At 41.6% G+C, this 57,671-nt stretch carries 53 protein-coding genes, 1 tRNA gene and 1 pseudogene (1 of these 55 running past the window's edge); 26 read left to right on the top strand and 29 right to left on the bottom strand.

The features are described 5' to 3' along the window. Positions 1-950, bottom strand: a 950-nt coding sequence (gene lipA / locus F8R90_RS11310) for a lipoyl synthase (protein ID WP_196510817.1), incomplete at its 3' end; no start/stop codon positions are given. Between the two features lie 337 nt (positions 951-1,287). On the opposite strand from lipA, the gene F8R90_RS11315 reads away from it, so the two are divergent. Continuing rightward, positions 1,288-1,941: a response regulator gene (locus F8R90_RS11315; RefSeq protein ID WP_196510818.1), complete on the top strand. Its 654-nt coding sequence runs from the start codon at positions 1,288-1,290 to the stop codon at positions 1,939-1,941. Between the two features lie 597 nt (positions 1,942-2,538). Next, positions 2,539-8,169 carry a trifunctional serine/threonine-protein kinase/ATP-binding protein/sensor histidine kinase gene (locus F8R90_RS11320; protein ID WP_196510819.1) on the top strand — a complete coding sequence of 1,877 codons (5,631 nt, stop codon included), beginning with the start codon at positions 2,539-2,541 and terminating at the stop codon, positions 8,167-8,169. 175 nt (positions 8,170-8,344) lie between these two features. On the opposite strand, the gene F8R90_RS11325 is transcribed toward F8R90_RS11320, so the two are convergent. From F8R90_RS11325 to F8R90_RS11335, 3 genes are all read right to left on the bottom strand, one after another. Next, entirely contained in the window at positions 8,345-9,736 is a 1,392-nt protein-coding gene (locus F8R90_RS11325) for a cytochrome P450 (protein ID WP_196510877.1), read from the bottom strand. Positions 9,737-9,809: 73 nt separating this feature from the next. Further along, positions 9,810-10,778 carry a terpene synthase family protein gene (locus F8R90_RS11330; RefSeq protein ID WP_196510820.1) on the bottom strand — a complete coding sequence of 323 codons (969 nt, stop codon included), beginning with the start codon at positions 10,776-10,778 and terminating at the stop codon, positions 9,810-9,812. 426 nt (positions 10,779-11,204) lie between these two features. Further along, entirely contained in the window at positions 11,205-11,387 is a 183-nt protein-coding gene (locus F8R90_RS11335; RefSeq protein ID WP_196510821.1) for a hypothetical protein, read from the bottom strand. Positions 11,388-11,411: 24 nt separating this feature from the next. Between F8R90_RS11335 and F8R90_RS11340 the strand changes: the two genes are divergently transcribed. The 5 genes from F8R90_RS11340 to F8R90_RS11360 all read left to right on the top strand — a co-directional run bounded on the left by F8R90_RS11340 (position 11,412) and on the right by F8R90_RS11360 (position 17,574). Further along, positions 11,412-12,731, top strand: coding sequence for a hybrid sensor histidine kinase/response regulator (locus F8R90_RS11340; protein ID WP_230966255.1), 1,320 nt, complete (start codon positions 11,412-11,414; stop codon positions 12,729-12,731). A gap of 42 nt (positions 12,732-12,773) precedes the next feature. Next, positions 12,774-13,925, top strand: a complete 1,152-nt coding sequence (locus tag F8R90_RS11345) for an FIST signal transduction protein (protein ID WP_196510822.1) — start codon at positions 12,774-12,776, stop codon at positions 13,923-13,925. 6 nt (positions 13,926-13,931) lie between these two features. Beyond that, on the top strand, positions 13,932-14,975 hold the full coding sequence (locus tag F8R90_RS11350) for a sensor histidine kinase (protein ID WP_196510823.1): 1,044 nt from the start codon (positions 13,932-13,934) through the stop codon (positions 14,973-14,975). A 596-nt stretch (positions 14,976-15,571) separates the two neighbouring features. Continuing rightward, positions 15,572-16,105 carry a methanogen output domain 1-containing protein gene (locus tag F8R90_RS11355; RefSeq protein WP_196510824.1) on the top strand — a complete coding sequence of 178 codons (534 nt, stop codon included), beginning with the start codon at positions 15,572-15,574 and terminating at the stop codon, positions 16,103-16,105. An 83-nt stretch (positions 16,106-16,188) separates the two neighbouring features. Continuing rightward, complete coding sequence (locus F8R90_RS11360) at positions 16,189-17,574, top strand: ATP-binding protein (protein ID WP_196510825.1); 1,386 nt, start codon at positions 16,189-16,191, stop codon at positions 17,572-17,574. 65 nt (positions 17,575-17,639) lie between these two features. On the opposite strand, the gene F8R90_RS11365 is transcribed toward F8R90_RS11360, so the two are convergent. The 5 genes from F8R90_RS11365 to F8R90_RS11385 all read right to left on the bottom strand — a co-directional run bounded on the left by F8R90_RS11365 (position 17,640) and on the right by F8R90_RS11385 (position 22,240). Continuing rightward, positions 17,640-19,244, bottom strand: a complete 1,605-nt coding sequence (locus F8R90_RS11365; protein WP_196510826.1) for an NAD(P)H-quinone oxidoreductase subunit N — start codon at positions 19,242-19,244, stop codon at positions 17,640-17,642. Between the two features lie 82 nt (positions 19,245-19,326). After that, on the bottom strand, positions 19,327-19,569 hold the full coding sequence (locus F8R90_RS11370; RefSeq protein WP_196510827.1) for a hypothetical protein: 243 nt from the start codon (positions 19,567-19,569) through the stop codon (positions 19,327-19,329). Between the two features lie 15 nt (positions 19,570-19,584). Beyond that, the gene (locus F8R90_RS11375) at positions 19,585-19,857 is read right to left on the bottom strand and encodes a hypothetical protein (RefSeq protein WP_196510828.1); all 273 of its coding nucleotides are present in this window, start codon (positions 19,855-19,857) and stop codon (positions 19,585-19,587) included. A gap of 256 nt (positions 19,858-20,113) precedes the next feature. Continuing rightward, on the bottom strand, positions 20,114-21,175 hold the full coding sequence (locus tag F8R90_RS11380; RefSeq protein WP_196510829.1) for a WD40 repeat domain-containing protein: 1,062 nt from the start codon (positions 21,173-21,175) through the stop codon (positions 20,114-20,116). Between the two features lie 93 nt (positions 21,176-21,268). Beyond that, complete coding sequence (locus F8R90_RS11385) at positions 21,269-22,240, bottom strand: CobW family GTP-binding protein (RefSeq protein WP_196510830.1); 972 nt, start codon at positions 22,238-22,240, stop codon at positions 21,269-21,271. A gap of 299 nt (positions 22,241-22,539) precedes the next feature. Between F8R90_RS11385 and F8R90_RS11390 the strand changes: the two genes are divergently transcribed. Beyond that, positions 22,540-23,484, top strand: coding sequence for an all3515 family Zur-repressed PEP-CTERM protein (locus F8R90_RS11390; protein WP_196510831.1), 945 nt, complete (start codon positions 22,540-22,542; stop codon positions 23,482-23,484). Positions 23,485-23,534: 50 nt separating this feature from the next. Here F8R90_RS11390 and F8R90_RS11395 read toward each other — a convergent pair whose 3' ends face one another. The 5 genes from F8R90_RS11395 to prfC form a co-directional block, all read right to left on the bottom strand. Further along, entirely contained in the window at positions 23,535-24,449 is a 915-nt protein-coding gene (locus F8R90_RS11395) for an alpha/beta fold hydrolase (protein ID WP_196510879.1), read from the bottom strand. A gap of 108 nt (positions 24,450-24,557) precedes the next feature. After that, complete coding sequence (locus F8R90_RS11400) at positions 24,558-24,998, bottom strand: SufE family protein (RefSeq protein WP_196510832.1); 441 nt, start codon at positions 24,996-24,998, stop codon at positions 24,558-24,560. A gap of 465 nt (positions 24,999-25,463) precedes the next feature. Beyond that, positions 25,464-25,970: an RNA recognition motif domain-containing protein gene (locus F8R90_RS11405; protein ID WP_190892801.1), complete on the bottom strand. Its 507-nt coding sequence runs from the start codon at positions 25,968-25,970 to the stop codon at positions 25,464-25,466. Between the two features lie 636 nt (positions 25,971-26,606). After that, positions 26,607-28,883, bottom strand: a complete 2,277-nt coding sequence (locus F8R90_RS11410) for a M48 family metalloprotease (protein ID WP_196510833.1) — start codon at positions 28,881-28,883, stop codon at positions 26,607-26,609. Between the two features lie 108 nt (positions 28,884-28,991). Next, positions 28,992-30,620 (bottom strand): peptide chain release factor 3, encoded by a 1,629-nt coding sequence (gene prfC / locus F8R90_RS11415; protein WP_190892805.1) that lies wholly within the window; start codon positions 30,618-30,620, stop codon positions 28,992-28,994. A gap of 125 nt (positions 30,621-30,745) precedes the next feature. Here prfC and F8R90_RS11420 point away from each other — a divergent pair, with 125 nt between their 5' ends. The 9 genes and pseudogenes from F8R90_RS11420 to F8R90_RS11455 all read left to right on the top strand — a co-directional run bounded on the left by F8R90_RS11420 (position 30,746) and on the right by F8R90_RS11455 (position 38,355). Further along, positions 30,746-31,105, top strand: coding sequence for a DUF4870 domain-containing protein (locus tag F8R90_RS11420; RefSeq protein WP_190892807.1), 360 nt, complete (start codon positions 30,746-30,748; stop codon positions 31,103-31,105). A 294-nt stretch (positions 31,106-31,399) separates the two neighbouring features. Continuing rightward, on the top strand, positions 31,400-32,380 hold the full coding sequence (gene hemB, locus F8R90_RS11425; RefSeq protein ID WP_196510834.1) for a porphobilinogen synthase: 981 nt from the start codon (positions 31,400-31,402) through the stop codon (positions 32,378-32,380). Positions 32,381-32,389: 9 nt separating this feature from the next. Continuing rightward, entirely contained in the window at positions 32,390-32,776 is a 387-nt protein-coding gene (locus F8R90_RS11430) for a hypothetical protein (protein ID WP_196510835.1), read from the top strand. Positions 32,777-33,004: 228 nt separating this feature from the next. Continuing rightward, positions 33,005-33,076: pseudogene (locus tag F8R90_RS32830) on the top strand (helix-turn-helix domain-containing protein); the annotation flags it as partial. Positions 33,077-33,755: 679 nt separating this feature from the next. Next, a complete protein-coding gene (locus F8R90_RS11435) occupies positions 33,756-34,739 on the top strand; it encodes an alpha-ketoacid dehydrogenase subunit beta (RefSeq protein ID WP_190892814.1) in 984 nt (327 codons plus the stop codon). 126 nt (positions 34,740-34,865) lie between these two features. Next, positions 34,866-36,278, top strand: a complete 1,413-nt coding sequence (secD, locus tag F8R90_RS11440) for a protein translocase subunit SecD (protein WP_196510880.1) — start codon at positions 34,866-34,868, stop codon at positions 36,276-36,278. Then, a complete protein-coding gene (secF, locus tag F8R90_RS11445; RefSeq protein WP_196510836.1) occupies positions 36,275-37,261 on the top strand; it encodes a protein translocase subunit SecF in 987 nt (328 codons plus the stop codon). The genes secD and secF overlap by 4 nt, the downstream gene beginning before the upstream one ends. Before the next feature lie 109 nt (positions 37,262-37,370). Next, positions 37,371-37,763, top strand: coding sequence for a hypothetical protein (locus tag F8R90_RS11450; RefSeq protein WP_196510837.1), 393 nt, complete (start codon positions 37,371-37,373; stop codon positions 37,761-37,763). A gap of 97 nt (positions 37,764-37,860) precedes the next feature. Then, a complete protein-coding gene (locus F8R90_RS11455) occupies positions 37,861-38,355 on the top strand; it encodes a GNAT family N-acetyltransferase (RefSeq protein WP_196510838.1) in 495 nt (164 codons plus the stop codon). Here F8R90_RS11455 and F8R90_RS11460 read toward each other — a convergent pair. The 6 genes from F8R90_RS11460 to F8R90_RS11485 all read right to left on the bottom strand — a co-directional run bounded on the left by F8R90_RS11460 (position 38,318) and on the right by F8R90_RS11485 (position 43,321). After that, complete coding sequence (locus F8R90_RS11460) at positions 38,318-39,259, bottom strand: sensor histidine kinase (RefSeq protein WP_196510839.1); 942 nt, start codon at positions 39,257-39,259, stop codon at positions 38,318-38,320. The two genes, F8R90_RS11455 and F8R90_RS11460, sit on opposite strands and share 38 nt — an antisense overlap. Positions 39,260-39,357: 98 nt before the next feature. Further along, positions 39,358-39,966: an L-threonylcarbamoyladenylate synthase gene (locus tag F8R90_RS11465; protein WP_190892826.1), complete on the bottom strand. Its 609-nt coding sequence runs from the start codon at positions 39,964-39,966 to the stop codon at positions 39,358-39,360. Between the two features lie 86 nt (positions 39,967-40,052). Then, entirely contained in the window at positions 40,053-40,943 is an 891-nt protein-coding gene (prmC, locus tag F8R90_RS11470; RefSeq protein ID WP_196510840.1) for a peptide chain release factor N(5)-glutamine methyltransferase, read from the bottom strand. A 25-nt stretch (positions 40,944-40,968) separates the two neighbouring features. Continuing rightward, complete coding sequence (locus F8R90_RS11475) at positions 40,969-41,790, bottom strand: Tic22 family protein (RefSeq protein WP_190892832.1); 822 nt, start codon at positions 41,788-41,790, stop codon at positions 40,969-40,971. A 607-nt stretch (positions 41,791-42,397) separates the two neighbouring features. Continuing rightward, positions 42,398-42,471, bottom strand: a tRNA-Pro gene (locus F8R90_RS11480). A gap of 298 nt (positions 42,472-42,769) precedes the next feature. Next, a complete protein-coding gene (locus F8R90_RS11485) occupies positions 42,770-43,321 on the bottom strand; it encodes a GNAT family N-acetyltransferase (RefSeq protein WP_190892834.1) in 552 nt (183 codons plus the stop codon). 438 nt (positions 43,322-43,759) lie between these two features. Between F8R90_RS11485 and F8R90_RS11490 the strand changes: the two genes are divergently transcribed. Both F8R90_RS11490 and F8R90_RS11495 read left to right on the top strand, forming a co-directional pair. Beyond that, positions 43,760-44,479 carry a hypothetical protein gene (locus tag F8R90_RS11490; RefSeq protein ID WP_012410214.1) on the top strand — a complete coding sequence of 240 codons (720 nt, stop codon included), beginning with the start codon at positions 43,760-43,762 and terminating at the stop codon, positions 44,477-44,479. A gap of 154 nt (positions 44,480-44,633) precedes the next feature. Then, positions 44,634-45,545 (top strand): alpha/beta fold hydrolase, encoded by a 912-nt coding sequence (locus F8R90_RS11495; protein WP_196510841.1) that lies wholly within the window; start codon positions 44,634-44,636, stop codon positions 45,543-45,545. 17 nt (positions 45,546-45,562) lie between these two features. Here F8R90_RS11495 and tsaD read toward each other — a convergent pair whose 3' ends face one another. Beyond that, on the bottom strand, positions 45,563-46,612 hold the full coding sequence (tsaD, locus tag F8R90_RS11500) for a tRNA (adenosine(37)-N6)-threonylcarbamoyltransferase complex transferase subunit TsaD (RefSeq protein ID WP_196510842.1): 1,050 nt from the start codon (positions 46,610-46,612) through the stop codon (positions 45,563-45,565). A gap of 272 nt (positions 46,613-46,884) precedes the next feature. Between tsaD and F8R90_RS11505 the strand changes: the two genes are divergently transcribed. The 3 genes from F8R90_RS11505 (at position 46,885) to F8R90_RS11515 (ending at position 48,364) form a co-directional block, all read left to right on the top strand. Further along, complete coding sequence (locus F8R90_RS11505; RefSeq protein WP_190892841.1) at positions 46,885-47,379, top strand: Photosystem I reaction center subunit III; 495 nt, start codon at positions 46,885-46,887, stop codon at positions 47,377-47,379. A gap of 39 nt (positions 47,380-47,418) precedes the next feature. Beyond that, a complete protein-coding gene (gene psaJ / locus F8R90_RS11510; protein ID WP_190892844.1) occupies positions 47,419-47,568 on the top strand; it encodes a photosystem I reaction center subunit IX in 150 nt (49 codons plus the stop codon). A 274-nt stretch (positions 47,569-47,842) separates the two neighbouring features. Then, on the top strand, positions 47,843-48,364 hold the full coding sequence (locus tag F8R90_RS11515; protein WP_190892846.1) for a photosystem I reaction center protein subunit XI: 522 nt from the start codon (positions 47,843-47,845) through the stop codon (positions 48,362-48,364). Between the two features lie 102 nt (positions 48,365-48,466). Here F8R90_RS11515 and gmk read toward each other — a convergent pair whose 3' ends face one another. Together gmk and remA are read right to left on the bottom strand one after the other, a co-directional pair. Continuing rightward, on the bottom strand, positions 48,467-49,066 hold the full coding sequence (gene gmk, locus F8R90_RS11520; protein ID WP_196510881.1) for a guanylate kinase: 600 nt from the start codon (positions 49,064-49,066) through the stop codon (positions 48,467-48,469). Between the two features lie 169 nt (positions 49,067-49,235). Further along, positions 49,236-49,502 (bottom strand): extracellular matrix/biofilm regulator RemA, encoded by a 267-nt coding sequence (gene remA / locus F8R90_RS11525; protein WP_012410221.1) that lies wholly within the window; start codon positions 49,500-49,502, stop codon positions 49,236-49,238. A 252-nt stretch (positions 49,503-49,754) separates the two neighbouring features. Between remA and F8R90_RS11530 the strand changes: the two genes are divergently transcribed. Next, positions 49,755-50,006: a hypothetical protein gene (locus tag F8R90_RS11530; RefSeq protein ID WP_196510843.1), complete on the top strand. Its 252-nt coding sequence runs from the start codon at positions 49,755-49,757 to the stop codon at positions 50,004-50,006. Positions 50,007-50,152: 146 nt separating this feature from the next. On the opposite strand, the gene F8R90_RS11535 is transcribed toward F8R90_RS11530, so the two are convergent. Genes F8R90_RS11535 through tyrS form a run of 3 tightly spaced genes read right to left on the bottom strand, consistent with a single transcriptional unit; the run spans position 50,153 to position 52,827 of the window. Continuing rightward, positions 50,153-50,887 carry a hypothetical protein gene (locus F8R90_RS11535; RefSeq protein WP_230966256.1) on the bottom strand — a complete coding sequence of 245 codons (735 nt, stop codon included), beginning with the start codon at positions 50,885-50,887 and terminating at the stop codon, positions 50,153-50,155. Further along, on the bottom strand, positions 50,884-51,615 hold the full coding sequence (pyrF, locus tag F8R90_RS11540) for an orotidine-5'-phosphate decarboxylase (protein ID WP_196510844.1): 732 nt from the start codon (positions 51,613-51,615) through the stop codon (positions 50,884-50,886). Before pyrF ends, F8R90_RS11535 begins: the two co-directional genes overlap by 4 nt. 21 nt (positions 51,616-51,636) lie before the next feature. Beyond that, positions 51,637-52,827: a tyrosine--tRNA ligase gene (gene tyrS / locus F8R90_RS11545; RefSeq protein ID WP_196510845.1), complete on the bottom strand. Its 1,191-nt coding sequence runs from the start codon at positions 52,825-52,827 to the stop codon at positions 51,637-51,639. A 173-nt stretch (positions 52,828-53,000) separates the two neighbouring features. Between tyrS and F8R90_RS11550 the strand changes: the two genes are divergently transcribed. Next, positions 53,001-54,926: a transglycosylase domain-containing protein gene (locus F8R90_RS11550; RefSeq protein ID WP_196510846.1), complete on the top strand. Its 1,926-nt coding sequence runs from the start codon at positions 53,001-53,003 to the stop codon at positions 54,924-54,926. A gap of 50 nt (positions 54,927-54,976) precedes the next feature. Here the strand turns inward: F8R90_RS11550 and F8R90_RS11555 are convergent, their stop codons facing one another. Then, on the bottom strand, positions 54,977-55,300 hold the full coding sequence (locus F8R90_RS11555) for a DUF1825 family protein (protein ID WP_012410226.1): 324 nt from the start codon (positions 55,298-55,300) through the stop codon (positions 54,977-54,979). 126 nt (positions 55,301-55,426) lie between these two features. Further along, a complete protein-coding gene (locus tag F8R90_RS11560) occupies positions 55,427-56,359 on the bottom strand; it encodes a J domain-containing protein (RefSeq protein WP_196510847.1) in 933 nt (310 codons plus the stop codon). A gap of 189 nt (positions 56,360-56,548) precedes the next feature. Here F8R90_RS11560 and F8R90_RS11565 point away from each other — a divergent pair, with 189 nt between their 5' ends. Beyond that, positions 56,549-56,923 carry an NINE protein gene (locus F8R90_RS11565; RefSeq protein ID WP_196510848.1) on the top strand — a complete coding sequence of 125 codons (375 nt, stop codon included), beginning with the start codon at positions 56,549-56,551 and terminating at the stop codon, positions 56,921-56,923. A gap of 14 nt (positions 56,924-56,937) precedes the next feature. Beyond that, positions 56,938-57,471, top strand: coding sequence for a helix-hairpin-helix domain-containing protein (locus tag F8R90_RS11570; RefSeq protein WP_196510849.1), 534 nt, complete (start codon positions 56,938-56,940; stop codon positions 57,469-57,471). A gap of 101 nt (positions 57,472-57,572) precedes the next feature. On the opposite strand, the gene lepB is transcribed toward F8R90_RS11570, so the two are convergent. After that, positions 57,573-57,671: the 3' end of a signal peptidase I gene (gene lepB, locus F8R90_RS11575; protein ID WP_190892856.1), read on the bottom strand. It continues 474 nt past the right edge of the window; 99 of the gene's 573 nt are visible here — the last part of the coding sequence; its start codon lies beyond the right edge, outside the window; its stop codon occupies positions 57,573-57,575.

Below are 57,671 nucleotides of genomic sequence, written 5' to 3' on the forward strand. Positions count from 1 at the left end.
CCCCTGCCCCCTGCTCCCTGCTCCCTTGCTTCATCCCCACTCCCTACTCCCTCCTCTCCAGCATGATAGGAACTGCGAACCAGAGGCCCAGAACGGACATGGTTAAATCCCATTTCCCATGCTAATCTGCCGAGTTGCTCGAATTTCTCTGGAGTCCAATATTTTTGGACTGGCAGATGTTCTAGAGAAGGACGCATATACTGCCCGATAGTCAAGCGATCGCACCCCACAGACCTTAGATCAGCCATTGCTTCAACGACTTCATCAAGTGTTTCTCCGTGTCCCAGCATCAAACCTGATTTAGTGGGAATTGTCGAATCGATTTCTTTGACCATAGCCAATACCGAGAGCGAGCGATCGTACTTGGCTCCCCGGCGCACTGGCCCAGTTAGCCGTCGCACTGTCTCGATATTGTGATTAAAACAAGCTGGTTTGGCTTTTACAATCATCGCTATCCGCTGGCGCTGACCTGGCTCCCCAACACCAGCACCACCCCAAAAATCTGGGGTCAGCACTTCAATTTGAGTCTCTGGGTTCAACTGGCGGATAGTCGCGATCGTCGCCACAAAGTGCCCTGCACCCTGATCGGGCAAGTCATCACGCGCTACAGAAGTCAGCACCACATAACGTAATCCCAAAAGCTGCACTGCCTGTGCTACCTTTTGGGGTTCCTCTAAATCAAGAGCCATTGGTGCATGACCTTTATCTACTTGACAGAAAGCACAAGAGCGTGTGCAGGTAGGCCCCATTAGTAAGAAAGTTGCAGTTTTTTGGGCATAGCACTCCCCCCGGTTGGGACAGCGTCCTTCTTCGCAAATCGTGTGAATTTGGCGCTGCTTAATAATGCGTTGTACGGTAGATATTTCACTGGCTTTGCCAATAGAGCGACGTAACCAGCTGGGCATTGCCCTAATTTCAGACTTTAGTTCGGCTTGTTGTGACGAAATCATAGACATCCAAGCAAGATGCGGATATAGAGTACTGGTCTGTCAATTAACAAATGATAGATAAGAATAGACGCAGGGAGCGGGAGACACGGGGACACTCTTGATGAAGTCACCATCATCTCCCTTATGCCCTAGAGCAAAGCTAAAGCCTTAAATATCACCATGACATAAATTGAAAAGAGCGCAAGCAAAAGTTTTGTAAAACACCTCTAGGAATGCCATTTATACCGAAATATACTATCCCCCAATTCCTAGAAATTTTGTATATAGTGGGAGGATTCTCAAGGACAATCAGCAAAACTGCTATTTACACTTAAAGTTTCTGTTAGAGCAAACAGTCGTGGCAAGCAACAAGATTTTAGTTATCGATGACACTACAGTTGTCAGGGTAAAAGTACGAGAAATGTTGCCTCCGGGCAATTTTGAGGTACTGGAAGCAAAAGACGGTTTGGAAGGACTAAATTTCATCCTTCAGGAAAAACTCAGCCTGATTATGCTGGATTTCCTGTTACCTAAAATGAGTGGCTGGGAGGTTTTCCAGAAAGTTCAAGCCGATCCGGAGTTAAGGAAAATTCCTTTGGTGATCATGTCTGGTCGCAAGGAAGAGGTGACTGAGAAAATCACAGAACCCTTTGAATACTTTGAATTTCTGGGTAAGCCTTTTGATCAAAAGCAACTAATTGGCGCGATTAAGTTAGCTATGGCCAAGGCGAAACAGCCACGCCCAGAACTAGTCGCAGTAGGAGCAACATCTGCTGTCAAAAATAGCACAGCTACAACCGTTAGTGTCGCTAATATTACAGTAGCAACCCCTAGTGCTGTAAATACTGCGATGCCTACGGCGGCAAGCAACGCAACCCCTAGTAGCGGAGGAGTCTCTGACACAGACATTAATGCGTTGAATGAGAAAATTGTCAAAATGCAAGCTGAAATCGATGGCTTGAAGAAACAGCTAACTCAAGTTGTGACTTTTATTAAACAAAAAATCAAGTAGCATTTGTACTCGTTATTATTATCGCAGCCGAAAATACCCCGTCTCTAATAACGGGTGTCCGATTAAAAGCGGGTAAAAATAGTTAGTTCAAAAACACTTATGTTCACAAATCATCATTGACAACAAAATTCAAAATAGGAAAAATAACTAGCAATTATCTGCGCCTATATAAATTTTGAATTTTGAATTCCCTGATCGCGCAGTTTCTTCGCAAAAGAAGAGGTTGACAGTCTAGCAAAGCAGTTATAAACCCAATAAACCTGCCGCAGTTTGCTCTTAAGCTAAGGAAAACGGCAGGCTTTTTTGTTGTTTGATCTGCTACATCCAAAATCTACTTCACAACTTGATAGCTACTCCATAAATCTAAAGCAGCAAGAGCAAATATTTACCAAAGTAATTTGGTAGAAACGCGCTTGAAAACCTTATGTTCTTATACCAAAATTAGCCTTTCCAGAATTATATAGTTCAAGATCACATATTTAGTCAAAAATTCTATCTTCTGATATAAATTCCAGAAAAAATCCTATTTCATGATACCGATAATCTCCATACGGGAATACTAAGCCATAGAAACAAGAATTATGAGCATAGTCTACAATGTTAGTAGTATTAGATACATTATATGCATTTCCTGGCTATCGCATTACCGAGCAAATCTACTCCGGCAGTAAAACCCTAGTTTACCGGGGCATTAGAGAACAAGACCAAAAATTAGTCGTTCTCAAATTGATGCGGAATGAATATCCTACGTTTGCGGAAATCGCCCAGTTCCGGAATCAATATATCATCAGCAAAAACCTTGATCTTCCTGGCATAGTCAAAACCTATAGCTTAGAAAGCCACCGTAACAGCTACGTTCTAGTGATGGAAGATTTTGGTGGCATTTCCCTCCAAGACTGGCGATTGGAGGACAAGAAAAAGAAGGAAAACTGGCTTTCCCTCAATGAGTTTTTCCACGTTGCTATTAAAATAGCTTCTACCCTTGAAGGACTGCATCGCGATCGCATCATTCACAAAGACATTAAGCCTGCAAATATCCTGATAAATCCTAGTACAGATGAAATAAAACTGATCGACTTTAGTATTGCCACCCTGCTACCAAGAGAAATCCAATTTGTCACGAATCCCAACGTCTTAGAAGGCACTCTAGCTTACATTTCCCCAGAACAAACTGGAAGGATGAACCGAGGTATTGACTACCGCACTGATTTTTATTCCCTCGGTGTCACCTTCTTTCAACTCCTCACCGGACAGTTACCCTTCACCACTAAAGATCCGACGGAGTTAGTTTACTCTCACATTGCCAAGCAACCGCTAAAAGCCAGCCGGATTAACTTCAATATTCCGCCAATTTTGTCTGACATTATCAGCAAGCTGATGGCAAAAAATGCCGAAGACCGATATCAGAGCGCTTTGGGGTTAAAGCATGATTTGGAGGTGTGCCAAAGCCAGTGGCAAGCAACAGGAAGTATTGTACCCTTTGAACTAGGCGTGAGGGATATCTCAGACCGTTTTGTAATCCCCGAAAAACTCTATGGTCGCCAAACTGAAGTTGAAACCCTACTCGCTGCTTTTGGGCGCGTGGCAGACGGGGCAACAGAAATGATATTAGTTGCTGGTTTCTCTGGAATTGGCAAAACGGCTGTGGTTAACGAAGTCCACAAACCTATTGTGCGGCAGCGTAGTTACTTCATTAAAGGAAAATTTGACCAGTTTCAACGTGACATTCCTTTGTCAGGATTGGTGCAAGCTTTTCGGGACTTAATCGGGCAACTACTCTCGGAAAATGATGCCCAAATTCAACAGTGGAAAGCCAAAATCCTGCAAGAATTGGGTACACAAACTCAGGTGATTATTGATGTAATTCCTGAACTCGAACAGATTATCGGCAAGCAACCTCCGGTTACAGAAATCTCTGGCAGTGCTGCCCAAAATCGTTTCAATTTATTGTTTCAAAAATTTATCCAAATCTTTACAACGAAAGAACATCCCCTGGTTATCTTTCTGGATGATTTGCAATGGGCAGATATGGCATCTTTGAAGTTAATTCAGCTATTAATGTGTGAAACCACGTTATCTTCTCTCTCAGAAAAGATGGAAAATATGCGTGGAGCCAAGGGAGGTTTATTGTTAGTTGGTTCGTATCGAGATAATGAAGTGTCCAAGGCACATCCGCTTTATTTGACACTACAGGATATTCAGAAAGCAGGAGCAATTATTAATACGATTACCTTAGCGCCTTTAAATCAGGGTGATTTAAATCATCTAATTGCTGATACACTTCATTGCCCTGAAGTAGTTGCTGTTCCTCTCACCCAGATGGTGTTTGCTAAAACTAAAGGCAACCCTTTCTTTTCCGTTCAATTCCTCAAGTCTTTACATGACGACGGGCTAATTGCATTAAACTTTGATGTTGGTCATTGGCAGTATGATATTTCAAAAGTTAAAGAATTAGCTCTTACAGATGATGTAGTAGAATTTATCGCCCTGCAAATAGAGAAATTGCCAATCAATACCCAAAAAGTTCTGAAACTTGCTGCCTGTATTGGTAATCAATTTGACTTAAAAACTCTTGCGATCATCAATGAAAAATCTTTAGTAGATACAGCATCAGACTTGTGGCAAGCATTACTTGATGGGCTAGTTCTACCACAAACCGAAAATTACAACATATTTTCAAAAGATAATACTAATCAAGAATTCATTGCTCATGGAATAGAATCTACACAATTTTCAAATTCTAATTCACAGCTACCTAAATATAAATTCGTACATGATAGAGTGCAGCAAGCTGCTTATTCTTTGATTCCTGAAGAACAAAAAAAGCCAATTCACTTAAAAATTGGGCTACTGTTATTGAACAGTATTCCTGTCGCAGAACAGGAAGAAAAGATTTTTGAGCTTGTCAATCAATTTAATATAGCAGTGGAATTCATCTCTCATCAAGTTAAGCGAGATGAACTAGCCCAGATGAATTTAATTGCTGGACATAAAGCTTTAGCATCAACGGCTTATCTCGCTGCGGTTAACTATTTAACTACTGGTATTCAATTACTGGCAGCTGATAGCTGGGAGACTAAACATGATCTCACCCTGGCTTTATATGAGACTGCGACAGAGGCAGCATATCTAGCTGGCAAGTTTGAACAGATGGAACAATTAGCAGAAGTGGTGTTGGTACGTGAAAGACTACTAGAAAAAGTAAAAGTTTATGAAGTCAAAATTCAGGCTTATGGGGCACAGAACCAAGCACTGGAAGCTGTAAATACTGCAATAACCTTCTTGAAACTTTTGGGAGTGGAGTTTCCTGAGTATCCAAGCCAGTCTGATATTCAGTTAGCAATGGCAGAATTAACATCAAATCTTAATGGCAGGAGTATTGCAAACTTAATTAATCTGCCGGAGATGATAGAAGGGCTGGATATGGCAACTATGCGTATTTTATCAACTGGAGCCTCTGTTGCTTATGCAGTAGCTCCCGAACTGTTTTTGCTGATAACTCTCAAACAAATCAACTTATCACTCAAATATGGCAATACTCCTTCATCTGCCGTTGCCTACGTTAATTACGGGTTAATACTCAGCGGGGTAGTGGGAGAGATTGAATCTGGGTATCAATTTGGCCAACTAGCTGCAAGCTTGGTGGATAAGTTCAATGCTAAAGAAATTAAAAGTAAGATCATATTGACATTTAATACAGGTATTTTGCATTGGAAGGAACATACGAGGAAAATATTAAAACCTTTACTGGATGGTTACTCTTTTGGACTAGAAACAGGAGATTTAGAATTTGCAGCTTATTGTATTAATGCTTATTGCTACTCTGCGTATTTCCTCGGTAGAGAACTGACAGGGCTAGAACGAGAGATGGCAAATTACAGCAACGGTATCAGACAAATCCAGCAAAAAACAGTATTTAACTGGAGTAATATCTATCGGCAGAGTGTCTTGAATTTGCTGGGAACTGTAGCGAATCCCTGTAGTTTAATTGGTGAAATTTACGATGAAAATAAAATGCTACAGCTTCATATTGAAGCCAATGATGGAACGGGAATTTTTTATCTATATGTCACAAAGCTACATCTCTGTTTCCTATTTCAGGAGTTTTCTCAAGCAATTGAAAATGCCAACCTAGCAGAAAAGTACTTACAAGGTGGATCAGGACAGCTAGTAACTCCTCTTTTCTACTTGTATGATTCACTAGCAAGACTAGCTGTATATCCTAATGTATCCGGTTCTGAGCAAAAGTTAATTTTAGGTAAGGTTCAAGCGAATCAGCAAAAAATGGAGCATTGTGCACATCATGCTCCCATGAATTATTTACATAAATATTATCTTGTAGAGGCTGAACTTTATCGGATTGATGGTCAATATATCGAGGCAATAGAATTCTATGATCGTGCTATATTCCTTGCCAAAGAACATGAATATATTAATGAAGAAGCCCTAGCCCAAGAACTTACAGCCAAATTCTATTTAGAATGGGGCAAACATAAGATTGCCCAAACCTACCTCACAGATGCCTATTATAGCTACGTTCGCTGGGGAGCGTTAGCTAAAGTTGACGATTTAGCAAAACGCTATCCTCAATTACTCGCTCCTATATTCCAGCAAGAAAAACTGAGTATTCATTCCAGCAAGGAAAGCACTTCTTTCAATAGCACATCTCTATCCACGTTGAGTAATCAACAAACTGTTATTGGCTCGAAGACAAGTATTTCTGACTCTCTAGATTTAGCCGCATTTATTAAAGCATCTCAAGCACTCTCTGGGGAAATCGAGCTTGAGCGACTACTTTCTACTTTAATGAAAGTTGTAATGGAGAATGCAGGAGCCTCTAAATGTGCTTTGATTTTAAGCGAAGGTGATGACTTAGCATTAACTGTCACAGCGGTTTGTTCAAGTTCAACGTTTGAGCATACCTACACAGAGTTTCCATCAACTTACCTAGAGTCAAGCTACGATGTTCCCATTACTTTGATAAACTATGTTAAACGCTCCAGAGAAATATTGGTTATTGATGATGCAATGTCCGTTTATTTTTTAGCATCTGATAGCTATATTCTCTGTGAAAAACCCAAGAGTTTGTTGTCTATACCTATCATCAATCAAGGCAAATTGATTGGTATTCTTTACCTAGAAAATAATCTGGCGACAGGTGCATTTACACACGATCGCGTAGAAGTTCTCAAACTCCTCACTACCCAAGCAGCAATATCCTTAGAGAATGCTATCCTCTACAAAAACTTGGCACAAGCTAAAGAACGCTTGGAGAAATATAGCCATACATTAGAAGAAACAGTCGAGAAGAGAACGCAAGAAATCAATGAGAAAAATCAACACTTAGAGCAAACACTACAAGAGTTGCAGCGGACTCAAACCCAATTGATTCAAAGTGAAAAAATGTCTTCATTAGGGGATATGGTCGCAGGAATTGCACATGAGATAAACAACCCAATTAACTTTATTCATGGCAATATTGCTTATGCTAGTGAGTATGTCCAATACTTGCTGGATTTGATAGCTGTTTATCAGCAGGAATACCCCCATCCTTTGCCTTTAGTTGAAGAGAAAGCTGAGGAGATTGATATAAATTTTCTAGCAACAGACTTGCCAAAGATTCTAGATTCAATGAAGGTCGGCAGTTCCCGTATCCGGAATATTGTTTTGGGCTTACGCAACTTCTCCCGCCTGGATGAATCTGAAATGAAGCCTGTAGATATTCATGAGGGAATAGACAACACCTTAATGATCTTGCAGCACCGACTTAAAGAAAAAAGCGATTACCCTGAGATTAAAGTCATAAAAGAATACGGAAAGCTAGGAGAAGTTACTTGTTACGCTGGTCAACTAAATCAGGTATTTATGAATATCCTGAGTAATGCGATCGATGCTTTAGAAGAGTCCTTTGCCATTAGCTTTCCGCCATTGATAAATGACAAAGTACAAATAATAAAAGATAAAGGAACAATTCGTATCTTTACTGAACTAACAAATTCCAATACGGTAATAATTCGGATTGCTGATAACGGTTATGGTATGACAGAAGCTGTACAGCAGAAAATCTTTGACCCATTCTTTACCACCAAGTCAGTAGGAAGTGGAACGGGGTTAGGCTTATCGATTAGCTATCAGATTGTTGTGGACAAACACAAGGGTAGTTTAACCTGTAATTCTATATTAGGAGAGGGGGCTGAGTTCGTAATTGAGATCCCGATGCAACAGTAACTTATCTAGGCTAGTACCACTTTTATTAAGATATAAAGTTGGATTAAGCGGAGCAAAACCTAACATTTGGAAGTTTGCTGAGTTGTGCTTTACTCTACCAAACCTATGATTATAAAAACCCAGTTTTTAACAAAAGCTGGGTTTTTATAATCATCAAAACAACTCTGGCAAGCTACTAGGATACGGGTGCAGTTGTCATATTCACCAAAGACTCTTGACGCACATGGCGTCCTGTAATTACCATCTTGACTCCACCTGCTGGTGCAAGGGTAAAACCTCTACGCTGAGGTTGCTCTGGTCGCCGATCAACTAGTGCAAACTCATAGTGTGACAAGGCTGTTGCTAATATTAGCTTCATTTGAAATATAGCTAAAGCCTCGCCAAGACAACGACGGACACCACCACCAAAGGGCAGAAATTCATAAGGAGAAAATTGCCGTTCTAAAAAGCGTTCTGGTTGAAACTCCTTCGGTTGGGGATATAAATCCTCTCGCTGATGAGTAAGATAAACACTAGGAAGCAGTACTGCCCCAGGCTGTAAAGGATGTCCCAGTAGTTCCACGGGTTCTTGCACTACTCTAGGAAAACAGAACATTATAACGGGATGAATTCGTAAGGTTTCGTTACAGACAGCTGTGAGATATGGCAGTCGATAAATACTCATCGGATCTGGGGAATCACCGAGAGTGTCTAGTTCCTTGAGTAGTTTTTCACAGACTAGGGGCTTTTGGTGAATCCAATATAATCCCCAAGCAATCGCTGTTGCTGTAGTTTCATATCCAGCAAGCATTAGAGTCATCAACTGATCGCGTAACTCTTGATCCGTCATGGATTGACCAGTATCATCTTGTGCTGAGATCAGCATGGATAAGATATCGCTGCGTCCTGGATCAAGTTGCTGTCTACGTTCGGCAATTTCAGCGTAAATCAATTCATCAATTCGCTCACGATCACGCAGAAATTTTCCCCAAGGACTCCAAGGCCCTAAATCTTTTTGCAAGAATGAAAAAAAGAATAAACTAGAAGTCATTGGTGACCGAAAAAGATCTAACATCTGTGGCAATAAATACTTAAGTTGTTGAAGTTTTTCTCCTTCATTCAAGCCCAAGACAACCTGTAAAATGACTTGTAGAGTTATCTCCTGTGTTAAGTTATGAGCCAAGAAGTGCTGATTTAGCGGTAACTGAGTAAAAAATTTTGTACACAAGCTACATATCTGTTGAGCATAGGCTGGCATTCGGTCTCCGTGAAAAGCAGGCATCACAAGTTGTCGCTTCTGTTTATGAGAAATACCCTCCATCAAGAAAAGTGAACGTTCCCCTATTAAGGCTTCCACAATTCTGTTCTTATCACCAACAGCAATAAACTTTTTTCTATCATTAGTTAGAATTTCCTGGATTGCCTTGGGATGGTTTACAAAAACTACTGTGTCACCAAAACCTATTATCTTACCAGTAAAAATATCAGGATATTGCTGGGCTGCATTTTCCATATAGTCCACAGGATCAGCAACCCATTGAAGCTTTTGGATAAAAGGGTGGATTTTGAGAATATTTGGTAGTTGAATATGTTTCTTCATCTCAAAATTATGCTTACAAGCGGGACGGTCAAATTTGCTTATTTGAAAGTTTAAGATTAACTTAAAAGTTAACTAACTCCAATTTGTCTGTAGTTTCATATCGGGCAGTAAGAGAATACCAATTGAGATTGCCACTAATCCAGGAGTGCATTATTGATATATATTTTGCCAGATCAACATCTATATCTTTTCCAAAAGAGGGAAGAGATGCTTCTAAATTTATCAAGGATTTGACCTTTTCATCATGCATATCAGCAGCACGCTTTATTGCTTTATTCAAAGGTAGTTTGTGTAGATAATGTAATACGATGACTAAATTATGAACATCACCACTATCCATTTCTCTAGATGCTGAAAAAACATCGTTACACCAAGCAAGAATATCAATTGTTATTAATTCTAGTTGTTTCACGGTTTTATGATTTCGTAAAATATCAGAGAGCATATAATTATTGCAAAATTCACTTATTGTCAGGAAAAGATATCCTCCTACGCTTAATCTTCTGCATCTCATATAAGTGTTAATGTTAGGTACAATTCCTTGGGCACGAATAGCTGCTTCCTCTACACATCCGTGACAGTATTGCTCAAAGCAGTGGAGAAAGTAATTGAACCATTTTTCACTCGCTCTTTCGCTTGTTCGTTGTCGCAAATCAGCCAAAGCATGATTGATGGGTATATCATGCCTTGTTGGTTCTGATCCTTTCAATATTTCTATAAATCTTTGCTGAAAAAGTTTAAGCGCTTCCGGTTGTTTTTTTAACTCTGACATATCGCATTGATCATCCCAAATAAATACCCAACTAAGCCAGTCATTTCCAATCTTAAGTTCTTCTAAATCACAGTCTGGATAGGCACTTGCAGCTAACAAGAAAAATTTTGACTTTGAGAAACGCTGATAACCAGTTTTACTTGCTTGTAGGTTGAAGCGAAGTACCCATTCAAGAGCATGCTTTTCTAGAATATCAACATGCTTGTTGATTTGGGATGGAAATGGGCAGTACAAACCAGAGGAAAGTAATTGCTGCATAAGAATGTATTATTTTCGAGTAATCAAGATGAATTAAAAGAGTATAAAAGCGATATAACTTGGTTTTAAAAAAATTATTATAGACACATAAAATCTATAGTATGTAAATAATTTACTACATCTATATTTTTAGCAAGTATATATATAAAGTAAAGTTTTTAATACCTATCTATTTATTGTTCAGTTTTTTTGATAAAAGAATAACCGTACTTGCTCGGAAATATAAAATTTTCATAAAATTATTTATGATTTTATTGGTGTCTAATAAATACTGTTGACGAACTATAAAAGTTAACTTATGGCATCAACAATATTATTTTGGGATAGTGCTATTTTTATAAAAGTACAAGGGTAATAATGACTAATTTTAGAGCAATCGTCTTCATATAAGAGAATGTTTAACTCTAGTGAAAGTGAAGATTGATGTTAATTTCCATCGTGTAGCGATCGCCCCTGTGGTCGCATAGAGCAATTTAGTGTGAAAATGTTGCTGTTGTCAGGCTTTTTGGGAACTATAGAATTGTCAGACGAGAAAATTATCAGTCCAGCCTGCAAACAAAATAGAGGTGACTTAGCTGCGATCGCGGGGCTAAATAGTAAACAATTCACAAGGAGTCAAATTAATTTAAATACATGAATTATAAGCCAGACATACCAATGCTTTATGTACCAAAAGATAGTTTGATTCTAGTAGTTGATGATACTACTACAAATTTAGAGATTATCTTTGATGTATTAACTACTGTAGGTTTTGAAGTTACTACAGAACATGATGGAGAAAGGGCACTGAAACAGGCTGAATATCTACTACCTGATTTAATTCTATTAGATGTGATGATGCCAGGAATAGACGGATTTGAAACCTGTAAAAGGCTGAAACAAAATTCAGCTACTTGTGATATACCAGTAATTTTTATGACGGCAAATTCTGATACTGATAGTAAAGTAAAGGGTCTAAATATAGGGGCAGTTGATTATATCACTAAGCCCTTTCATGAAGAAGAATTATTAGCTAGAATTAAAACCCATCTTCAATTACGAAATCTCACAAAAACTTTAGAAAAACGAGTTTCAGAAAGGACAGCAGCGTTGTCTAGGGCATTAAAAGACCTACAAGATTCTCAACTTCAGCTTGTACAGACAGAAAAAATGTCTGCCCTTGGTCAATTAGTAGCAGGTGTTGCTCATGAAATTAATAATCCAGTTGGTTTTATTCATGGCAATCTTGGACATGCTTCAGTATATTTCCAAGATATGGTTAACATTATTAGTCTCTATCAGCAGTACTATCCTCATCCGGTTCCAGAAATTCAAGAGGAAATTGCAGCGATAGATTTGAAATATATGCTTGCTGATCTACCTAATTTAATTTCCTCGATGAAAGAGGGAGTTCAGCGCATTCGCAATATTAGTACCAGTCTAAGAACCTTTTCTCGGTCAGATAGCGATCGCAAGGTTTATTGCAACATTCATGATGGTATAGACAGCACCATCATGATCCTCAAACATCGCTTAAAGGCATCCGAGGATCGTCCTGATATTCAAGTAATTAAAGATTACGATAATTTGCCAGAACTAGAATGTTTTATCGGACAACTAAATCAGGTATTTATGAATTTATTAGCTAATGCTATTGATGCTTTAGAGGAGTCTAATGTAGGACGCACCTATATTGAAATTGAAGCAAATCCCAATCAAGTTTTGATTCAAACTTCCCTCAGTGAAGATAAAAATCATATATTGATTCGGATTCAAGATAATGGCGTGGGAATGTCAACTGATGTCCAGCAAAAAATCTTTGATCATTTATTCACTACCAAGCCTGTGGGTCAAGGTACAGGATTAGGATTATCTATTGCTCATCAAATTGTTGTCGAAAAACATGAAGGAACTCTAGAGGTAAATTCAACACTAGGACAAGGTTCAGAGTTCATTATTAAGCTTCCCATTTAGGAATCATAGCAAATTGCGTTCATCAACATAATAGGTAAATTTATGTTTAAGGCAGTAGTAGGCCACAGTAACGATCCAGATTCTCTATCCGCAGTTGAAGAAGTTATTGAGCAATGTTCCAGTTCTGTTGCGGGAGATATACCAAAAGCTGGGATTCTTTTTGCTGCAATTGATTTTGAACATTCTCTCATTTTGCAGCAAATTTATCAGGCTTATCCAGGGATTGAGTTGATTGGTGGAACAACAGATGGAGAAGTTTCTTCAGTCTTAGAGTTTCAGCAGGACTCAATCACCTTGATGTTGTTCTACTCAGACGAAGTTGAAATTTATGCAGGAGTTGGACGCAAAGTTTCAGCTGATCCAATTACTGCAACTAAACAAGCTGTAGAGCAAGCAAAAGCAAAAAGTACTGCACCTCCAAAACTATGCTTAACTCATCCAGAGAGCCTCACAACTAGTGGTGTGTCTATATTGAATGGCTTAAAGCTAGCTCTTGGACAACATGTGCCGATATTTGGTGGTTTGGCAGCCGATCAGTCAAGATACCAAAATACATACCAATTTTTTCAAACAGAAGTATTAAGTGATTCTGTACCAATTCTGCTTTTTTCCGGCACAATATTGTTTTCTCACGGTATTGCAAGTGGTTGGCATCCCATCGGTCAAATAAGCAAAGTAACTAAGGTAGATAAGAATATAGTCTATGAAATAGATGGTAAACCAGCTTTAGATTTTTATCAAAATTATCTAGGTTTGCTTCCTCCTTCAATGGAATATCCGCTAGCAGTGTTTGCTCAGAATGGAGACAATTTTTATATAAGGGCACCTATTGCTTACAACCAGGAATCTGGTAGCATAACCTTTTTTGGAGATATTCCCGACCAAGCAATTATTCAAATTTCAGAAGCAGCTTATGAAGATATTCTAGCAGCTTCCAAAGCTTCATTCATGAGTGCCTTAGATAATTATCCAGGTGCAGAACCCAGTGCTGTTGTGTTTTTTTCATGTGTAGCTCGTCGGCAAATACTTGGTACTAGGGCACAAGAAGAGTACCAGAATACAAAACTTTGTATGGCTAAATATTTTCCTGCTTGTGGATTTTATTCTTATGGAGAGATTGCTCCTATAGATCGAATTAGTCAGACGCAATTTCACAATGAAACTTTTGTAACTTTAATTTTGGGAACTCGGTAGAAACTGATGGAAATGGGGGATTATCAACAAGAAATTAAGGAACTAAAAAAAGCGAATAGAATTCTCCAAAAGCAATTGGAACGTTCTGAATCTGATCGGATAAAACTTGAAGATGTAAATAACAAGAAAGAATGTTTGCTCAGAAAAGTAATTGATGAATTAAAAGAATATCAAAACAAGTTAGAAGACAGAAGTCATGAACTAGAAATGATGCTTCTTAATCTTCAGATAATGCAAAATAAGATGTCTACTCTGGGAAGTCTTGTCGCAGATGTAGCTCATGAAATTAATAATCCAGTTGGCTTTATAGCAGGTAATCTGACTCCGGCTAAAGAGTACATTCAGAATTTATTACATCTCATCGACCTTTATCAGCAAACCTATCCCAAGGCATCTCAAGAAATTCAAGAAACAATCCAAGTGATTGATCTGGAGTATGTGCGCGAGGATCTACCTAAACTGATTTCCTCAATGAGAGAAGGCACAGATCGCATTTCCAACATTAGCAATAGCTTGCGAACTTTCTCTAGAGCAGATACAGAACAAAAAGTTATTTTTGATATTCATGAAGGTATGAATAATACTCTCCTCATTCTCAAGCACCGTTTGAAAGCTAATAAGATTCGTCCTGCTATTCAAATAGTTAAAGATTACGGCGATTTCCCTCTAGTAAAATGCTTTCCAGGACAACTGAATCAGGTATTTATGAATCTATTGGCAAATGCCATTGATGCTTTAGAAGAATCTAATTCTGGACTGAGCTTTAATGAGATTAAGGCAAATCCCAATCAAATCACAATTCATACTGACCTAATTGAAGATATAAATCACGTATTGATTCGGGTTAAAGATAATGGTGTGGGAATATCGCCTGATGTTCAGCTTAAAATGTTTGATAATTTATTTACAACCAAACCTGTGGGAAAAGGAACAGGATTAGGATTATCAATTGCTTATCAAATAATTGTCCAAAAACATAAAGGAACCTTAGAAGTAAATTCTTTGTTAGGAGCAGGTTCTGAGTTTATAATTACCATTCCAATTTCTTAAAATAGCAAATATAGCAATTACCCAAATTAATATTCTGGAAAATCAATGTTCAATTTGGTAGCAGATCATGATGATTGAATAATTCGTGGTTTATAATTTGTAATTAATTACGGTTTAAAAGCAACAAGTCTATTTATGGAAAACAGGAAAATTTTATCCTGATTGTGAGCAGGCAGATTTATGTATGGGTTAACAATACAATAAGTAGTTAAACAAAATTGATTACAAAAAGTTAAGAGATGAAACCCTTATCCAGACTAAAAACTCATGTGTAAATAATTGTTAGCGATTACTTATACTTGGTATTAGTGATATTTTGCCCCAGAAGATCCTCAAAACCCGTTTTTAAGGAGGGTTAGGGAGCATCAAGCCTTAACCCAAGCATATTGGGTCATGGGAACATAAGCTAGAAAAGACTTTGCAAAATCTGGAACTGTCGTAACAACAAAGTTCAGAATTTGTGATGACTATTACATTACTATTTATTAAAAACAAAAGTAAACATCAAATTTTCTAAAGAAAAAGATTAAGCAGTTACTTTGGAGGCATTTTGGGGAACTCTATAACTGTAGTTCAAGATTGTTTCCTCAAAATTTATGACCAATGCAGTTAACCACTCAATAGCTACACTTAATCTTCCTTTAGAACGCGATATATTTTTACGTACATTAATCAGAGAGTTATCTGGCACTTTGCAGGACGTAGTTGGCTTAGAAGAAGCTTCTGGATTTATTAGCGTAGTTGGTCAAAGGATGGCTAGGCAGCTCAACCAAGATTACAAATCTGCCCTGGAAGTTTCCAACCTTTCTCGTAAGCAGGTCGCTGATGTCTTGATTGACTTAAAAAAACGAATTCAAGGCGATTTTTATGTCATTGAGCAGGATGATGAAAAAATTGTCTTTGGCAACCGCGTTTGCCCATTTGGCGAAAAAGTGCTTAATCGCCCTGCCATGTGTATGATGACCTCAAATGTCTTTGGGACGATCGCAGCTAATAATCTGGGATATGCGAAAGTAGAATTGCAAGAAACCATAGCACAGGGAGCTTCTGGATGTAGAGTTATTGTTTACTTAAAATTTACAGAAGAGGCAGAAGGTCGAGAATACTTTAGAGGACTAGACTCTGTATAAACCCTTCAGCACCAAAATAACTTCGGGATATAAGTTTAGTGCAGATATGTAAAGTAGAGTCGAACCTTGAAATTGGAAGCCCCATGACTCCTGAACAATTTCTTGAACTGGCCAAAGTTTTACCAGAACCTTTACTCCTGGTAAGTGGAGAGGGTCAGTTGTTAGCTACCAATCAACCAGTAGCAGATATGCTAGGTTTACGCCGTCAGGAACTGCGCGGAAGAATGCTCTTTGAAATTGTAACTGAGTCTACCAACGATATTGTCAGGTATCTGCAAGCTTGTTCAAGTAGTAGGGCAATGGTTCTTGGCTCCTTGACTTTACGAAAGAATGATGGACAAACGTTAATATGTCGTAGCCAAGGAGCCGTTATTCAACCTTGGTCTCCTGAATCTTCAGCTTTAATTCTCTTACGCTTGGAAAATAGAACTCAGACCAGCAGTAATTTCGTTCTTCTAAACGAAAAAATCGATGAGTTAGCAAAAGAAGTTCAAAGACGAAAACAGGCAGAGGAAGCGCTTTGGAAAGCGAATCAAGAGCTAGAAATTCGGGTTGAGGAACGTACAACTGCTTTACAAGAAACACTAAACGAACTACAACTTACCCAAACTCAGCTTATCCAAGCTGAGAAAATGTCTAGTTTAGGTCAGATGGTAGCTGGTATTGCCCATGAAATTAATAATCCCGTGAGTTTTATTTATGGCAACCTTCATCACGCCCATAAATATACTCAAGATTTACTGAGATTGGTGCAAATTTATCAACAACTTTGTCCAAATACTCCTCTTGAAATCCAAGAGCAAGTAGAAGAAATAGACTTAGATTTTCTGATTCAAGATATAACTAAACTTTTCCAGTCCATGAAAGTGGGAACAGAACGCATTCAGGAAATTGTTAAATCACTACGTAACTTTTCCAGACTTGATGAAGCAGAACTTAAGCAAGTCAATATCCATGAAGGAATTGATAGTACTTTAATGATTTTGGAGCATCGCCTTCAAGCTAGGCATGAGTACCCAGAAATCAAAGTCATCAAAAAATATAGTCAACTGCCGAATGTAACTTGCTATCCTGGCCAACTTAATCAAGTTTTTATGAATATTCTTGCTAATGCGATCGATTCATTGGAGGCATCGGTAAATCCACAAACAACTGACAATCAAAAACTGATAAATAATAATCCCCAAATTCAAATTAAAACTGAGCTAATCGATGAAAAATGGATAACGGTTACTATTGCTGATAATGGTTTGGGGATAAATGAACAAGTTCGCTCAAAGCTATTTGATCCATTTTTTACCACTAAATCTGTGGGCAAAGGTACTGGACTAGGACTATCTATAAGCTATCAAATTATAGTTGAAAAACATAACGGAGAACTTAGTTGTTTTTCTGTTCCAGGAAAAGGTGCAGAATTTGTGATTAAGATACCTATTAACTCAGTCTCATATTTAACTGAAAAGATATGACAAACGCCTGTTTGCTAATTAGCAAACAGGCGTGTCTTTGAGTACAAATTTTGGTTGAGAATCGGTTAAATCTTAGCAGTAGAATCAACTGAGGGTTGAGACTGACTAACCGAATCTAACTTTGGCAAAAGCAGTAGATTTTGTGCTTTTACATTACTGTTGATTGTTGCTTGCAAAAATGGTGTGTGGGAGATGGAATTATTAGCCAATGTAAACAGTGGATTTGACAAAATCCCTGCTATAGAAGTGGCAATTAATGTTACCACCAACCCGACTTGCAAAGGTCTTAGCCCAGGCAAATCCCAACGCACTTGTGGATAATTCTTCACCGCGTCGGACATTTCATGGGGTTCTTTGACTACCATCATCTTAACTACGCGAATGTAGTAATAGATCGAGACGACGCTGGTAACTAAGCCTAGCAAGACTAACCAATAAAGTCCTGCTTGCCAACCAGCCCAAAATAAGTAAATCTTGCCGAAAAATCCAGCTAATGGTGGAATACCACCCAAGGAAAGCAGGGAGATACTCAACGCCAGTGTTAGGAGTGGGTCTTTTTGATATAAACCAGAGTATTCGGCAATCTGGTCAGTTCCCGTCCGTAGTGAGAACAGGATGATGCAGGTAAAGCCGCACAGGTTCATGAACAGATAAACCAGTAAGTAAAATATCATACTGGCATACCCTGCCTGTGTACCAGCAATTAAGCCAATCATCACAAACCCAGCTTGGCCAATGGATGAATAAGCTAGCATCCGTTTCATGCTGGTTTGAGCTAGGGCGACTACGTTACCCAAAATCATGCTGAGAACGGCTAGAGCTGTGAAGACAAACCTCCACTCGTCAGCAACAAGAGGGAAGGCTGTTGTCAGCAAGCGGATGGCTAGGGCAAACCCAGCTGCTTTGGAACCGACAGATAAAAAGGCGATAACTGGGGTGGGAGCGCCTTCGTAAACGTCTGGTGTCCACTGGTGGAAGGGTGCAGCGGAGATTTTGAAGCCAATACCCGCGATCGCAAAAACTAGGGCAATCACTAAACCTAAAGATTGACCGACTTTCGCTGTGGCAATGCCATTAGCGATCGCACTTAGTTCAGTTTGTCCTCCAGATAGTCCATACAGCAGTGATACACCGTACAAAAATATTGCTGTACTGGAAGCTCCAATTAACAAGTATTTCAGCGCCGCTTCATTGGAGCGGGGGTCACGCTTGGTATAACCTGTTAACAAGTAAGAGGAGATACTCAGGGTTTCTAGGGAGATGAAAATCATCACCAACTCACTAGCCCCGGATAAAAACATCCCTCCTAGAGTAGCACTCAGCAAAATAGCGATGAATTCGGCTAAAGCAGTGCCGCTCTGCTCAACGTAGCGAATTGACATCAGTATAGTTACAATCGCAGACAAGGCAATAATACCGCGAAAGACGATACTCAGGTCATCACTGTTAAAGCTACCGGTGAAACCGATGGGATTAGGAGAGTCCCATTGAAAATATAGGGCGACAATCGAAGCAAATAAACCTGCGATCGCTAGATATCCAATCCAGCGTGCGGATGTACGCCCCAAAATCAAATCAACAATCAAAACCCCCAAGAGGGTGAGAATAACAATCCCCTCTGGCAAAATCGTTCCAGCGTTCAACTGGGATGCAATATTAGCAAAATCCATGAGATGTATAGGTTTTGGGGATTAGACATTAAGGCTAACTCTGTTCACTCTAGCAAGTTTTCTAATTCCCAGACTAGCTCTTTTAACAAGAGCTTAACAGCTTGGGTGCAGATGGCAATCGCACCAACTTCACTGGCTTACCAGCAGCTTTCTCAGTATCTAGGAATTCACCTAACAGCTTTACTACCTCGTTTTTCAGGCGTGACTTTAGCGAATATGATAAATAATTATGCAGGAACGAGTGCGTGCCGTAGGCGATCGCCACGTACAAAAAGCTTATAAAACTAATAAGGGCACAGCAATGCTGTGCCCCGACAATATTCATAACTCCTAAATTTATTTAAAAATCGACGGATGGGAGTTTGCCTTGTAACGACTGAAATTTAGACTGAACACAGTTGGCACAATTGCAACCAAGTTGATCAATAATCGGATTAGATGTTTGAATCAAATGTAGTGTTGCCAGATCAGGAATTTGTTGTATAGATACTACCGTCATAATTTGGGTAGCATCAGCAGATTTCAGGCTGGATGCGTGTGCTGGATTGACTACCAGCAGCATGGATACCAAAAATGCGGGACAGGCAAGTAAAATAAGTTTGACTATGTTCATAATTTACACAAAGATACCTTTGCTGATACAGCATAGCTAATAAATTGACCACCTTCAACTTTAATAATTCGTAATTCGTAATTCGTAGTTCGTAATTGTTGGGTTTAATTACCCTTCTTCCAAAAGGATAGGCGAACGCCAACATCTATAAGTGGCGCTTTTTTCAGTCTGCGTATAAATACTTTGATGTAATAGTCTTTAATTACGAATTACGAATTACGAATTACGAATTACGAATTACGAATTACGAATTATTTTAACTGCGCCCGAATCCTTGACCCCGCAAAACCTTTGACCATACAAGTAATTCGCCCTGTTCACCGCCTGCGGCCAGTAACTTGCCTTGGGGATGCCAAGCTAGGGTGGAAAATCCTGCTGAGACACCTGTGATAATTTGGGATACTTCCTTGGCTTTGTTCCACAAACACAACCAGCCATCAGCAGCAACAGAAGCGAGAAGGAAGCTTTTAGGTGCAAAGGCGATCGCATTAATCACACCCACATGATTTGTTAATACTCGCGCTTCCCAACCTAAAGTGTCATCCTCTAGCTTTTCCCACACCACAATACCTTCAACGCTAGAAGATGCCAGTATTGGCGCACCGACTTTGGTCATAGCTTCTGACCATGCCAATTGGCGAATTTTACCAGGGAAGCCACGCATTACCCAAGGGTCGGGGTTGTTCCATTCCAAAACGGTGACACTACGATCCATGTTGCCAGAAGCCAGGAATTTGCCATCGGGCGACCAAGCCATAGCTACACTGACAGTAGTCATATCTAGGTTATATGGTTCTTCATCCCAGTTTTGACTGTGCCAAATCTTGACCCCCTTGTAACCGCCAATAGCTAAGTATTGTCCGTCAATGCGCCAATCTATACCCAGTACTGAAGAGTTGTCGAAATTCAGTGTTACGACAATTTCACGAGTATCTGCATCCCAAACTTGGACGTAACGCCCCAAACTAAAAGCCAGTTGGTTACTGGTGTAATTCCAAGCTAGCTTGTCAACCCATGCGGGGGCATTTTCCAAGGTGGCGATTAATTCAGTATCGTGCCAGATTTTTACTTGTCCATCTTGTCCACCAACGGCTAAAAATTTTCCATCTGGTGAAAAAGCTAGACAGTCTGCTGATTTACCGTTACCAGTTTGTAAACTTGTGAGTTCGCCATCATTCCACAAAACTACTTCCCCGGCGGCGGAAGTTGCTGCTAAAGTTTTACCTTGTGGCGACCAAGCGATCGCAGTTACATAATCTGAAAGTGTCCCCGAATAGTGTTGTTCAAATTCCTTAGATTTGCTGGTTGTGGAGTTCATAGTTATGTAGAGAAGTTAGGAGTTAGGAGTTAGGAGTTAGAAGTTAGGAGTTAGGAATCTTTAACTCATCACTCATAACTCCTAACTCGCTTTTTAAGCTAGACAAGCAAGAAAATCTTGCTTAAGTTGGGCTGCATCAAGGTTACGGCCGATGAATACTAGTTCGTTTTTGGGGGTTTCACTCGGTTTCCAGGGGCGATCGGGTTTGCCATCGAATATCATGTGTACTCCCTGGAATACAAATCGATTTTCTTCTCCAGCAATATTTAAAATGCCTTTCATCCGAAAGATATCTGGCCCTTGAGTACGCAGTAACTCCGAAAGCCAAGTGTTTAATTTTTCTCCATCAACTGCACCCGCTTCTACTAAAGCTACAGAAAAGACGCTTTCATCGTGTACGTGGGCATCTTCGCCTAAGAAATCTGGATCAATTTCTAATGCGCGGTCTAAATCAAAGGCTTTTACACCTAATAAAGCATCCATTCCTAGTTCAGAATTGCGGGTACGGTGGATTTTTGCGATCGCATTCATCGCCCGAATCCGTTTTTCTAATTCATCCAACTCTTCTGGCGCTACTAAATCGGTTTTATTAAGTAAAATTACATCGGCAAAGGCAATCTGTTCTTGTGCTTCATCTGCATCCCAGTGCTGCCAAATATGCTTGGCATCTACGACTGTTACCACCGCATCTAGAGACAATTGGCTTTGCAAGTCTTCATCAACAAAAAATGTCTGAATCACTGGTGCAGGATCGGCTAATCCAGTCGTTTCAATTACTAAATGGTCAAATTTATCGCGCCGCTTCATCAAGTTGCCAATGATGCGAATTAAATCGCCGCGTACTGTACAACAGATACAGCCATTGTTCATTTCAAATATTTCTTCATCTGCATCGATAATCAATTGATTATCAATACCCACTTCCCCAAATTCATTGACAATCACAGCAACTTTTTTGCCGTGTTCGTAGGTGAGGATGTGATTGAGTAGAGTCGTTTTACCTGCTCCCAAATAGCCAGTCAGAACAGTAACGGGAACTGAATTATTGATTACGTCAGCCACCATACTCTAAATTCCTCTTGTCTCACCTTATGGATAATCATTATCGCCTATGATAAATCTTTTTATATTTTTGTGCGAACTTGCTGTTATTTTGAGTTTCAGCAAAATAATCACATAATTTTCTCACCAAATATTTTCTTTTATGCATCTGTAATAAGTAATAAATATCCGCAAGTTGGCGTAGCTGGTAGGAATATCCCAACTAACCCTCCAGGAAGTTGCAGGTTAGTACATTGACAGTACCAAGAAAATTATGATAATCATTATCGCATAGGAAAATTATAGTTTGATGGAGAAGTGTGGTGGTTTCAAGAAACACTGCCTGCTCGAAAAAGCAAGTAACTCAAACAGGGCAAGCATCTGCGTCTATTGCAATCAGCTTTTTAGTTGTTGCACCACTGGTTTTATCTACCGCTTTAGCCCCAGCACAAGCAGATGATACTCATAATCATTCGGATGAAACCGGCTTTTACGTTGGGTTAGATGGTTTGGAAGTTTTACCTACAGGGACATACGCAGGTTTGGAGAACCCCAACTACAATCGTTTGACTCTTCTCTTTGCACACAGGAATGAAGACACGCCGGAATCTAGCCATTTCCACGGCATTGGTACTTATAGCTACTCAGGGTTATTAGATAACCCAACCATTAACCCAACCAATACAAATAACCGAATTCCTGAATCTTACTCAGAACAACCGCCGCTAACATTGTTACCTGGCACAGGGTTTTATACTGGTCGCTTGATTAGTACCGCAACAGATAAGGAATATAGCAATCTGACAATAGAACCTATAGCGTCTCTAAAAACTTCAAAAGAATTAGACAACCAGTATTTGTTCAATAGCTCTAATGGTCGTTGGCAGTCGTCTCTTGAGGGTGCAAATATTGGTTTACAATTAACGTCAATTAGCAGTGGATTGAATATTGGCGATTCAGCAGGCGTTGATATTGTCAAGTCAGTCGGCGATATCTACACAATCGGCAGTGGTGATAATTTTTCGTTCACCCCTACTTTTTGGACTGATGCTGCTGCACCACTGGGAACTTATTCTGCATCATTCAAATTAGTGGATTTAGGCAATGGCAATAACCCCATTCCCTTTAAAGAGTCTGGCACTTTCAATTTTGATTTTGAAGTCAAGGCAGTCCCTGAGTCATCAACTGTTCTTGGTCTTGGTATAGTCGGTTTACTAGCGCTTTCTCTGTCTCGCTTGCAAAAACTTACTCGCAGTAGCTTGAACTAATCTATCTCGCACCAAGGCGCAAAATGATCTTTGCGTCTTGGTGCGAGGATTTAATTTTCTGGGGAGAACAAAAAATCTTGAACTGCTTCTAAAACAACTGCTGGGTATTCTTCATGCAGTCCCAGAGAACCAGGAACAACAACGCTTCTCACTCCTGGTAAGGCTACCAAAGCGTTCATTTCTTCTCGTGATTTGGGGGGGCTGGATTCTCCAATTACTACCATGAGCGGTACGGTTAGAGACTGCACAAGTTCCAGAAAATCAGATTGTTCGTGTACAGCATCTAGATTACCAGTTACAAAGGCAGCAGATGCAAATCGCGCTCCTGGTTGTTGAGTTGTTTGCCACTTTTTATCAATGAAACTGGGTGTAATTTTAGCCGCGTCAGTAAAGACATGACGGCGATACATAAAACTTAAGAAAGATTGGGTAGTGTTGAGTTTGTAGAGAGCTTGACCAAGTATAGGCGATCGCACCAATTCTCTCACAATGCCAGCTATTTGCTGACTTGCTCCCATTGTTGGCAAAGGCCCACGCCAAGTAGGAGCTAACAACAAAATTCGTGAGAAAGTAGCAGGTTGTTTGACAGCTAATTGTAAAACGTAACTAGCAGCATGACCAGCCGCCACCACAGTAATGGGAGTATTAAAAACAGCTTTGACAAAATCTTCAAGAAATTGCTGATATATTTCTGGTCTGTAATTCAAACTAGGGCGAGAAGATTGTCCAAATCCAGGCCAGTCTAGGGCTACAACTTGAAAATTGGGAGCTAGTAACCTAGCAAGTTCGCCCATTTCCAAGCGTGTCGAAACACTGCTGAAAGCTGGTAGTAGCAATAGCGGTGAACCTTTACCGAGGGTTTCATAAACAACGCGCAATTGCTGATTTTCAAAATTCCAGAGATATTCTTGAACTACTCCACCAAAAGCAACAGCACCAGAGGTAGATAATAGATTGGTTGACATAAGACTAAATTTTGGTAGTTGTACGTTTTTTGTCATTTGTCAGTTGTCCTTTGTCCTTTGCAAATGACCAATGACTAATGACTAATGACAAATGACCAATAACCAAGTTTAGTTAGGCAAATCTAACTTACATTCCAATGCTTTTTTTTGCATGGTTTTAAAAATGTTGTAAAACCCATTGGCACGGGAAGGTGTCAGACTAACGTTTAAACCTGTTTGTTGAATAAAATCTGGAGTAAGTTGGACAATCTCAGTTGGCGTTAGTCCGTGTAATCCTTCAACCAAAAGTCCCACTAATCCTTTGGTTAACTGGGAATCAGAATCGCCCTGAAACACAACCTTACCATCATCCAAGGCTGCTGTGATATAAACTTGAGACACGCAACCAGGAACTTTATTTTCGGGTAATTTATCAGCTTCTGGGAACTCATTGAGCTTCTGAGCATACCAGATTAGCTGTTCATAGCGTCGCTTCGGTTCGGAAGCGCGTTGAAAGCGCTGGACAATTTTAGCGAGCGCAGGTGGCAAAGAATCTAGAGTTGAGGACATAAACAGAAGCTGCAAATGATCGGTATCACTTTGAGTGTAGATTATCTTTAGAGTGATCGCGTCTTTGCCCCCGGTTTACTTGGCATTATGAAGCTTGCCATTACTGACTATAATTTATCAAATCCAGATAATCCTTGCGATCGCATTGATATTTGCTTAGGTTTTCCAATGCGCCTAATCACAAAAACTTAATTTTTTTACAAGTAAGCTTTGATAGCAACTCTATATAAGTTACTGTTGTATCAGTATAGACTTATTGCTATTACGTAAGTATTCGGAATGGGTGAAATTTATGTGTCGTTTGATTTTACTATGCGATGCCTAAGTTGGGCTGCGGCTACGCACTTACAAAATTAGCTGCAAGTTGTTTTTAATCAAGCAGCTAGGTGATAATCAACAATAATTAAAAATTAAAAATCAAAAAAAAATTCTGATTTTTAATTTTTAATCTCTTTCCCTTAGGGACTAATTCGTAGTTTGTGCAGCTAGCATCTGCTTCAGCTTTTCTAATTCCGAAGCCCAACGAGGATCTGGACGAATAGCGTCTGAATCGGTAGTTGTGGTGCTGTTTTCACGAGAACCTCCACCTCCACCACCGCCACGACGAGGCTTCTTAGAGCTTTTCTCGCGACGGCTACCTTCTCTATTAGGGGTAGGAGTGGGAGTACTACTAGCAAGAGTAACCGGTTTAGGTGCTTGCTCGTCGCCTTCTTCACCCTTTGTCCGAGGTAATGCTTTCTCTAGCTTAATCGGAGTGTCTTTGAACATCTGACCATTGTATTTTTCAATGATTTCGTCAGCTTGTTCGTCGTTGTTGACTGTCAGAAAACCAAAACCACGGCATTTGCCAGTTTTACGGTCTTTAATTAATTTAGTAGTTACAGCATCACCTTCTGCTGCAAAAACTGCTTGCAGATCCTGACGATCTATTTCTTCTTTAGGCAAATTACCTATATATAGGCGAATGGACATGAACTATACCTCCAGAGTTAAATGAACATGGCAAGGCAAGAAAACAATCACTTGGCTTTGGCTTTTAATTAAATAGATGCTATTGACCAAGACTGCCATCAACCAATTTTTTTGCTCGAAACTGTTAACCTATACAACAATACAGTTTTTCGTCGGGATCAAGCTTGTTTAATCCAAAGGCCCACTCTATGGTGAGCTAATAACACCTTAATTCTAAGAATTGTAAATTTAATAGCCTATTGCCTGCTAAAGTACACGCTTTTTTCCATGCCCTTTTTCGCAGAATCAAATACCATTCCTTACATTACCACGGTATTTTCTACGTAGCTAGTTTAGCGCATACATTTCCGACATTAGTATTATTGCATCGTAACATAAAACACATTTTTTTATTCAAGGGAGCATATTTTGAAACAAAAACCAGCCAGTGGCTGGTTATTTTCCTGCTGTGTTGGGAGGATAAAAAGGTATGGAGCGGGGGAAAAGCATCCAAATTTATAACTAAGCTGTAGTGCTGAGTTACATTGGCTGCTATTGTTTGTGTAAATAAATGTAACACTTTGAAAGAAAACCTGCAACTTTTGTTTACATTACGATTTTTCCTTTGTCAATCGTTTATTGTCTCCTGACTAATGACTAACCAGTGAGAAAAACATATGCGCCCCAAGCCTGTGCTGCAACTGCCAAAAAAGTAGACCAAATTGGATGCGGGCTATGAATCGTCTTACCACTTTGAGTTTCCAGAGTTTGGATATCGATCCAAGGTGTTGCTCCTCGCCGGAACCAACCTGTAACGATAATTTGCCTACCAATTAGATCCTGGTGATTGACTGACTGTCCTAGCCAAGAAACATGGTGTAATTTCACTAAACCTGCACTGGACTGGAGAATTAAATCTTGCGCTAGGGAGTTGCTAGTGCCTTGACGACCTAACAATTTTCCTACAAGACGCACACTGACGCTATCAATGGGTAAGGTAGAAGGGTCAGATAACAGGTTGGGTAAGTAGTCGTCAGTTTGCACAGTTGCAGGTTTAATATCAGGGAAGAAAGAATTAATCCGCATCACTGTACCGATGCTAAAGCCAATCAGAAGGCAGCCTGTAATGAAAGACCAATCTTCATATATCCACTTTAGATTTAAAAACTTGAGTGTGAATGCTAGTTGCCAGGTTAGCCAGACGAACGCTGCAAACAGAACCCCTAGAGGAATTCCCAACCAGGGAGCGATTTGTAACAAGAAAGACTGACGCTTAACCTTTGATGGTTCACTAGCAAAATGTAGTTCGGTGTCTAGATGCCAGTGACGGGCTATTTGACAGAGGCGTTCGATGCGATCGCCCATCAAAGGATGACTACTATTAATCGTAAACCATCGGCGATAGGGATTGGCAGTATCCCACTTCAAAAATGATTCAAAAGATAGATTGCTGGCAATAGTGCCCAAAGCTAGGCTCTGTTGGTGGCTCACTGGTGTTAGGAGATTTAAGCTTTCTAGTTGCCAACTAGTCTGTTCCTGTTTTTGGATATCAGCGGCAATTCCAATGGCGATTTTGAGTAAAGCGCGAATCAGGGCATTGGGATTACCAGTAATTTCAGATGCGACGCGATCGCTATAATAAAGCCGCAACCGCGACAACCACAATGCAGTCCCAGTCAGCAAACACCAAACTCCATAAATTAGACTAGCCAGAATTGTCACCGGCCAGCGCCAAATTTTCCCTGATATTTTGTCTCCCCACTCTGATACTTGCTGATATAGCTGATGAATTGGTAGTGTCACCAGCAGCAACAAAGACATCACAGCAAAATCCCAGTGAGCAATATGCCCTAACTGCGTAGCGTAAATAGTGGCGATTTCATCATCTGCCAGTTGCTCTAATAGACCTTGACTCACAACAATCCTGGCATTACGTGGTAGACTACCATAGGTCAGGATAATTGGTGCAGCCATTGGTAAAATCCGCAGTTTGGGTAATGGCCAGTGCCGCTGCTGGCAACAACGTTGTAACACCCGCACAGCTTCGCGGCTATGGGCATTCAATACATCTTTGGGAAATTCTCGCTGACCATACAAGTTTGCCAATAGCAGATCCAGCAACCAAGGTGATACTGCGATCAGAATCACCAATACTATTAGCAACAATTTAGTAGGGTCGCGGTATAAGAGCTGTAACGGCTCCAGATAAGGAAGTTTGACTAAAGTCTGGTTGATGAATCCCAATGCTAGCTTAAGCATTTCCCGCATCACCCAAAACAGGGCGATGAATGTCCCTGCTGTCAGCAACCGCAAAGGGATTAATTTCGGTTTACGTAGGGGTTGCCATGCTTTGGCACGTTGTGCTTGTCGCCAATAAATAACACCGAATAATTTAGCTTGGGTGCGGGTCACAGAACCCATGAAACCGCTTAAGGGCACAGATGCAGATGCTAGTGGTGGCGGTGGTGTCGCTACTGTAGCTTTGAGTCTACCTAGTGGTACCATCGGCGGGGTGTCGTCGCTCTTGGTCTCTATGACTTGATCTTTTGTCTGTTCCTCTAATGTAGAAGTTACCGGGGGAGTAACTGGGGGAGAAGCTGGGGTTGAATTATCAAAGGCAACAAATCCAGTTTCTACATTTTTTGATTCTTGATCGCGTTTTTTACGTTTTGTCAGGTGTTCGAGAGCGCGTTTTGCCCACTCTTGAACTTGCGGATTGTTACTCTCAATGAGATTCTGGGAAATAGCGATCGCTTTGGAGGCTTCGCCAATACGTGCATAAGCCATTACTAAACCAACCTGGGCTTGTAAGCTAGCAGTCGCATTACTTTGGCTGCTAGCAATAGGTTCTAGTTGAGCGATCGCTGTTTGGTAATTTCCCTGCTTGAGGGCAACTAAACCAGCCTCCAAAGACGGTTTGGCATGTGAAGGCATACAAATTCTGGCACTCCAATCTCTTCTAGGTGATCCACGTTTGTGCAAAAGCGCGAACCTCGGATGCCGTGGAAATCAACCGCGCCCAAGTTTTGCTTGTCAAGTGAATTATTCCTCCACTGGTTTTTGACTAGAAAATACTGGAGCGATCGCGCTTAATTTTAACTCTGGATGGTCGCCCAGTAACTGTTGACAATTCCATTCATTGCGGAATAGCAACACTGGTCGTTCCATACTGTCTTTAACTGTAGTGGTATTGAATATCCGTCCCACCTTTTCTAATGCTTCCCAACCACCCTCAACCCAACGGGCGACACTGTAGGGCAATAACTCTAATATGGTTTCTACACCATACTCGTTTTGTAAGCGAAATTGCACTACCTCGAATTGCAACTGACCCACCGCAGCCAAAATTGGATCGCGCTTGGCTTCATCAGTTGAATACATGATTTGTACAGCACCTTCTTCTCGCAATTCCGCAATGCCTTTTTGGAATTGTTTCGACTTCGAGGGGTTGGGATTCCTCAGAGACGCAAACAGTTCCGGTGAGAAGTACGGAATTCCCTCATATTCGAGCTTTTGCCCCGTGTAAATTGTATCTCCGATCGCAAAAACACCGGGATTGTTCAAACCGATCACATCGCCAGGATAAGCCACATCAATCGATTCTCGCTCTTGGGCAAAGAGTTTTTGCGGGCGAGACAGACGGATGAGTTTACCAATGCGGGCGTGATTCACCATCATATCTTTTTCAAACTTACCAGTGCAGACCCGGATAAATGCGACGCGATCGCGGTGCTTCGGGTCCATGTTCGCTTGCAGTTTGAAGACAAACCCCGAAAATTCCGGGTATGTAGGAGCAACTTCGCCAACACTGCTGTAATGAGAACCGGGTTTAAGGGCATAGTCGAGGAAGTACTTGAGGAATAACTCTACCCCAAAGTTAGTCATGGCGCTACCAAAGAACACAGGCGTCATTTTGCCTTCGTGTACCAACTGCAAATCTAGCTCTGGCCCAACTCCTTCTAACAGTTCTAAATCATTTTTCAGTTGGTAGTAGAGGTCTTTTTCTAGCTGTTCTTCTATTCTCGGATCACCTAACTCGACTATAGTATCACGGGCTTCTCGGCTACCGTGGGCGCTGCGTTCAAACAGGTGAATTTGTTGCATGTGTCGGTCAAAAACACCTTTAAAGCGATCGCCCATACCAATCGGCCAGTTTACCGCATAGGTTTGCAATCCCAGTTCTTGCTCAATTTCATCCAACAGTTCCAGAGGTTCCCTCCCTGGACGGTCAAGCTTGTTGACAAATGTAAAGATCGGGATACCGCGCAACTTACATACTTCAAACAATTTGCGAGTTTGGGGTTCCAAACCTTTTGCTGCATCAATCAGCATTACTGCATTATCGGCGGCGGCGAGAGTCCGATAAGTATCTTCACTGAAATCTTGGTGTCCGGGAGTGTCTAATAAATTTATTTGACAGTTCCGGTATTCAAATTGCAACACCGTGGAGGTAATAGAAATACCCCGTTGTTGCTCCATTGCCATCCAGTCAGAGGTAGCCTTGCGCTGTGCCCGTCGCGCCTTAACCGCCCCAGCTTCGTGAATTGCACCTCCGTATAGGAGCAGCTTTTCTGTTAGTGTAGTTTTACCCGCATCAGGGTGAGAAATAATCGCAAAGTTGCGGCGAAGTTCAACTGCTTGATGCAGTTCAGACTGAAGTTCAGTTGACATAACTGTATTTGTTTGTAACTTAACTTAATTTTTTTCTATTCTGGCAAGTCTTTTAATCTTAAGACAACGATGCTCGTGATAGGGTCGTAATATAATCAACAATCTAACTAAACTAGGAGAAAGGAATGTACGACACAGACAAGCGAAAGCTTCTATCCGCTTTGTCTCATGGAGCCATTTTTTTCAGCACCACGTTGGTATCTGTAGGTATACCTATAGCCATACTGTTCGTATCTGATGACCCTGTTGTTAAAGAAAACGCCAAAGAATCCATCAATTTCCACTTTAATGTCTGGCTTTATGGAGGAATTCTGGGAGCGCTATTTTTTCTATTAGGTTGGTTAGTGTTACCTCTATTAGTGCTGGGGCCACTAGCAGGTATCGGATATTTGTTGCACTGGGGATTAACAATTTGGGCACTCATCGGAGTTTTCAGCAATCCTGATATACCCTTTCGTTATCCCTACATTTTCCGATTTCTTTAGCACAAATGATGGTATTCGGTAATTTGAATTACCAACATCAGAAAAATTTTTTCCCTATTAGCCAATTTATGTAATTGCTTTGGTGGAATTTGCTATCTATGTTGTTTTTTTTCTAGTCCGTCGGATAGATGCAACCAAGCTGTAAAATACAAAATTGCCCTACAGCTTGATTAAGAGTAGGGCAAAAGACAGTTAAGCACTGTTTGTAGTCTGTCTGACGGCAGGAAAGTTTTAGCCTGCTTTTGTGACGCTTTGTTTTGTGTCCATTTGCGTTGTTTTTCTTCATAAAATTTTATGTTTCCTATACATCGCCCCCGTCGTCTACGTACTCATCCTCAACTGCGGCGGATGATTCGTGAAACTGTTTTGACAACAAGCGATTTAATCTACCCACTATTTGCCGTACCAGGTGAGGGAATCGCTAATGAGGTGAAATCGATGCCCGGAGTCTACCAACTTTCGGTAGATAAAATTGTCGAAGAGGCAAAAGAAGTTTACGACTTAGGAATTCCTTCCATTATTCTATTTGGTATTCCGGCTGATAAAGATGTGGATGCCACTGGCGCTTGGCATGATTGCGGTATCGTTCAAAAAGCAGCGACTGCGGTAAAAGCAGCAGTGCCAGACTTAATCGTAATTGCTGATACTTGTTTGTGTGAGTACACCAGTCACGGTCATTGTGGTTATCTGCAAGTTGGTGATTTAACAGGACGAGTTTTAAATGACCCAACTCTGGAATTGTTGAAAAAAACGGCTGTTTCTCAAGCGAAAGCCGGTGCCGATATCATCGCGCCTTCGGGAATGATGGATGGTTTTGTCCAGGCAATTCGTGTAGGTTTGGATGAAGCAGGATTTCAAGACACGCCGATTTTGTCTTATGCTGCTAAGTATGCTTCGGGATATTATGGCCCATTTCGGGATGCAGCAGACTCGACACCGCAATTTGGGGACAGAAGGACTTACCAAATGGACCCAGGTAACGCCCGCGAAGCAATTAAAGAGATTGAATTGGATATCGCTGAAGGTGCTGATATGCTCATGGTTAAGCCAGCTTTGGCATACATGGACATTATCTGGCGGGTGAAGGAAGCAAGTAACTTACCAGTTGCGGCTTACAATGTTTCCGGTGAGTATTCGATGGTGAAAGCTGCGTCTCTCAATGGTTGGATTGATGAGGAGCGGGTGGTTTTGGAAACTTTAACTGGATTTAAACGGGCTGGCGCAGACTTGATTTTGACCTACCATGCTAAAGATGCGGCGCGATGGTTAAAGTAGGGTGAGCCATTGAAAAGTAAGGATTTAGAAATCTCACGCAGAGGCACAGAGGCGCAGAGTTGTGTTTTGGTGGCTCGACGTGAGATTTTGTGTTTTGACTGTGATTATATCGCCAGCCTCAAAAAAGAAATTGAGAGTCTCCTCAATCAATACAAAGAACTTGAGCCAAAAATACGTGCTACTAATCCTAAATATGCAGGACTAAAATATCCTGACCCTCTGAAATTAACTCAAATTCAGCAACAACTAGATTCAGATACCCTGCTATTGCAATATTCCTTGGGTAAAGAACATAGCTATCTTTGGGTTGTCACTCCCAATTTTCTTGATACTTATGAACTACCCGGACAGGAAAAGATAGAGAATGCCATAAATGATTTCGTCAATCGCTATTAAATAGAGCTTCTGATCAAACCCTCAAAGCAGCAAAACAACTTAGTCAAATCATCCTCGCACCTGTCGCTAACAACTTAAGAAAAAAACGTTTAGTAATTGTGGCTGATGATGCTTTGGAAAATATACCTTTAGCTGCGTTAACTAACTTAACCTCTCAAGAATCTTACCAACCCCTACTAGTAAATCAATTTAATAAAACTATTTTATATTTTCCAGGGGAGCATGAATATGGATATGCAAGTCCTGAGAGAGCGTGCAGGACTTAGCCGTGCAGAGGTTGCCTTCAGGCTTCTATGCAGTTAATAGCTTGCTCAGTGAAGGATTAGTAGATATTTTATTTTGTGTAAAGACTTCAAAAAACCTATAAAATCTAACTTAGGTATGTAGATTTTTGTATTTGCAACTTCTAATGTAGGTTGCGTTAGTTATGTTAGTAACATAATGTTTCTCAGGTATTGTGCGTTAGACCTACCGTAACGTAACAGCACATCTATCTGTGTATGACAGCAGTTGCTTATGCAGCCTCTCCTATAGAGTTAAAGTTTTGCGTTTTATTTTGCTCCACCTTCCTTGTGATTTTGCTTACTCCAGTGAGGAGAGTTCCGCCTCTATCACTGGTTGAATTTCCTAAATTTCTCACGCCTGATGTGGAGAAAATCAGTAAGGTTCCCTTATCCGTTTGATAATGCATTTCCGAGATATGGATTGCCTAGCTTTAAGGGTAATTTCGAGTTTGGACAACAGTTTTGATATAGTTATCTCGGCAATTACTCTCTGCTTAGGGGCAAAATAGCAATTAAACAGACAGCACAAGAGATGGGAAATAACAAAGAATCTAGAAAGAACTTTTTTACCTTTTCTCTCTGTGTCTGAGGCGGTTCATTTAAAAAAACCAATCTCTAACTAGTGCGATCGCTCACGGTATTTGCGACAGCAGCACGATAAAATTCTAAAACCATAATCGTAGTAAAAGGTCTAAATGGCAGAAACACTATTCTTCAACGCCTTACGGGAAGCCATTGATGAAGAAATGGCACGTGATTCCAGCGTATTCGTTCTCGGTGAAGACGTAGGACACTATGGCGGTTCCTATAAAGTTACCAAAGACCTGTACCAGAAATATGGCGAACTCCGCATTCTAGACACCCCAATCGCTGAAAATAGCTTTACTGGGATGGCCGTGGGAGCAGCAATGACTGGGTTGCGTCCCATAATTGAAGGCATGAATATGGGCTTTTTATTGTTGGCCTTCAACCAAATATCCAACAACGCTGGGATGCTGCGCTATACTTCTGGCGGTAACTTTAAAATTCCGATGGTAATTCGGGGCCCTGGAGGTGTGGGACGGCAGCTAGGCGCAGAACATTCCCAGCGACTAGAAACTTACTTCCAAGCTGTGCCAGGGTTGAAGATTGTTGCCTGCTCCACACCAAGAAACGCTAAAGGACTACTGAAATCCGCTATCCGCGATGATAATCCGGTGTTGTTCTTTGAACACGTTCTGCTTTACAACTTGAAAGAAGATTTACCAGAAGAAGAATATTTACTACCTCTGGATAAAGCAGAAATGGTTCGTGAGGGTAAAGATGTCACAATTATTACTTATTCCCGAATGCGGCATCATGTGCTACAAGCCGTAAAAACTCTTGAAAAACAAGGATACGATCCAGAAGTTATCGATTTAATATCTCTCAAACCATTAGATTTTGATACCATTGGTGCATCAGTAAGAAAAACCCATAAAGTCATTGTTGTAGAAGAATCCATGCGAACTGCGGGTATTGGAGCAGAAGTTATCGCCTCAATAAACGATCGCTTATTTGATGAATTGGATGCGCCAGTATTGCGGCTTTCTTCGCAAGATATTCCCACACCTTACAACGGCAATCTGGAACGACTAACAATCATCCAACCAGAACAAATAGTGGAAGCTGTGGAAAAAATGGTAGCTTTGCGGGTTTAAAAGTTAAAACTTAAAAGTTAGGAGTGAGGAGTTAAGAATTTAATATTGAATTTACAACTCCTAACTCCCAACTCATAACTCCATAAAAGAGCGCTATTATAGCCTTTGTCAGTTGCGAGTTATGGTATGCAAAGACAGCGATCGCTATTAATTTTGATTTTAGTCCTGATAATCGCCGCGATTACGGTGATTGCCACAATTCCGATACCTCTTGGGCTGGACTTGCGCGGAGGCTCACAGCTAACTATTCAGGTGAAACCATCAGCGGAAGTTCCCCAAATCACCGAACGAGAATTGGAAGGTGTGAAGAAAGTTGTCGAAGGTCGGATTAATGGTCTGGGTGTTTCTGAGCCAGTCATCCAAACAGTCGGCGCAGATAAAATATTGGTGCAACTACCAGGGGTCAATAATCCAGAGCAAGCTGAACGGGTGCTAGGAGGTACGGCGCAGTTAGAATTTCGCACCCAAAAGCCGAATACAGAAACCCAACTGTTTGCTTTTCAAGCATCTAGAGCCGAATTGAAAGCCAAGCAAGAAGAGTTAAGAAAGAGTACCGACAAAGCAGCAATTGTCAAGAATCAAGAAGATTTACAGAATAGCAATCAAGCGATCGCTGAATTGTTTGAAAGCACCAATCCACCGCTAATTGGCAAATACCTCAAGGATGCCTATGGTGAACCCACTCAAGGTAACAATTGGAATGTTGCCATTCGCTTCGACCAACAGGGTGGTCAACTGTTCGCGGATTTGACAAAAAATCTCGCCGGGACTGGACGGAGCATTGGTGTTTTTCTAGACAATGAACTGATCAGCGCTCCTACTGTGGGTATAGAATTTGCCGCTACTGGTATTACTGGTGGCGCTGCCGTAATTACAGGAAATTTTACCGCACAGCAAGCCAATGACTTAGGTGTGCAGTTACGCGGTGGCGCATTACCGGTACCGGTGGAAATTGCGGAAATTCGCACTGTTGGGGCAACCTTGGGTAAAGACAGTATTACTAGCAGTATCTACGCTGGTATCGGTGGTCTGACTTTAGTATTAGTATTTATGGTAGTGTACTATAGACTACCAGGACTAATTGCCGATGTAGCACTATTGATTTACGCCTTGCTGACCTGGGCTACCTTTGCTTTGTTGGGTGTCACTCTAACTCTGCCAGGAATTGCCGGTTTTATCCTTAGTATTGGGATGGCGGTGGATGCAAATGTACTAATTTTTGAGCGGACACGGGAAGAATTGCAAGCAGGCAAATCCCTGTATCGTTCTGTAGAATCTGGTTTTTACCGAGCCTTTTCCAGTATTTTAGATGGCAACGTGACTACAGTCATTGCTTGTGCTGCACTATTCTGGCTGGGGGCTGGTTTGGTGAAAGGCTTCGCCCTAACTTTGGCTTTGGGTGTAGCCGTGAGTATGTTTACAGCAATTACCTGTAGTCGCACCTTGATGTTTTTAGCAATTACAATTCCCGCACTCAAGAAACCAGAACTTTTCTGTCCAAACCTGCCAAGATCAAATAAGGCAGAGGTGGCTCAATGAAACTAAGTATTAACAAATCGCGATCGCTTTGGTGGGCTATTTCTAGTGCCGTCATTCTGGCTGGTATCATCTCAATGGTGATTTCTTGGCAAAACCCGAACATCAAAGCACCTCTACGTCCCAGTTTAGATTTTGTCGGTGGTACACGATTGCAGTTTGAACGGGATTGTACCAAACCCGGTAACTGCGACCAGCCAATTGATATCAATGTCGTCCGGGAAGTGGCTAAAGCTCAGGGGTTGGGTGATAGCAGCATCCAAATTGTCGCTGACAAAGGCACTGGTGCAGAAAATGGTATACTAATCCGCACAAAAAACTTGGATCGTGAACAGCGTACCAATTTGCAAAATGCCTTAAGTGAAAAAGTCGGTACTTTTGACGAGCAAAAAAATCAATTTGACACCGTTGGCCCAACTCTGGGGGCAGAACTGTTTAGGTCTGGGGTAATAGCTCTAATAGTTTCCTTTGCAGGCATCATAATCTACTTGACCTTCCGGTTCCAGTTAGATTATGCAGTGTTTGCGATCGTTGCGCTATTACATGATGTCTTCATCACGGCAGGGATTTTTTCGATTTTGGGTTTAGTACTGGGTACTGAAGTAGATAGCCTGTTCATCGTTGCTCTACTGACAATTACAGGTTTCTCAGTCAACGATACAGTAGTAATTTACGATCGCATTCGGGAAACCCTCAAGATAAATCCCAACCAAGCGATCGCTGACATTGTGGATGATGCAGTTAACCAAACTTTAGGACGGTCAATCAACACGACCTTTACTACGATGCTGTCATTGTTTGCTATCTTTCTGTTTGGCGGCGAAACTCTGAAAAACTTTGCTTTAGCTCTAATTATTGGCTTTACAGCGGGGGCTTATTCAAGTATTTTCATCGCCAGTACTCTTCTAACTTTGTGGCGAGAGCGTAATGGTCAAACAAGCGTGGTAGTCAGTGGTGAATCGATTGATACATCTGCTGGTAATTAGTCATTGGTCATTGGGTATTGGGCATAGGTTATTCTCCTTGTCCCCCTCATTCCCAATCCTGCGGGAAGTTAAAGCTACATCTTCCTCATCCCCTACCTTCCCATAGCCTATGGATCAATCCGAACACTCGTCAATAACTGACCCATCCTTTGCTCAACAAGTACAAAGATTACACAAGTTGACAACATATGGCAGATGGCTTTTTGTGGGCTGTTTATGGCTCACCATTGCACCTGTTAGCTTGTGGGGTCTACGTGCAGAAATTTCTCTGTGGCAACAATATTTTACCTGGGTAGCGGTGCGATATGGACTTTTCTATCATCCACTGTCTACCTTCGGTTTAGCATTTTGTATTGGGATGACTGCTGCTGTTTTAGTTTGGCAAAGTCGGAATATTCTACTCGGACTACCACAACAGGAAAAACAACGTTTAGAAAAACAAGTTTATCGGATACGTCAGCAGGGGCCAACTCATCCTCTATGGAAGTGGGTTTGCCATTAAACTTTCTTTCTCGTTGCATATATATGTACACGTACAGCAATTTCTAGCAAAATATGACTTAACGATACAAAGATATTGCCAAAAGTGGATGCCATACATGAACGAATCTCAGATTCAATTTAGCGAACAGATCCGTTGCGCCAAAGGCGAACGCAAGTCTGAAATTGACCTTTATCAACTTCAAGAGCTGTTAAACGTTTCAGCTTTCTGGGCAAAGGGACGCAGTATTGAGGATTTAGGTATAGCCATTGCCAACAGTGAACCAGTAATTTCCGTCTACGATCACGATCGACTTATTGGCTTTGCTAGAGCAACATCTGATGGCATATATCGCGCCACAATTTGGGATGTTGTGATTCATCCAGAGTATCAAAGTAGTGGGCTGGGAAGCAAGTTAGTAGAAACCGTTTTGAGTCATCCCCGCATGCGGTGGGTTGAGCGCGTTTACCTGATGACTACTCACCAGCAGGGTTTCTACGAAAAGATTGGTTTTCAACCCAACACCACCACTACGATGGTGCTACACAACCTAGTTAACCCTGCTTTTGTTTCTGCTACAGAAGTTCAGCTTCAGGAATCACTAGGGGGATAGAGATTTTTAGTCTGGTAACCTGCTGAGGCGTTTCCTTCGTAATGGTCGAGGGCATAATTTCTAACTTTCCTCCCATAACTTCCACTAAAGTCTGATTGATCAATAACCTCATTCCTGGGGAAAGAGCAGCGTTTCCTTGATCAACCTGGGTCGGCTGATCTTCAGATTTCATCAAATTAATCGGCTCGCTCCAGGGTATGGCATGGGTTGGTACATCCAACCAAATATTGACAAAATTATTTGTAGGTTGGATGCTGCTGGAAATACAGATACTGCCTTCCTCCATTTGAGTAATGGCAGTGTCTATTAAACTTATCAATATTTGGCGGAGCCAGAGGTAATCTGCCAAAACATAAATTTCTGGATCGGCGGGTAACAATTGCAAGGGAAAATTGCGATTTGCCGCCAGCATATAAGTTAAATTATGAACCTCTTCTAAAACTTGGGCTAACGGTCTGGGCTGAATATCTAATTTATTGGTACCATGTTCCGTTCTAGCAACGGTAAGAAGTTCATCCATCAGCTTGAGCAGTTTCAGTGTTCGCTCATGAGCTTGGGCAATAAATTCTCGTTCTTCAGCTGGATCTTCACATAGATCCGACAAAATTAACTGATGTAAGCCAATCAAACCATTGAGGGGCGATCGCAATTCATGGGTAGTCCGCGCCAAAAAACCAGCTTTAAACTGGCTCATTTCTCTTGCCATTTGGTATGCCAGCTGCGTTTGCTGTAGCTGTTGCGATATTGGTGGCATATCTTCTTGATCTAATGGCGCTACTGGAGATGAGCTAGATGAAACATTTGACGATGCCTGCGGCGGGCGTAGCCATCGCGCAAATAACTGACGGAAAACCATACCTAGTGCTATTCCTGCTCCTAGATATATCCAGTTGCTCCAATTCATAATCTGGCAATTATTAACTTGTTAATTGACCACAACAGCGCAAACTAAAATTCCAGATTTCTCTGTTGTTAAAATCAGGAAAACAACATTATAACTACCTATATTTGGTTATCACTCGAAATATCTAACTTTATCGCACCTTGCCGCAAAATCTGCCAATTTGTTCCTGTCCATTTAGCAACAGTGGAAGGTACACCCATTCCCGACATTTCACCCTGGTATTCTGTCGTTGCTAGAGTTAGAACCTTGGGAAACTGAACCTCAATTTCTGCCATCGTTTGCAAAGGCGGTTGACCAGAAAAATTGGCGCTAGTAGTAGCAAGAGGGCCTGTTTGCGCCAAAATAGTTTGTGCGATCGCACTGTTTGGTACTCGAATGCCAATTGTTGTCGGGTCGATGGGGTTCATAAATTTTGGCACACGATCTGAAGCTGGTAAAACTAATGTCAGCCCTCCTGGCCAATATTTATCTGCTAGTTCTTGCCAAACTTTATACTCGTTCTCACTACCTTTAACATACAGCCACAAATCTTCAGCACTAGCAGCCATCAAAATCAAGGGTTTGTCTTGACTGCGTTGCTTCGCCGCAAAAATTAATGCTGCTTTTTCTGGTATAGCTGCAAGTGCCGGAACAGTATCTGTGGGAAAGCTGACCAAAACACCAGCGCGTGCGCCAGCTATTAGATTTGTTAAAGAAACTTGTGTCATTTTTATAGAGTTAACAGTTAGGAGTGAAGAGTAAGTAATTTTTTGTATCTTCTTTCTAATAACTCATAACTTACAACTCATAATTCCTAACTTTTATAAGCAAGGGCAAAGCGTTCAATTCCAGCTAAATCAGCGTGAATTTGAATTTTACAATAGCTACCTTGATTTTGCAAAAGTTCTTGCACTGCATCCGCCTGTCCTGCCATCATCTCAATTAACCACACGCCACCAGGCTGCAAATAGCTGGGAGAAATTTCTATCAAATGGCGAATGCAATCTAAGCCATCAGTGCCACCATCCAAAGCTAGATGTGGTTCATGGTTAACTACTTCTGGTTGCAGGGTAGGTAAGGTACTGGTGGGTATGTAAGGGGGGTTTGACACCATACCACTGAACTGACCTTTTAAGAATGTCAGTGGCTCCCACCAGGAACCTTGATAAAATTTAATCCGGTTAGCAAAACCCAAATTATGGGCGTTGGTTCGTGCGATCGCCAGAGCTTCTAAACTGTAATCAACTGCATGAATTGTTGCTTTTGGCAAAACATCTGCTAGTCCCAAAGCGATCGCTCCACTCCCAGTGCCTAAATCAGCCCAGTGTCCTGAAGCATTGCTAGCAGATGCTAAAGCTAAATCAATTAAGCTTTCTGTCTCTGGTCTGGGAATCAAAACCGCACTTGACACCGCGATTTGAAAGTTGCGCCAAGGTGTAACTCCCGCAATATACTGCACTGGGAAGCGGTCATTTAATCGTCTCTGCCAGAGCTTGTCTAACTCTTCTAGCGGCAATTGCAGCTGAATTTGAGGCCAGTTTTTAAAGGACTCCAAACGCAGTGCCAAGCGGTCTAACCCAGAAACTTCTAGGAGCAGCCAATCTACCTCGGCAGGCGGGACATCAGTGGCGATCGCTGCTTGGTGAGCTGCATTGCGCCACTGCCATAGTTGTAAACCAGAAACTATCAGATGTTTCTCCCCCATGCCTCAACCTTGGAGTGCATAACCGTTATTTTTTCGGAGCAGCGGGCGCAGCAGCAGGCTTGGCAGCTGGAGATTGATTGGGCGCAAGCGAGCGAATAAAATTGATGGACTCCCGCGATGGATACAGAACAATTTTATTTATACTAGGGTCGCTACTGCTATTAAGAGCCTCCATAACACCGTACAAATCTACCACCTGAATTTCAGTGTTGGCTGCTTCCTTTGGCACGGCTTTTTTGAATTCGTCTAATAGAGCCACTGCTTGCTCTTTCTCAAAAAAGAAAGGGATGTACCGCTCGTTGCCTTTGGCAACGGGAATGGTCAGATAGCTATTATCTTTCTTAAATTTGGGTACAAATAAGGGAATACCATTAAATTGCTGCCCTTTTTTACCATTTTCATTCAGCATACTTGTTGCTGAAGCTACTTGCTGTTGGGTTGGTACTAAAGTATAAATTACAGAGTCTGATTTCTTTTTGCTTTCTTGGACTATTTTATAGTAGTCTGCCAAGGACAAAGGTCTTACCTGTAGAGTGCTTGCCAACTGGGGGTTTTCTTTCTTGAGCCGATTGTCAAGGAATTTTTGAGCATCTTGCTTGCTAATAAAAAATCCCACTTGAGAGATTGGCTTAGATTCGTTGTTCCTCGAAAGAACTACAAATTCGCCTTTGGGATTGGTGAGCGTGAATACAGGTACTTCTTGGAGCTTTTTCACTACCTGATCTTGTGGCAACGCGATCGCTTCTAGATTGCCTATTCCTGGTAGATTTCCTATTCCTGAAAGCCCCGTTAAAAATACACTGCCAGCTATACCCAATGTTGCGCCCAAGCGAATAAATGATTTCATGACTGCTCCTCGCATCAATAGTCCAATTAAATTAAACAAATGGTTGGATTTGCACAGCACCAACTAGCTTTAGTTATATAGCAATCTATTTCAGTTGTGAAAAATTCATTGTGCGCGTTGAGGTTGAATGTTAACTGTCAACGGTCAAAATTCAATATTCCGCAACTATTTAGGGTTGCTATAGTTATAGTTTTGACAAATCGACTGTGCTAAAGTTGTGTTTTTCTCGATTTCGCTACGCTATTCACCACAAAATGCTGTAGATGCCTATTATATGTCTTCTCAAACAGTGAAAACTCTCTATGTCTCTCAACCTTGGAGATGATAACCACCATTTTATCCGCTTTCTCTAATATCGGGTGACGCTATTACTTAATCAATCGTTCCATCTGCGCTTGCTTTAATATCTTCTCAAATCTATACAAAGCTCCGTTTCAGGAATAACTGACTGCTTAAAGGCGAAATTTGCCTGTTAAACTTCAACAGCAAATCAAATAATGTAACAGAAAATTTGTTCTTATCGGTAAGTAAGAATGTGCAATTTAATTGCACATCTTAAGAAACTTAGTCAATCTGCCTTCACTGTTAACTATATTAATTACTTAAATCGGGATGACAGGATTTGAACCTGCGGCATCCTGCTCCCAAAGCAGGCGCGCTACCAAGCTGCGCTACATCCCGTTTAGACTTATCTACTTTTTGTGGTTTGGTTTTAATTTACCATCAAAGCGATCGCGCTTTACAAAAAGTATTAAGGTAACTATATCACATCAGACGGCTAATGCCTAATTTATTTTATCCTTTGCCAAAGACACGATAAATTACATTGTTACGATAAAGGTTTTTTGCCGACTTAGTTTTACAAGATATATACTTGCGCTTTCGTCGGCAGAAAAAAAGCAAAACCAGATCAAAATAATATATTTTGACTATATTACCTGATTTTATTGTGCAAATCGGGTTTTATTTTGATTGAGCGCTAGTGAGGATACCAGAACATGCCTTTAATGCCTTCTGGATCAGCCATAAACCCCATAGTTCGGTAGAAATCTACAACATGGGGGTCGGCGAAGAGAGTGACATTACTAATTTCTTCACTCCTAAGTTTTTTGAGAACGTATTTCATCAGTGCCTTTCCCAGTCCTTGACTTTGAAAGTCTGGGTGAACCACCACATCCCAAATAGTGGCATTAAACGCGTGATCTGAGGTAGCGCGGGCAAAACCAATGAGCCGCTTTTGGTTTCCTCTCACCTGCCACATTGAGGCGACAAGAAAACTATGCTCAATAGCTTTTTTCACTTTTCTTAGAGGACGACGCGACCAACCAACTGCATCACAGAGTTCTTCTAGCTCATACAGGTCAATGTCTCGCTCCGTACTGAAGACGATGCGAGCTTCCTTTGGAGAAGCTTCGCCAATGCTACCGAGGCTGGAGTTGCCCGCAGTTTCCGCTGTATGCTCTTCAAAGGAGTTTGTCCTAGTTGTCCCTACAGATTCAGGAGTGCTAAACCAAGTTTTCCAAAAACCCATGCCGACGTGGTTCGGGTAGTATAACTGAATTGGTTTCCACTCTCAGGAGTGTTGATTCACGTATAACATAACTACCCCCATTTACTACCCCTTACACTCAAAGTTTTTCGGTTGTTTTCGGGATTTGCAATGGTAACAGCCAATTAGAGCGTGTTTCACACCAATCATTTTCAACTTTAGCATTTTGTTGTAAAGGCTAGGAGAAATTCACCAAAAGGGAAGAATATAAACAATTCAAAATTCACGCATTCAAAATTCAAAATGGAAAAACCTAATCGTGGCAATTGCTCGTATAGAGCTTAAATGCACGTTAACTTAGGAGTGAATTGTATACAAGGGATTATTTGGGAAAATTCTTCCCTAGTCCCCAATCCCCGACACCCAGCCCCTAACACCCAGTCCCCAGGTGACGAAAGCAAGCGAGTCTTACCCTTAACAATGGCTTCTGGTTTAAAATCTTCGACACTGGAACTCCTAAAGCGCTTTAACCGAGCGTTTCCCCAGTTTTATGAGCAATTCGTCAGCAGTGAAATTCAACTGCAAAATTTGCGGCTAGCCTACCGTCTTTATAAAACTAGACGTGCTGTTATTGAACTGAAACCGGAAGGTAGCAAAAGTGCCCTGCATTTTGCTTACCGTAACCAGTCTTTTCTCCTCAGCGATATTTTTGGTGTACTAGCAGCTTATGGGTTGACTATTCACGGTCTGAGTCTATACGGTCAGATCCGTCCGCCGATGTTAGTTTTTATCAAACTGTTGGTGTCTCGTGGTAGTAAAGCCTTAACCGAGAAAACCGCAGAAAATGTCTGTCGCGCCATTCGTGAGGCTTTAGGAGGTCGGTTTGAGGTAGAAGAGATGCTGGCAGTAGAGTTCAATCTTGACACTGGCTTAGAGCAGGTACAAACTGAGTTCTATGTTGATCCGGTCTTTCATCTCCCTGCCCTAGTAATTGAAGCCGATAATCAACCAGGATTATTCTACAAAGTGATGTACGCCATCTGGCAAGAAGACCTTCTGGTAGTCAATGCCAATTTACTGGTTTGGCGTGGACGTACACGGCTAATTCTCTACTTGTTGGGGCCGAATGAAAGTCTCATTCCTGAATATCTGGGTCACAAAATTGCCGAAGGGGTGCGACAGAGGTTGCTGGGTAAATGATAAAAGTGAGGAGTGATGAGTTAAATAATTCGTAATGACGCTCCTGCGTCGCTAACGTAATTCGTAATTAAAAATTAATAACTCCTTACTCATAACTTCTAACTCTTCGCACTCCGTATTTAGTCGCACCCACCCTTAGGGGTACGATATAAGTATGGCAACTATCGAAATCTTGGGCGTTCCACACGCATACGAGCTAACGGCTCCCACTTCCTGCCCCCATGCTTTAGTATTTATCCACGGTTGGCTCAATAGCCGTGGATATTGGCAACCTGTGATTTCCCGCCTATCAGATGATTTGCAGTGCCTGTCCTATGATTTGCGGGGTTTTGGTGAATCCCAATCCCAGGTAAAAACCGATTTTAGTCGAGCACAAACGTCTCTAAGTCTTACGCCCATCTCCAGTAGTGCGCTTGGCTCACCAATCGATTCTCTTTATACTCCTGTTGCCTATGCTCAGGATTTAGCAATTCTCCTGAAACAGCTGAATATTACTAGTGCTTGGCTAATTGGTCACTCTTTGGGAGGCACAATCGCTCTTTGGGGAGCAGATCAAATACCTGAGTGTGTTAAGGGAGTTATCTGTATTAACGCTGGCGGTGGTATTTACCTCAAAGAAGCTTTTGAGCAGTTTCGCTCGGCAGGTCAAAAATTTTTGCAAGTCCGCCCACGTTGGCTGTCCCAAGTGCCTTTGATTGATTTGCTGTTTACCAGAGCCAGTGTGGCACGTCCTTTAGACCGCTATTGGGCACGTCAGCGACTGATTGATTTCGTTGTAGCTGACCCAGAAGCTGCTCTGGGAAGTCTTTTAGACTCCACTACTGAGGAAGAAATCAATCGTTTACCTGAGCTAGTATCCCAACTGAAGCAGCCTGTTTATTTTTTGGCTGGTGCCGAAGATAAGGTTATGGAACCCAAGTATGTGCGCCATTTAGCTAGCTTTCACAGACTGTTCCAATATTGTGGTGACAATGTTTTGGAAATTCCTGATTGCGGACACCTAGCTATGTTGGAACAGCCGGATGCAGTGGCTGATCACATCCGGTCGATAGTCATTAGTCATTAATCATTGGTCATTGCCCCTTACGACTCAGGCTGATACAACTTCATCACCTGGGTAAGAGCTAACCTAGACTCAACGCCCAGTGTGAGAGGGGATGTATGACCACAGGATAGATGGTCAGCGGCGGCACAGCCGATCATGGCGGCGTTATCGGTACAGAATTTTAGAGGTGGGAATAGGACGCGTAGGTTATGTTCAACGGCGGCGGCTTGGAGGTTTTTTCTCAAGCCGCTATTAGCTGCTACACCGCCACCAACAGCAATTGTGTCTAGACCATAGTCTAGGGCACAGGCGATCACTCTTTTGGTTAGCGATCGCGCTACGGTTTCCTGAAAGCTAGCTGCTAAATCTGCCACTGGCGCTTGTCCACCATCTTTCTCTAACTGCTGCACTAAACGTAATACAGCCGTTTTTAACCCACTAAAGCTCGTATCATAACGATGGAACCCCCCACCAGGTAGAGAAACTTTTCCTTCTGGTAGGGCAAAGGCTTGGGCATTACCTTCTTGTGCCAGCTTGTCAATCACTGGGCCACCCGGATAACCCAACTTTAACAATCGCGCCACTTTATCAAAGGCTTCACCCGCAGCATCATCACGAGTTTGCCCCAAAGTTTCGTACATACCACAACCCTTGGCATAAATCAAGCTTGTATGTCCGCCAGAAACTAATAAACTCAAGAAAGGGGGATTTAAACTTGGTTCGCTCAAATAAGTTGCGTAAATGTGACCTTCAAGGTGATGAACTCCCAAAAATGGTTTGTTATGTACCATCGCCAGGGTTTTGGCAGCAGTCAACCCCACCAACAGCGCTCCTACGAGTCCAGGGGCACAAGTGGCGGCAATCGCGTCAATATTCTCCCAGTCTAGTTGAGCTTGCTCTAGGGCTTGAGCGATCCCTTCATTGATTGTTTCCAAGTGCTGGCGAGATGCTACTTCTGGTACTACCCCACCATACTGCTGATGGACTGAAATTTGTGAGGCTACAATACTGCTGCAAACTTTACGATTGTTAACAATTGCGACGGCAGTTTCATCACAGCTAGTTTCTATTGCTAAAACGGTTGCCATTGAGGGTGCTAAGTGCTGAGTTTTGAGTAGTAGAGACAAAATCTTGCTTCTTTACTACCCTACAACAACAATTCTTATACTTAGGACTCGTTACTCACCACTTAGCACCCGATAAAGATTTGGTTGAGAAGCTTTAACTTTTATTTACTTAAACTTTACTCGGTTCCCACCCAAGAGTATGATGACTTCCTAGTTATGCAAATAAACAACTGTACAAGCCGCTTCGTTTTGTACAAAGAACTTCTTGTTTTGTAATAAAAGGAAACAACTCTATGCGACGATTGTTTGCTTTGATGTTAGCGATTAGTCTTTGGTTCAATTTTGCCCCCCCAGCACAAGCTTTAGGGGCTAATTTGACACCGTGCAAGGACAATCCCGCTTTTCAAGAGCTAGCAGCTAATGCCCGTAATACCACCGCTGATCCCCAATCAGGGAAAAAGCGGTTTGAGCGTTATTCTCAGGCGCTGTGCGGCCCTGAGGGCTATCCCCACTTGATTGTTGATGGTCGTCTAGATCGTGCTGGTGACTTCTTGATCCCTAGCATTCTGTTTCTATATATTGCTGGTTGGATTGGCTGGGTAGGTCGTGCCTATCTGCAAGCGATCAAAAAAGACGCAAACACTGAACAAAAAGAAATCCAAATCGATCTTGGTTTGGCACTACCCATCATGGCTACAGGGTTTACTTGGCCACTAGCAGCAGTCCAAGAATTACTCTCTGGAAAATTAACAGCCAAGGATACAGAAATCCCCATTTCTCCACGTTAAATCAGCTTAACTAATTCATTTGTTTTGGAGACTAAATTCATGGCAGACAAAAGCGACCAATCATCCTATTTGATCAAGTTTATTTCCACAGCACCAGTCGCAACAACCCTATGGCTGACAATCACAGCAGGTATCTTGATTGAGTTCAACCGCTTTTTCCCCGATCTACTTTTCCACCCACTACCATAAGTGGAGAATGAGATTTAGGACAGTGAAATGTCTTGTTTTTTGCTTAATATTGTGTAGTTGATGTATTCAGCTTAATTTAGGCAGAATTATCAGCAAAATAGGCAGCAAAAATAGTTTTTTGAAACTCGTGATCCTGTTTACAGATCGCGAGTTTCACAGCTTGAAAACTAGCTAAATTAATTTTTCTAAACTTCCTAGCCAAAAACCATCTTTAGCTACAATTATTATTAATATAAAAATGCCACCATTTTAATTTAGAGGCGAACATAAGAATATGGCGCAAGCAGTAGATGCATCAAAAAATCTCCCCAGCGATCCCAGAAATCGTGAAGTTGTTTTTCCCGCATTCCGCGATCCGCAACTGGGCAATCTAGAAACCCCAGTAAATGCTTCTCCCTTGGTCAAGTGGTTCATTAATAACTTACCTGCCTATCGCCCAGGTCTGTCTCCTGCCAGACGCGGTTTAGAAGTTGGCATGGCTCATGGTTACTTGCTATTTGGCCCCTTTGCCAAATTGGGCCCACTGCGAGATACAGATAATGCGAACTTAGCTGGTTTACTAGCAGCCATCGGCTTGGTTGTTTTGCTCACCGCTTGTCTATCTCTGTATTCTAATAGCAATCCACCAAAAGCACTTCCTAGCGTTACCGTACCTAACCCTCCGGTAGATGCTTTTAACTCTAAAGAAAGCTGGAACAATTTTGCCAGTTCTTTCTTAATTGGTGGTATTGGTGGTGCAGTAGTTGCTTACTTTTTGACTAGTAATTTGGGATTAATTCAAGGTTTATTTGGTTAATTTTGAAATGAGGAGTTAGACGCGATTAATCGCGTCTGTACAGGAGTTAAGAGTTAGGAGTTAAAATTTATAACTTCTAACTTTTAATTCTTAACTCTTAGCTTATTTAAACAAAACCGTTTCAATGTCGTTTAAAGCAGTTTCAAAATCGTCATTAACGATTTGAATATCAAATTCATCTGCGGCTTGAATTTCTTCTTGGGCCCGGAGTAAACGACGGGCGATCGCTTCTTCAGAGTCTTGGGCGCGAGAGCGTATCCGTTTCTCCAATTCATCAAAAGAAGGCGGTAAAATAAAAATGCTGAAGGCACTGGGAAAGGAAGTACGAATTTGTCTTGCTCCTTCTAACTCAATTTCTAGGACCACCAACTTGCCAAAATGAATTTGGTTAAGCACAGCTTCACGGGGAGTGCCATAATAGTTACCAGCAAATTCTGCCCATTCCAAAAATTCACCTTCAGCAACTAATTGTTCAAACTTAGTGCGGCTGATAAAGTAGTAATTTTTGCCATCGATTTCCCCTGGACGAGGAGAGCGCGTAGTCACGGATACGGAATAATAAAGTTCTGGATGACGCTCTAGGAGCGATCGCATTAAAGTGCCTTTACCGACCCCACTGGGGCCAGTTAAAACAATCAACCTGCCTAAATGTAAGCATTCTTCGGTAGTAGCAATACTCTGGATGGGTAAAACTGGCATCATCCCTTCAACCTGTGAATCAATCAATAGATATTATTCATTAGTCTTGTGTTCCTGGCCAAGTCCACTAGTGACTAAAGAATTTGTAGCAAGGGTGACAGAAAACTTGTCTAATTCACATGGTACTGCCGATATGGTGCAAATAGAAATGAGATTATTAATCCACTCCTAATCAATTATCTACAGTTTGATGATCGCGGGAAATTACAAAGCGATTTGCTACCGTTTCAGGCTGAATAGCGGACAGAATTACGTGGCTGGAATCGGTGATAATTACAGCCCTAGTCCGACGACCGTAGGTTGCATCAATCAATTGACCCCTGTCCCGTGCATCGGTAATAATCCGCTTAATCGGGGCAGACTCTGGACTGACAATGGCAACTACTCGGTTGGCAGACACGATGTTACCAAAGCCGATGTTGATTAATTGAATCTCCATAAAAAACTGACGCCAAACGCGGTTTGAGAAGCATGAAATAAACTTATTTCCATGTTATCGCCAAAAAACGGGAGTCACAACGCTTAAATTCAAGCCTGCCTTGATTTTTAAATAATGTCTGCTTTTTTTCGCTGTTTATCAGCTATTTTTCATCAAAATCCTCCCATAGATATAGGCGCAATTCCACTGATACAAGCTAGTTGGATGATGTACATTTATTTCGTTTGAAATAAGTATCTAATTCGGAAATTGATGGGGAGAAAAATCGATTGGAATTGCCTCGCTCTAACTGTGCTAGCTCACTACAATAATGTCAATGCTGCTGAATTGGTATTTTTAGGTCATAGCGAAAATGTGACGTTTCGCGTTGAAACTCGGAATAATCAAAATTTTGCTACATCTGGAGAATATGATGAGCAAGCTTTATTTCTTCTCCGTATCCATTATCTGATCGCGGAATCCAGCGATCGCATCTGGCAACAACATACAACTCATGTGGCTTAATGCGTTGTATCGAGATACCGATTTGCTTTTTTAGCGCCGCAGCCAAATGAACACGATTACTTATTAAAAACTGTACCCTACGTTAGTGAAAGCTTCTGTAGCAAATATCTTAAAGGCGAGACATTTTTGTTCGATTCATAGCTGTTCTACTTTGATATTAACGGTTCAATTTTGTCTCCCAGATTTACAGCACGCAACCGTCGTACACTTCCAGCTTGACAATCGCGTAACCAAGTTTTAACTCCTTGGGCAACAGTACCGTTACTACTATCGCGTGGCGGAGATAGTGGCTGCTGTGCTGAATGGGAACCAGTTTGAGAAAACATCATCACTAGTTGCCAACCACTTTTAGTTTTAGTCAACAATAGCCAGTGGAATTGCTGCAATTCTACAACTTTCTTTCCTATGTACTGGCGCTCTAAAGTAGTAAAGAAAACTTGCTCAACTCCTGATGCAGAGCTTTTAGGCGCATCTGTACTATATTCTTCAAGATTAAGGGGCAGAGGAGTAAATTCAGGTCTTCCTGCCACTAGCATATAACTGTAAACATCACTGCTTCTGCTGAGGCGGCGGGCGCGTTGACTAGCGCGATTGGTGTAACTAGATAAATCTTGAAGTAGCTGTATAGTTAATGTTTCTAAATTTTGCTCAGAACACAAAGACCTCGCCCCAGTGTTCACATTTTCCCTTTCTGCTAGGGCAGAGGGTTGAGGGGTGAAGTTTGTCGAGAACGCTGGGTAAGCAAGGCTATTTGATACTAAAACCCAGAAGCCACAAGCTAAAAGCCAACTATAATTTTTCTTCTTGAGCGAAGAGGCAAGATTGTTCTCCCCTACACCCTGCACACTATCCCCCAGATTTTCACTGACTCTTAGCTTCATGCCACCGTGGTTAACTCCTCAGAAATCCTTTTCCAGGCTAACTCAGGCTCAATAGCAGCGGTGATGGGACGCCCAATTACTAGGTAATCTGCGCCTGCTTTAATGGCTTGTGCTGGGGTGAGCGATCGCTTTTGATCACCTTTATCTGCCCAAGTTGGTCTAACCCCTGGACAAACAAGCAAAAAGTCATTTCCACAAGTTTGTCGCAACTGTGCCACCTCTTGAGGCGAACAAACTACCCCATCCAGACCACATTCTTGAGCCAGCAGGGCCATTTCTAAAGCATATTCTGGCAATTCCAGAGGTATTTTTAAATCAAATGCCAACTGCCTAGCAGAAATGCTTGTTAGCAGGGTAATAGCAATTAACTTTGGTGGTTGTACACCTGCTTTTGCAGCCCCTTCCTGTGCCGCCTCAGTTGCGGCTTTCAGGGCATCTCTACCAGCAGTAGCATGAATTGTAAGTAAATCCACTCCGTATCTAGCTGCACTCCGGCAAGCACCAGCAACGGTATTGGGGATATCATCAAACTTTAAATCTAAGAAAATGCGCTTTTGCCGAGACTTTAGTTCTTCTAAAATTTTCGGGCCAGTACTAGTAAACAACTCTAAACCAACCTTCCAGAAACTAACTTGCGGGAGTTGATCTATAAGAGCGATCGCACTTTGCTCATCCGGCACATCCAAAGCCACAATAACTCGTTGTTCTGCCTGTTCACCATTCCCCATTCCCCACTCCCTATTCCCCATTTAAGGAACTAAACGCACAAACTTATTTTTCCCAACTTGTAAAACCTTACCTTGTAACTCAGCAGGATCAGCAAAAGTAGTATCAATATCGGCAATGCGATCGCCATCTAAGCGCACGCCACCTTCTTGAATTTTCCGCTTTCCTTCCCCTGTACTTTTGCATAAACCAGTGACATTGAGAATATACGCTAACTTAGTAGGAAACTGCGATACCTCAGCTAGAGAAAATTCGGGAACTGCACCTTCCTTTCCACCGCTTTGGGCAGCTTCTTTAGCCTCTTGCGCTGCTTGTTCACCGTGGTACTGTTTGACAATTTCCCATGCTAAAAGTGTCTGGCGATCGCGGGGATTTTCTGGCAGACTATCCAAAGGTAAATCTGTCAACAGTTCAAAATACTGCTCCAGCAGATGATCGGCAACTCCTTGTAACTTCTGATATTTTTGCCCCGGATGTTCTGATAACCCAATATAATTACCTAAAGACTTGGACATTTTTTGCACACCATCCGTGCCAATCAAAATTGGCAACAGCATCCCAAACTGTGGCTCTTGACCAAAATGGCGCTGCAAATCTCTGCCCACAGCAATGTTAAATTTTTGATCAGTCCCTCCCAATTCCACATCTGCCTCAACGGCAACGGAATCAAAACCTTGCATTAACGGGTACAGGAACTCATGGATAAAAATTGGATTCTCTTTTCTATAGCGATCGGCAAATCCTTCTTTCGCCAACATCTGCCCCACCGTCATCGTGGAGAGTAACTCCAGAATTTTCTCTAAGTTTAGCCCAGAGAGCCATTCAGAGTTATAACGCACCTCTAATCTTCCTGGTGTGTCAAAATCCAAAATAGGGCGTACTTGGTCAAGATAAGTCTGAGCATTTTGAGCTACATCTGCTTCTGTAAGCTGACGACGCACTTCAGATTTACCTGTTGGATCGCCAATGCGTGCTGTAAAATCGCCAATAATCAGAACTGCTATATGGCCTGCATCTTGAAACGCTCGCAGTTTCCGTACTGGTATGCTATGACCAAGATGAATATCAGTACCTGTAGGATCAATCCCCAATTTGACCCTTAAAGGTTGGTTTGTGCTTACCAAGCGCTTTTCTAGACTATCACTGTTAACATCAGCTGGTTGTGGGAAAACTTCTACCACACCACGACGCAGCCAAGCAAAATCTTGCGTCATACTAGAAAATCCACTGTTAGCTATGTTTTGCACACTAGAAGTTAAGTTGGTTATAAACACTTGCAATTTATCCGCTTTCTCATCTGCCAAACTACTATAATTGCAAAAAATTAACCGCCTTGCTTCGTCCAATCAATTACAGTTAAATTTATAAGTGAGGAAGTGAAATCGCCGTGTCGTCTTCTAGGACTTTTGAAGATAAACAGCCACAACGTCGGGCTTCATCCGGTTTTGAGTTTTTGAAAGGAGTCGGTCAGGTAACTGGCGGTACTCTCCTCTCAATCACCATGTTGGCAAGTTCCATTGTAGCCGGAGGACTGGTTGGTTTAGCCATTAGTTTCCGTAATTTGCCAGATGTAAGACAGCTACGTAACTTCTTTCCCTCAGAAACAACTTACATCTATGACGTTAAAGGTAAGCTTTTAACCAGTATCCACGGGGAAGCCAACCGGGAAGTCGTGCCCCTGGATAGAATTTCCCCGAATTTAAAACGGGCAGTATTAGCCAGTGAAGATAGTCACTTCTACGATCACCACGGGATTAATCCCACTGGTGTTGGACGTGCTGTAGTAGTTAACGCTGTAGCAGGTGGAGTCAAAGAGGGTGGCTCTACTGTTACTATGCAATTGGTAAAAAACCTATTTTTGTCTCGCAAGCGTGCCTTTACCCGCAAGTTAGCGGAGGGGGTGCTAGCAATTCGGTTAGAGCAAATTCTCACTAAAGACCAAATTTTAGAAATGTACCTCAATCAAGTTTATTGGGGTCATAACAATTATGGTGTACAAACGGCAGCCCGCAGTTACTTTAATAAATCAGCAGAATATTTAAGCTTGGGTGAGTCAGCAATGATGGCGGGTTTAATCCAAGCACCAGAAGAATTCAGCCCGTTTGCGAGTATGAAGCTAGCAAAACAGAAACAAAAAGAAGTGCTGGGACGGATGCTGGAATTAAACTGGATCAACCAGTCAGAGTACGACAGTGCCCTCAAGCAAGAAATCAAACTTGGTAGAATCAAATCCTTTCAAGGTAGTGCCCTACCTTATATAACCAATACAGTAGCGCAGGAGTTGGCTAAAAAGTTTGGGCGTGAGACACTACTCAAAGGTGGGATGCGGGTGCAAACTACAGTTGATGCCAACTTCCAAATTATGGCAGAGGAAACTGTCGGTAAGTGGCATAAATCACTCCTTGGGCAGGGATTATCTAAGAATCAAATCGCCTTGGTGGCAATTGATCCGCGCACGCATTTTATTAAAGCATTGGTGGGTGGCGTAGATCCTAAGACCAGTGAATTCAATCGTGCAACTCAATCTCAACGGCAGCCTGGATCTTCTTTTAAACCGTTTGTCTACTATGCTGCTTTTGCTACTGGTAAATATGGGCCAGACTCAACGGTAGTAGATTCTCCAGTTAGTTATCAAGATGGTAATGGTCGGTACTTTCCCAGAAATTATGATGGGGGATTTAGCGGCCCGATGCCAATCCGCACAGCTTTAGCCCAATCGCGCAATATTCCGGTGATTAAGATTGGTAAGGCTATTGGCATGAATAGAGTGATCGAAACTTGCCGTACCTTGGGCATCATGAGTCCGATGGAACCTGTTACCTCGCTACCTCTGGGTGCTATTGGTGTTACTCCGCTAGAAATGGCTAGTGCCTATGCTACCTTTGCCAATTATGGCTGGCAATCTCCACCAACTGTAATTGCCCGTGTCACCGATAGTAGTGGTAATGTGTTACTAGATAATACCCCTAAACCTCAGCTAGTTCTAGACCCTTGGGCATCAGCAGCCATTATCGATGTGATGCGAACGGTAGTTACTAATGGTACAGGTAAAGGTGCTGCTATACCTCGTCCGAGTGCTGGTAAGACAGGTACAACTTCCTCAGAAAAGGATATCTGGTATGTTGGCACTGTGCCACAGTTAACCACTGCTGTTTGGGTAGGCAGGGACGACAATAGACAATTAGCTAGCCGTGCTACGGGTGGCGGTATGGTTGCTCCCATCTGGAAAGATTTTATGGAAAAGGCACTGAAGAATGTACCAGTAGAAAACTTCAAGCCACCTTCCCAGTTTTCTCGGCCCAAGTCACAATAATTTTGAATTTTGGATTTTGGATTGGCAATTAATCCAAAATCTAAAATTGACTAGGCCTGTTTTTCTAGCTCGGCTTTCATCCGTTCTAAAGTAAGGTGCATTTGGTCAAACATTTGTTGCGGGGTGACACCGAACTGACCTAATTGCGTTTTCAGTTGTTCTACTGTCATTTGTGCCATGAAATCTTCTGATAGCTCGAAGCGCTTCATAAAGATGCGATAACGATCCATCATGGCTTCCATTTGCTCAATAAACAGCTTTTTGCCATCGCGGTCAAATTTGCCGTAGTTGTTACCAAGCTTGATTAGCGCTTGATAATCCTCAAACAGCTGTTTTGCTTCTTGCTGAACTATCTCAGAATCGAAGAATCCCATATTGCTTATATTAAACTGAGTGTCCAGACTCAGCAGCTTAATAGTTTTACTTCTATTTATTATTTTAGTCTAGGTGAGTAATCTAGTGACGAAGCTTCGGTTTTAGTACGGTTTGTTACCGAAATTTCAACACTTGACTTGAGAACCTTTCCTTTTTGTAAACCGACTTAATAAAGCCGCAATACTCATAGCTTTAGCCATTGATTTAGGATTGGTATTTTCACCCGGTTGAATTTTCAGTTTGGGAGCATATTTCAAAGCTAATGAATTTTGCGGGTTCAGTTTTAATGCTTGACAGATGTAAACCCTTGCCATCCCTAGAAATTTCTGTTGGAAATGTACCGAACCTAATAAGGCATAATAGTCGCTGTTATTTGGCTCTAACTTGATGGCATCGCGCAGTTCTTGCACGGCGAGGGCCCATTTAGCTAGCCTGACGTACTCAATAGCTCGCTGGTAGTGACGTTGAGCATAGTTTGTTAAAACTGGTTTGATATCAGTTTGTTCAGATAATGTCAATTTAACTGGCTTAACTTCTACCTCAGGGATGATGCGAACAGCTTTTTGCGGTAGGAACAGGTCTGGTTTATGCAACCGTAAGTAAACTAAATTCAGTATACTAATTTGTTGCGTTACCTGATAAAACTGAGCTAGTGATTTGTACTGTGCTTCTGCATAGCAGGCGATCGCTTCTTCGTAAAACAATTCTGCTTGGGGTGTAGACATTTCCATAATTTCCTGAGCTATAGCACTTTGAGAAGACAAAGCTTTTTGCTCTAAAACTCTTGCGTCCGATCGCAGCATAGCGATCGCAATCAAGCGCTTATGTCGATGTTTCAGTTGTTCATAAGCTGGATTGATTAAACGGCTAAATATTGCCGTTGCTAATTCTTGGTCTGGATTGCAGCTTTTGCTATAGCGATCGGGATGTAGCAGCTTCGCTAAAGTGTGATAGCGTTTAAAAATCTGACGATCATCAGCAATCACAGAAATTCCTAATACAGCGTAAGGATCACAAAGCTGTTCAAGCCATTTTGGCGGTAGGAAGGTCTGTGACATAGTAGTAATAAAGCTGTTAAAAACTTAAAATTAGCATCAAAGCTCAATGCACAGTCATGTGAAACTTACTCAAATTTATTCAAAGACTAAATTGTGTGTGGGGCTTCCCAGCTAAAAGTCTGAAGGGGAAGGCAGAGTAGATGACTCTCTGATTGTAGGAACTGTGGTATTGGTATATTTATTAAAAATATGTTGACTAAGCGCAAAAGTCGAAGTGTTGCTGCTGTTTTAGCTTTTTCTGGCACGCTGACAATTTCAGGATTACATAAATTCTATCTGGGACAGCCGTTATGGGGTGTTTTGTATGTGTTGCTTTCCTGGACACCTATCCCCAAGGTAGCTAGTGCCATTGAGGGAGTTTGGTATTTAGCCCAAGACGAAGAAGCTTTTGATCGTAATTTTAATCTAGGCAAGTCAACGACAAGAAACTCACAAAAGGTGAGTAATCAGGTAGGAGCGATGGCTGACGCTTTGCGTGAATTAGATGCTCTGCGCCAGGATGGACTGATTTCAGAGTATGAGTTTGAGCAAAAGCGCCGCCAATTGCTAGACCAGATTTCTTGAGGTAAGTGACAACCATGAATAACTGGCTACCTTTGAACCCCAGACTGCAAAAACTCCGCGCCAAACTCCTCAATGATCCTTACTATCGCCTACAATCTGGAGAAGAAATTCAGATAGCAGCAAAATTAGGTATCCGCATTGATGCTAATCAAGCCACTGTAGATGATTGGTTACGCCTACCAGGTTTGTCAATTCACCAAGCGCGATCGCTTGTAGAACTTTCGCGTTCTGGTGTTAAATTTTACTGTATTGAAGATATTGCTGCGGCTTTGGCTATACCAGCGCCGCGTCTGGAGCCATTAAAGCCTCTGCTGAATTTTATTTATTATGACCACGAATCTCTAGAAAGTCCTACGCATATAGTTAACCCAAACACAGCAACAGTTGAAAAGTTAGCACAAATTCCATTTATAGATTTGTCTTTGGCGCAAGCAGTGGTGCAAAATCGGCAATCAGCCGGGCCTTACCGTAACCTGGCTGATTTCCAACGGCGGTTGGAATTAACTGGTGATGCGATCGCCCAACTGATGTATTATTTAAGGTTTTAAGTTAGAAGTTTTAAAATAACTCCCAACTCAGCAAATTTTAGATTTTGAATTTTGGATTGAAGGAAAAGTCTAAAATCTAAAATTGAATGATTCCTAACTTTTTAAATGAACCCAATGCGGTCGAGAGGCCAAAAGCGAAACGTTGCCCGACCGATGACATTTTTTCTGGGTAAAAAGCCCCAATAACGAGAGTCATTACT

The organism is Nostoc sp. NZL (genome assembly GCF_015714705.1).
GTDB classification, from domain to species: domain Bacteria; phylum Cyanobacteriota; class Cyanobacteriia; order Cyanobacteriales; family Nostocaceae; genus Nostoc; species Nostoc foliaceum_A.

What these genes read in the sequence shown, in the direction of transcription:
- F8R90_RS11320 (WP_196510819.1), top strand. Translation starts at nt 2,539, where the DNA reads ATGTTAGTAGTATTAGATACATTATATGCATTTCCTGGCTATCGCATT.
- F8R90_RS11330 (WP_196510820.1), bottom strand. Translation starts at nt 10,778, where the DNA reads ATGCAGCAATTACTTTCCTCTGGTTTGTACTGCCCATTTCCATCCCAA.
- F8R90_RS11340 (WP_230966255.1), top strand. Translation starts at nt 11,412, where the DNA reads ATGAATTATAAGCCAGACATACCAATGCTTTATGTACCAAAAGATAGT.
- F8R90_RS11345 (WP_196510822.1), top strand. Translation starts at nt 12,774, where the DNA reads ATGTTTAAGGCAGTAGTAGGCCACAGTAACGATCCAGATTCTCTATCC.
- F8R90_RS11350 (WP_196510823.1), top strand. Translation starts at nt 13,932, where the DNA reads ATGGAAATGGGGGATTATCAACAAGAAATTAAGGAACTAAAAAAAGCG.
- F8R90_RS11355 (WP_196510824.1), top strand. Translation starts at nt 15,572, where the DNA reads ATGACCAATGCAGTTAACCACTCAATAGCTACACTTAATCTTCCTTTA.
- F8R90_RS11360 (WP_196510825.1), top strand. Translation starts at nt 16,189, where the DNA reads ATGACTCCTGAACAATTTCTTGAACTGGCCAAAGTTTTACCAGAACCT.
- F8R90_RS11365 (WP_196510826.1), bottom strand. Translation starts at nt 19,244, where the DNA reads ATGGATTTTGCTAATATTGCATCCCAGTTGAACGCTGGAACGATTTTG.
- F8R90_RS11370 (WP_196510827.1), bottom strand. Translation starts at nt 19,569, where the DNA reads ATGAATATTGTCGGGGCACAGCATTGCTGTGCCCTTATTAGTTTTATA.
- F8R90_RS11375 (WP_196510828.1), bottom strand. Translation starts at nt 19,857, where the DNA reads ATGAACATAGTCAAACTTATTTTACTTGCCTGTCCCGCATTTTTGGTA.
- F8R90_RS11380 (WP_196510829.1), bottom strand. Translation starts at nt 21,175, where the DNA reads ATGAACTCCACAACCAGCAAATCTAAGGAATTTGAACAACACTATTCG.
- F8R90_RS11385 (WP_196510830.1), bottom strand. Translation starts at nt 22,240, where the DNA reads ATGGTGGCTGACGTAATCAATAATTCAGTTCCCGTTACTGTTCTGACT.
- F8R90_RS11395 (WP_196510879.1), bottom strand. Translation starts at nt 24,449, where the DNA reads ATGTCAACCAATCTATTATCTACCTCTGGTGCTGTTGCTTTTGGTGGA.
- F8R90_RS11400 (WP_196510832.1), bottom strand. Translation starts at nt 24,998, where the DNA reads ATGTCCTCAACTCTAGATTCTTTGCCACCTGCGCTCGCTAAAATTGTC.
- F8R90_RS11405 (WP_190892801.1), bottom strand. Translation starts at nt 25,970, where the DNA reads ATGTCCATTCGCCTATATATAGGTAATTTGCCTAAAGAAGAAATAGAT.
- F8R90_RS11410 (WP_196510833.1), bottom strand. Translation starts at nt 28,883, where the DNA reads ATGCCTTCACATGCCAAACCGTCTTTGGAGGCTGGTTTAGTTGCCCTC.
- prfC (WP_190892805.1), bottom strand. Translation starts at nt 30,620, where the DNA reads ATGTCAACTGAACTTCAGTCTGAACTGCATCAAGCAGTTGAACTTCGC.
- F8R90_RS11420 (WP_190892807.1), top strand. Translation starts at nt 30,746, where the DNA reads ATGTACGACACAGACAAGCGAAAGCTTCTATCCGCTTTGTCTCATGGA.
- hemB (WP_196510834.1), top strand. Translation starts at nt 31,400, where the DNA reads ATGTTTCCTATACATCGCCCCCGTCGTCTACGTACTCATCCTCAACTG.
- F8R90_RS11435 (WP_190892814.1), top strand. Translation starts at nt 33,756, where the DNA reads ATGGCAGAAACACTATTCTTCAACGCCTTACGGGAAGCCATTGATGAA.
- secD (WP_196510880.1), top strand. Translation starts at nt 34,866, where the DNA reads ATGCAAAGACAGCGATCGCTATTAATTTTGATTTTAGTCCTGATAATC.
- secF (WP_196510836.1), top strand. Translation starts at nt 36,275, where the DNA reads ATGAAACTAAGTATTAACAAATCGCGATCGCTTTGGTGGGCTATTTCT.
- F8R90_RS11450 (WP_196510837.1), top strand. Translation starts at nt 37,371, where the DNA reads ATGGATCAATCCGAACACTCGTCAATAACTGACCCATCCTTTGCTCAA.
- F8R90_RS11455 (WP_196510838.1), top strand. Translation starts at nt 37,861, where the DNA reads ATGAACGAATCTCAGATTCAATTTAGCGAACAGATCCGTTGCGCCAAA.
- F8R90_RS11460 (WP_196510839.1), bottom strand. Translation starts at nt 39,259, where the DNA reads ATGAATTGGAGCAACTGGATATATCTAGGAGCAGGAATAGCACTAGGT.
- F8R90_RS11465 (WP_190892826.1), bottom strand. Translation starts at nt 39,966, where the DNA reads ATGACACAAGTTTCTTTAACAAATCTAATAGCTGGCGCACGCGCTGGT.
- prmC (WP_196510840.1), bottom strand. Translation starts at nt 40,943, where the DNA reads ATGGGGGAGAAACATCTGATAGTTTCTGGTTTACAACTATGGCAGTGG.
- F8R90_RS11475 (WP_190892832.1), bottom strand. Translation starts at nt 41,790, where the DNA reads ATGAAATCATTTATTCGCTTGGGCGCAACATTGGGTATAGCTGGCAGT.
- F8R90_RS11485 (WP_190892834.1), bottom strand. Translation starts at nt 43,321, where the DNA reads ATGGGTTTTTGGAAAACTTGGTTTAGCACTCCTGAATCTGTAGGGACA.
- F8R90_RS11490 (WP_012410214.1), top strand. Translation starts at nt 43,760, where the DNA reads ATGGCTTCTGGTTTAAAATCTTCGACACTGGAACTCCTAAAGCGCTTT.
- F8R90_RS11495 (WP_196510841.1), top strand. Translation starts at nt 44,634, where the DNA reads ATGGCAACTATCGAAATCTTGGGCGTTCCACACGCATACGAGCTAACG.
- tsaD (WP_196510842.1), bottom strand. Translation starts at nt 46,612, where the DNA reads ATGGCAACCGTTTTAGCAATAGAAACTAGCTGTGATGAAACTGCCGTC.
- F8R90_RS11505 (WP_190892841.1), top strand. Translation starts at nt 46,885, where the DNA reads ATGCGACGATTGTTTGCTTTGATGTTAGCGATTAGTCTTTGGTTCAAT.
- psaJ (WP_190892844.1), top strand. Translation starts at nt 47,419, where the DNA reads ATGGCAGACAAAAGCGACCAATCATCCTATTTGATCAAGTTTATTTCC.
- F8R90_RS11515 (WP_190892846.1), top strand. Translation starts at nt 47,843, where the DNA reads ATGGCGCAAGCAGTAGATGCATCAAAAAATCTCCCCAGCGATCCCAGA.
- gmk (WP_196510881.1), bottom strand. Translation starts at nt 49,066, where the DNA reads ATGATGCCAGTTTTACCCATCCAGAGTATTGCTACTACCGAAGAATGC.
- remA (WP_012410221.1), bottom strand. Translation starts at nt 49,502, where the DNA reads ATGGAGATTCAATTAATCAACATCGGCTTTGGTAACATCGTGTCTGCC.
- F8R90_RS11530 (WP_196510843.1), top strand. Translation starts at nt 49,755, where the DNA reads ATGGGGAGAAAAATCGATTGGAATTGCCTCGCTCTAACTGTGCTAGCT.
- F8R90_RS11535 (WP_230966256.1), bottom strand. Translation starts at nt 50,887, where the DNA reads ATGAAGCTAAGAGTCAGTGAAAATCTGGGGGATAGTGTGCAGGGTGTA.
- pyrF (WP_196510844.1), bottom strand. Translation starts at nt 51,615, where the DNA reads ATGGGGAATGGTGAACAGGCAGAACAACGAGTTATTGTGGCTTTGGAT.
- tyrS (WP_196510845.1), bottom strand. Translation starts at nt 52,827, where the DNA reads ATGACGCAAGATTTTGCTTGGCTGCGTCGTGGTGTGGTAGAAGTTTTC.
- F8R90_RS11555 (WP_012410226.1), bottom strand. Translation starts at nt 55,300, where the DNA reads ATGGGATTCTTCGATTCTGAGATAGTTCAGCAAGAAGCAAAACAGCTG.
- F8R90_RS11560 (WP_196510847.1), bottom strand. Translation starts at nt 56,359, where the DNA reads ATGTCACAGACCTTCCTACCGCCAAAATGGCTTGAACAGCTTTGTGAT.
- F8R90_RS11565 (WP_196510848.1), top strand. Translation starts at nt 56,549, where the DNA reads ATGTTGACTAAGCGCAAAAGTCGAAGTGTTGCTGCTGTTTTAGCTTTT.
- F8R90_RS11570 (WP_196510849.1), top strand. Translation starts at nt 56,938, where the DNA reads ATGAATAACTGGCTACCTTTGAACCCCAGACTGCAAAAACTCCGCGCC.